This window comes from Pantoea rodasii, assembly GCF_002095465.1.
Classification (GTDB): Bacteria; Pseudomonadota; Gammaproteobacteria; order Enterobacterales; family Enterobacteriaceae; genus Pantoea; species Pantoea rodasii.
On record NZ_MLFP01000086.1, the window covers coordinates 1 to 57,671 of the forward strand.

44 protein-coding genes, 1 tRNA gene and 4 pseudogenes (1 of these 49 running past the window's edge) are annotated in these 57,671 nt (G+C 53.8%); 30 read left to right on the forward strand and 19 right to left on the reverse strand.

The features are described 5' to 3' along the window. On the forward strand, window positions 1-274 hold a 274-nt coding region (locus HA45_RS27770; protein WP_211280925.1), incomplete at its 5' end, for a hypothetical protein. Here the strand turns inward: HA45_RS27770 and pta are convergent. Further along, entirely contained in the window at window positions 254-2,398 is a 2,145-nt protein-coding gene (pta, locus tag HA45_RS23445; protein ID WP_205960933.1) for a phosphate acetyltransferase, read from the reverse strand. The genes HA45_RS27770 and pta overlap by 21 nt on opposite strands. A 73-nt stretch (window positions 2,399-2,471) precedes the next feature. After that, entirely contained in the window at window positions 2,472-3,674 is a 1,203-nt protein-coding gene (gene ackA / locus HA45_RS23450) for an acetate kinase (RefSeq protein WP_100701110.1), read from the reverse strand. A gap of 339 nt (window positions 3,675-4,013) precedes the next feature. Here ackA and yfbV point away from each other — a divergent pair, with 339 nt between their 5' ends. From yfbV to HA45_RS23465, 3 genes are all read left to right on the forward strand, one after another. After that, window positions 4,014-4,466 (forward strand): terminus macrodomain insulation protein YfbV, encoded by a 453-nt coding sequence (gene yfbV / locus HA45_RS23455; RefSeq protein WP_100701109.1) that lies wholly within the window; start codon window positions 4,014-4,016, stop codon window positions 4,464-4,466. 152 nt (window positions 4,467-4,618) lie between these two features. Beyond that, window positions 4,619-5,113: a YfbU family protein gene (locus tag HA45_RS23460; RefSeq protein ID WP_100701108.1), complete on the forward strand. Its 495-nt coding sequence runs from the start codon at window positions 4,619-4,621 to the stop codon at window positions 5,111-5,113. Between the two features lie 15 nt (window positions 5,114-5,128). Then, the gene (locus tag HA45_RS23465; RefSeq protein WP_100701107.1) at window positions 5,129-5,788 is read left to right on the forward strand and encodes a sugar phosphatase; all 660 of its coding nucleotides are present in this window, start codon (window positions 5,129-5,131) and stop codon (window positions 5,786-5,788) included. 35 nt (window positions 5,789-5,823) lie between these two features. On the opposite strand, the gene yfbR is transcribed toward HA45_RS23465, so the two are convergent. Together yfbR and HA45_RS23475 are read right to left on the reverse strand one after the other, a co-directional pair. Next, entirely contained in the window at window positions 5,824-6,423 is a 600-nt protein-coding gene (gene yfbR, locus HA45_RS23470; RefSeq protein WP_100701106.1) for a 5'-deoxynucleotidase, read from the reverse strand. Between the two features lie 69 nt (window positions 6,424-6,492). After that, window positions 6,493-7,710: a pyridoxal phosphate-dependent aminotransferase gene (locus HA45_RS23475; RefSeq protein WP_034825078.1), complete on the reverse strand. Its 1,218-nt coding sequence runs from the start codon at window positions 7,708-7,710 to the stop codon at window positions 6,493-6,495. A gap of 966 nt (window positions 7,711-8,676) precedes the next feature. On the opposite strand from HA45_RS23475, the gene lrhA reads away from it, so the two are divergent. The 15 genes and pseudogenes from lrhA (at window position 8,677) to HA45_RS23550 (ending at window position 25,917) form a co-directional block, all read left to right on the forward strand. Then, window positions 8,677-9,600 carry a transcriptional regulator LrhA gene (lrhA, locus tag HA45_RS23480; RefSeq protein WP_100701105.1) on the forward strand — a complete coding sequence of 308 codons (924 nt, stop codon included), beginning with the start codon at window positions 8,677-8,679 and terminating at the stop codon, window positions 9,598-9,600. 660 nt (window positions 9,601-10,260) lie between these two features. After that, window positions 10,261-10,704 carry an NADH-quinone oxidoreductase subunit A gene (locus HA45_RS23485; RefSeq protein WP_100701104.1) on the forward strand — a complete coding sequence of 148 codons (444 nt, stop codon included), beginning with the start codon at window positions 10,261-10,263 and terminating at the stop codon, window positions 10,702-10,704. A gap of 15 nt (window positions 10,705-10,719) precedes the next feature. Then, complete coding sequence (locus tag HA45_RS23490) at window positions 10,720-11,400, forward strand: NuoB/complex I 20 kDa subunit family protein (RefSeq protein ID WP_007889318.1); 681 nt, start codon at window positions 10,720-10,722, stop codon at window positions 11,398-11,400. A gap of 115 nt (window positions 11,401-11,515) precedes the next feature. Beyond that, window positions 11,516-13,315, forward strand: a complete 1,800-nt coding sequence (nuoC, locus tag HA45_RS23495; RefSeq protein WP_100701103.1) for an NADH-quinone oxidoreductase subunit C/D — start codon at window positions 11,516-11,518, stop codon at window positions 13,313-13,315. Between the two features lie 2 nt (window positions 13,316-13,317). After that, the gene (nuoE, locus tag HA45_RS23500) at window positions 13,318-13,833 is read left to right on the forward strand and encodes an NADH-quinone oxidoreductase subunit NuoE (RefSeq protein ID WP_100701102.1); all 516 of its coding nucleotides are present in this window, start codon (window positions 13,318-13,320) and stop codon (window positions 13,831-13,833) included. Between the two features lie 2 nt (window positions 13,834-13,835). Beyond that, window positions 13,836-15,175 (forward strand): annotated as a pseudogene (nuoF, locus tag HA45_RS23505) (NADH-quinone oxidoreductase subunit NuoF). A 104-nt stretch (window positions 15,176-15,279) separates the two neighbouring features. Continuing rightward, window positions 15,280-18,003 carry an NADH-quinone oxidoreductase subunit NuoG gene (nuoG, locus tag HA45_RS23510; protein ID WP_100701100.1) on the forward strand — a complete coding sequence of 908 codons (2,724 nt, stop codon included), beginning with the start codon at window positions 15,280-15,282 and terminating at the stop codon, window positions 18,001-18,003. Next, window positions 18,000-18,977, forward strand: coding sequence for an NADH-quinone oxidoreductase subunit NuoH (nuoH, locus tag HA45_RS23515; protein WP_100701099.1), 978 nt, complete (start codon window positions 18,000-18,002; stop codon window positions 18,975-18,977). Before nuoG ends, nuoH begins: the two co-directional genes overlap by 4 nt. Window positions 18,978-18,988: 11 nt before the next feature. After that, the gene (gene nuoI / locus HA45_RS23520; protein ID WP_084934609.1) at window positions 18,989-19,531 is read left to right on the forward strand and encodes an NADH-quinone oxidoreductase subunit NuoI; all 543 of its coding nucleotides are present in this window, start codon (window positions 18,989-18,991) and stop codon (window positions 19,529-19,531) included. A 10-nt stretch (window positions 19,532-19,541) separates the two neighbouring features. After that, window positions 19,542-20,093 carry an NADH-quinone oxidoreductase subunit J gene (gene nuoJ, locus HA45_RS23525; protein WP_100701098.1) on the forward strand — a complete coding sequence of 184 codons (552 nt, stop codon included), beginning with the start codon at window positions 19,542-19,544 and terminating at the stop codon, window positions 20,091-20,093. Continuing rightward, complete coding sequence (gene nuoK, locus HA45_RS23530; protein ID WP_034825057.1) at window positions 20,090-20,392, forward strand: NADH-quinone oxidoreductase subunit NuoK; 303 nt, start codon at window positions 20,090-20,092, stop codon at window positions 20,390-20,392. Before nuoJ ends, nuoK begins: the two co-directional genes overlap by 4 nt. Then, a complete protein-coding gene (nuoL, locus tag HA45_RS23535; protein WP_100701097.1) occupies window positions 20,389-22,224 on the forward strand; it encodes an NADH-quinone oxidoreductase subunit L in 1,836 nt (611 codons plus the stop codon). Before nuoK ends, nuoL begins: the two co-directional genes overlap by 4 nt. 85 nt (window positions 22,225-22,309) lie before the next feature. Next, window positions 22,310-23,829, forward strand: a pseudogene (gene nuoM / locus HA45_RS23540) (NADH-quinone oxidoreductase subunit M). A 6-nt stretch (window positions 23,830-23,835) separates the two neighbouring features. Then, window positions 23,836-25,299, forward strand: a complete 1,464-nt coding sequence (nuoN, locus tag HA45_RS23545) for an NADH-quinone oxidoreductase subunit NuoN (protein ID WP_100701096.1) — start codon at window positions 23,836-23,838, stop codon at window positions 25,297-25,299. 165 nt (window positions 25,300-25,464) lie between these two features. Continuing rightward, entirely contained in the window at window positions 25,465-25,917 is a 453-nt protein-coding gene (locus HA45_RS23550) for a GNAT family N-acetyltransferase (RefSeq protein ID WP_100701095.1), read from the forward strand. Window positions 25,918-26,068: 151 nt separating this feature from the next. Here the strand turns inward: HA45_RS23550 and HA45_RS23555 are convergent. Beyond that, window positions 26,069-27,726 (reverse strand): annotated as a pseudogene (locus HA45_RS23555) (glucan biosynthesis protein D). 291 nt (window positions 27,727-28,017) lie between these two features. Here HA45_RS23555 and elaB point away from each other — a divergent pair. Further along, window positions 28,018-28,326, forward strand: coding sequence for a stress response protein ElaB (gene elaB / locus HA45_RS23560; RefSeq protein ID WP_100701092.1), 309 nt, complete (start codon window positions 28,018-28,020; stop codon window positions 28,324-28,326). 153 nt (window positions 28,327-28,479) lie between these two features. Next, complete coding sequence (locus HA45_RS23565; RefSeq protein WP_100701091.1) at window positions 28,480-29,676, forward strand: nicotinamide mononucleotide deamidase-related protein YfaY; 1,197 nt, start codon at window positions 28,480-28,482, stop codon at window positions 29,674-29,676. Window positions 29,677-29,758: 82 nt separating this feature from the next. Here the strand turns inward: HA45_RS23565 and yfaE are convergent, their stop codons facing one another. From yfaE to lsrK, 4 genes are all read right to left on the reverse strand, one after another. Beyond that, entirely contained in the window at window positions 29,759-30,019 is a 261-nt protein-coding gene (yfaE, locus tag HA45_RS23570; RefSeq protein ID WP_100701090.1) for a class I ribonucleotide reductase maintenance protein YfaE, read from the reverse strand. Window positions 30,020-30,021: 2 nt separating this feature from the next. Continuing rightward, window positions 30,022-31,152, reverse strand: a complete 1,131-nt coding sequence (gene nrdB, locus HA45_RS23575; RefSeq protein ID WP_100701089.1) for a class Ia ribonucleoside-diphosphate reductase subunit beta — start codon at window positions 31,150-31,152, stop codon at window positions 30,022-30,024. A 65-nt stretch (window positions 31,153-31,217) separates the two neighbouring features. After that, window positions 31,218-33,503 carry a class 1a ribonucleoside-diphosphate reductase subunit alpha gene (gene nrdA / locus HA45_RS23580; protein WP_128599105.1) on the reverse strand — a complete coding sequence of 762 codons (2,286 nt, stop codon included), beginning with the start codon at window positions 33,501-33,503 and terminating at the stop codon, window positions 31,218-31,220. 467 nt (window positions 33,504-33,970) lie between these two features. Further along, on the reverse strand, window positions 33,971-35,542 hold the full coding sequence (gene lsrK / locus HA45_RS23585; RefSeq protein ID WP_162288456.1) for an autoinducer-2 kinase: 1,572 nt from the start codon (window positions 35,540-35,542) through the stop codon (window positions 33,971-33,973). Window positions 35,543-35,753: 211 nt separating this feature from the next. On the opposite strand from lsrK, the gene lsrG reads away from it, so the two are divergent. After that, the gene (lsrG, locus tag HA45_RS23590; RefSeq protein WP_100701087.1) at window positions 35,754-36,044 is read left to right on the forward strand and encodes a (4S)-4-hydroxy-5-phosphonooxypentane-2,3-dione isomerase; all 291 of its coding nucleotides are present in this window, start codon (window positions 35,754-35,756) and stop codon (window positions 36,042-36,044) included. A 419-nt stretch (window positions 36,045-36,463) separates the two neighbouring features. Here the strand turns inward: lsrG and ubiG are convergent, their stop codons facing one another. After that, window positions 36,464-37,189 carry a bifunctional 2-polyprenyl-6-hydroxyphenol methylase/3-demethylubiquinol 3-O-methyltransferase UbiG gene (gene ubiG / locus HA45_RS23595; RefSeq protein WP_100701086.1) on the reverse strand — a complete coding sequence of 242 codons (726 nt, stop codon included), beginning with the start codon at window positions 37,187-37,189 and terminating at the stop codon, window positions 36,464-36,466. 177 nt (window positions 37,190-37,366) lie between these two features. On the opposite strand from ubiG, the gene gyrA reads away from it, so the two are divergent. Continuing rightward, the gene (gene gyrA / locus HA45_RS23600) at window positions 37,367-40,003 is read left to right on the forward strand and encodes a DNA topoisomerase (ATP-hydrolyzing) subunit A (RefSeq protein ID WP_100701085.1); all 2,637 of its coding nucleotides are present in this window, start codon (window positions 37,367-37,369) and stop codon (window positions 40,001-40,003) included. 166 nt (window positions 40,004-40,169) lie between these two features. Continuing rightward, window positions 40,170-43,022, forward strand: a complete 2,853-nt coding sequence (gene rcsC / locus HA45_RS23605; protein WP_100701084.1) for a two-component system sensor histidine kinase RcsC — start codon at window positions 40,170-40,172, stop codon at window positions 43,020-43,022. A 40-nt stretch (window positions 43,023-43,062) separates the two neighbouring features. On the opposite strand, the gene rcsB is transcribed toward rcsC, so the two are convergent. The 3 genes from rcsB to HA45_RS23620 are packed head-to-tail and all read right to left on the reverse strand — an operon-like array spanning window position 43,063 to window position 47,550. Continuing rightward, window positions 43,063-43,713, reverse strand: coding sequence for a response regulator transcription factor RcsB (gene rcsB / locus HA45_RS23610; RefSeq protein ID WP_034825012.1), 651 nt, complete (start codon window positions 43,711-43,713; stop codon window positions 43,063-43,065). Between the two features lies 1 nt (window position 43,714). After that, window positions 43,715-46,372 carry a phosphotransferase RcsD gene (gene rcsD, locus HA45_RS23615; protein WP_100701365.1) on the reverse strand — a complete coding sequence of 886 codons (2,658 nt, stop codon included), beginning with the start codon at window positions 46,370-46,372 and terminating at the stop codon, window positions 43,715-43,717. A 23-nt stretch (window positions 46,373-46,395) separates the two neighbouring features. Continuing rightward, window positions 46,396-47,550 carry an MFS transporter gene (locus HA45_RS23620; RefSeq protein WP_100701083.1) on the reverse strand — a complete coding sequence of 385 codons (1,155 nt, stop codon included), beginning with the start codon at window positions 47,548-47,550 and terminating at the stop codon, window positions 46,396-46,398. Between the two features lie 910 nt (window positions 47,551-48,460). Here HA45_RS23620 and ompC point away from each other — a divergent pair. After that, a pseudogene (ompC, locus tag HA45_RS23625) lies at window positions 48,461-49,560 on the forward strand (porin OmpC). Between the two features lie 57 nt (window positions 49,561-49,617). Here ompC and HA45_RS23630 read toward each other — a convergent pair. Further along, the gene (locus HA45_RS23630; protein WP_100701081.1) at window positions 49,618-50,172 is read right to left on the reverse strand and encodes a TetR/AcrR family transcriptional regulator; all 555 of its coding nucleotides are present in this window, start codon (window positions 50,170-50,172) and stop codon (window positions 49,618-49,620) included. A gap of 95 nt (window positions 50,173-50,267) precedes the next feature. Here HA45_RS23630 and HA45_RS23635 point away from each other — a divergent pair, with 95 nt between their 5' ends. Next, on the forward strand, window positions 50,268-50,723 hold the full coding sequence (locus tag HA45_RS23635) for a nuclear transport factor 2 family protein (protein WP_100701080.1): 456 nt from the start codon (window positions 50,268-50,270) through the stop codon (window positions 50,721-50,723). Window positions 50,724-50,727: 4 nt separating this feature from the next. On the opposite strand, the gene HA45_RS27545 is transcribed toward HA45_RS23635, so the two are convergent. Continuing rightward, window positions 50,728-50,877: a hypothetical protein gene (locus HA45_RS27545; protein WP_167390563.1), complete on the reverse strand. Its 150-nt coding sequence runs from the start codon at window positions 50,875-50,877 to the stop codon at window positions 50,728-50,730. 401 nt (window positions 50,878-51,278) lie between these two features. Here HA45_RS27545 and apbE point away from each other — a divergent pair, with 401 nt between their 5' ends. From apbE to HA45_RS23650, 3 genes are all read left to right on the forward strand, one after another. After that, a complete protein-coding gene (apbE, locus tag HA45_RS23640; protein WP_100701079.1) occupies window positions 51,279-52,316 on the forward strand; it encodes an FAD:protein FMN transferase ApbE in 1,038 nt (345 codons plus the stop codon). 15 nt (window positions 52,317-52,331) lie between these two features. Next, entirely contained in the window at window positions 52,332-52,973 is a 642-nt protein-coding gene (alkB, locus tag HA45_RS23645) for a DNA oxidative demethylase AlkB (protein WP_100701078.1), read from the forward strand. An 85-nt stretch (window positions 52,974-53,058) separates the two neighbouring features. Beyond that, window positions 53,059-54,711: a multidrug ABC transporter permease/ATP-binding protein gene (locus HA45_RS23650; protein WP_100701077.1), complete on the forward strand. Its 1,653-nt coding sequence runs from the start codon at window positions 53,059-53,061 to the stop codon at window positions 54,709-54,711. 153 nt (window positions 54,712-54,864) lie between these two features. Here the strand turns inward: HA45_RS23650 and HA45_RS23655 are convergent, their stop codons facing one another. Together HA45_RS23655 and HA45_RS23660 are read right to left on the reverse strand one after the other, a co-directional pair. Beyond that, window positions 54,865-55,590 (reverse strand): 4'-phosphopantetheinyl transferase family protein, encoded by a 726-nt coding sequence (locus HA45_RS23655; protein WP_100701076.1) that lies wholly within the window; start codon window positions 55,588-55,590, stop codon window positions 54,865-54,867. A 79-nt stretch (window positions 55,591-55,669) separates the two neighbouring features. Next, window positions 55,670-55,873, reverse strand: a complete 204-nt coding sequence (locus tag HA45_RS23660; RefSeq protein WP_100701075.1) for a hypothetical protein — start codon at window positions 55,871-55,873, stop codon at window positions 55,670-55,672. Between the two features lie 242 nt (window positions 55,874-56,115). On the opposite strand from HA45_RS23660, the gene HA45_RS23665 reads away from it, so the two are divergent. After that, window positions 56,116-56,637 (forward strand): GNAT family N-acetyltransferase, encoded by a 522-nt coding sequence (locus HA45_RS23665; RefSeq protein WP_244563531.1) that lies wholly within the window; start codon window positions 56,116-56,118, stop codon window positions 56,635-56,637. A 53-nt stretch (window positions 56,638-56,690) separates the two neighbouring features. On the opposite strand, the gene HA45_RS23670 is transcribed toward HA45_RS23665, so the two are convergent. Then, window positions 56,691-56,767, reverse strand: a tRNA-Pro gene (locus tag HA45_RS23670). Between the two features lie 72 nt (window positions 56,768-56,839). Further along, window positions 56,840-57,671 carry the final stretch of an LPS biosynthesis-modulating metalloenzyme YejM gene (yejM, locus tag HA45_RS23675; RefSeq protein ID WP_100701073.1) on the reverse strand. Its footprint extends 920 nt past the window's final position, so 832 of the gene's 1,752 nt are visible here — the last part of the coding sequence; its start codon lies beyond the right edge, outside the window; its stop codon occupies window positions 56,840-56,842.

A 57,671-nucleotide genomic window follows, 5' to 3' on the forward strand; every position in this document is an offset into this window, starting at 1 on the left:
CAGGGAAGGCCAGTGCGAAGAGCGAAGCGTCCGCGCCATGGACGGCGCGGCCGATCTGCAGGGATGCGTTTATCCTTCGCGATCGGACTGGCCTTCCCTGTCGGTTGCACCCAGCATTCAGCAACAAGTGCACCCATCCAATAGCAACCAACGCACCCAAACCAACAGCAGCCATCAACCCCCAACCCACAAGCAAAAAAGAGCACAAGGTCTAAACCTCATGCTCTCCTCATTCAGCGGCAAGAAAAAGAAATTAGCCTTCCGCCTGCTGTGACTGAATCGCGGTCAGTGCGATGGTATAAACAATGTCATCCACCAATGCGCCACGTGACAAATCGTTCACCGGCTTACGCATACCTTGCAGCATTGGCCCGATGGAAATCAGGTCAGCAGAACGCTGTACCGCTTTATAAGTGGTATTACCGGTGTTCAGATCCGGGAAAATAAACACGGTCGCGCGACCTGCAACCGCTGAGTTTGGCGCTTTCGATTTCGCCACATCTTCCATAATCGCGGCGTCATACTGCAACGGACCATCGATCACCAGATCCGGACGTTTCTCCTGCGCGATACGCGTCGCTTCACGCACCTTCTCAACGTCGCTACCCGCACCAGAGTTACCGGTAGAGTAAGAAATCATCGCCACGCGCGGATCGATACCAAAGGCCTTAGCAGAATCCGCAGACTGAATAGCGATCTCTGCCAACTGCTCAGGGTTCGGATCCGGGTTAATCGCGCAGTCGCCGTACACCAGCACCTGCTCAGGCAGCAGCATAAAGAATACTGAAGACACCAGTGAGCTGTTCGGTGCGGTCTTGATCAACTGTAACGGCGGACGAATGGTATTGGCGGTGGTATGCACGGCGCCGGACACCAAACCGTCTACTTCACCGCGCTCCAGCATCATGGTGCCGAGCATCACGTTATCTTCCAACTGCTCCTGCGCGACCACTTCGGTCATGCCCTTGCTCTTACGCAACTCAACCAAACGTGGCACATAATTCTCGCGCACCACTTCTGGATCGACAATCTCAATGCCCTGGCCCAGCACCACACCTTGAGCCGCTGCCACACGCTGGATCTCTTCTGGATTGCCCAACAGCACACAGGAAGCAATGCCGCGTTCGGCACAAATCGCTGCCGCTTTCACGGTGCGCGGTTCGTCGCCTTCTGGCAGCACGATGCGCTTGCCCGCTTTACGTGCCAGCTCAGTGAGCTGATAACGGAAGGCTGGCGGTGACAGACGGCGGCTGCGCTCGGAGGTTGCCGTCAGCGACTCAACCCAATCGGCATCGATAAAGCTGGCCACATACTCCTGCACCTTCTCAATACGCTGCGTATCATCCGCTGGCACTTCAAGGTTAAAGCTCTGCAGGCTCAGCGAGGTCTGCCAGGTATTGGTTTTCACCATAAACACCGGCAGGCCAGTCTGGAAGGCACGCTCACACAGACGCGCAATCGGCGCTTCAATCTGATAACCACCGGTCAGCAACACGGCACCGATCTCAATCCCGTTCATGGCGGCGAGACAAGCCGCAACCAACACGTCTGGACGATCAGCTGAAGTCACCAACAGTGAACCCGGACGGAAATGCTCCAGCATGTGCGGAATGCTGCGCGCACAGAACGTCACCGATTTCACACGGCGCGTCTGAATCTCACCTTCATTGATGATATCGGCATTCAAATGACGGCACATATCGATGGCGCGCGTGGCGATCAGATCGAAACTCCACGGCACACAGCCCAAAATCGGCAGCGGGCTATTAGCAAACAGCTGCTTAGGATCGATATTGGCGATGCTCGCTTTGTTCGAATCATCAAAAATTTCGGACAGGTCCGGGCGCGTACGACCCTGCTCATCCACTGGCGCGTTCAGTTTGTTAATGATTACGCCGGTAATGTTCTTGTTCTTGCTGCCACCAAAGCTACTCTGCGTGACTTCAATACGTTCTTTCAACTGAGCCGGAGAATCGTTACCCAACGCCGTCACAAACACGATTTCAGCATTCAGAGTCTTGGCAATTTCATAGTTCAGCGAGGAAGCAAACTGATGCTTACGCGTTGGCACCAACCCTTCAACCAACACCACTTCTGCGTCTTGCGCATTGGCGTGGTAGTTAGCAATGATCTCTTCCATCAACACGTCTTGCTGGTTCGAACCCAACAATGACTCAACGCGTGACATCTGCAGCGGTTCAGCGGCAGGAATCGCGGAGTTCTTACGGATGATGGTCGTGGTCTGGTCCGGCGCATCGCCGCCCGCACGTGGCTGGGCAATCGGCTTGAACACGCTCAGGCGTACGCCTTTGCGCTCCATGGCACGGATCACGCCGAGGCTGACGCTGGTCAGGCCGACGCTGGTGCCGGTAGGGATGAGCATGATTGTACGTGACACTATTGAAACCTCTCAGGTGTTGCAGACTAGCCAAAACAACTCCGTCAGCCTGAGCTGACGGAGAGAAGTGTATTTACGCGGTAAGACGCGCGGCGTCCTGGGCGATAACCAACTCTTCGTTGGTCGGGATCACCACGGCCGGTCGAGTGCCTTCTTTATTGATAAAGCCAGACTTGCCGAAGCGTGCGGCCAGGTTGCGCTCATGATCCACTTCGAAGCCTAACAGACCAAGTTTCGCCAGCGCCAGTTCACGCACCATTGCGGCGTTCTCACCGATACCGCCCGTAAAGATCACGGCATCAAGACGACCTTCCATCAGCGCGGTATAGCTGCCGATGTACTTCGCCAGACGATGACAGAACACATCCATCGCACGCTTAGCGTCTTCTTTGGTCGCGTAGTTATCTTCAACGTAGCGGCAATCGCTGGTCACTTCAGTCAGACCCAGCAGGCCGGACTCTTTGGTCAACAGCTTATTGATAGCGTCAACGCTCATGCCGAGGGAATCATGCAGGAAGAACACGATAGCGGGATCGATATCACCGCTGCGGGTGCCCATCACCAAACCTTCCAGCGGGGTCAGACCCATTGAAGTATCAACACACTGACCATTGCGGATGGCAGAAACCGAACCGCCGTTGCCCAGATGGCAAGTGATGATGTTCAGCTCGTTCACTGGCTTGTTGAGCATTTTTGCGGCTTCCTGCGTCACATAGTAGTGACTGGTGCCGTGTGCGCCATAACGACGAACGCCGTGCTCTTTATACAGTTTGTACGGCAGAGCATAAAGATATGACTCTTCCGGCATAGTCTGATGGAAAGCTGTATCAAAAACCGCCACATTCTTATCCGACAGGTGCGGGAAGTTCTTCAGCGCTTCGTCGATGCCGATCAAGTGCGCAGGGTTATGCAGCGGCGCAAAGGAGGAAGCATCTTTAATACCTTGGATCACAGATTCGTCGATGATGACCGATTGAGTCAGCTGCTCACCGCCATGAACAATACGATGACCGATTGCAGCAATTTGTGCCGAAAGCTCTGGTTTTTGTGCCAGAATAGTTTTAACAATGAAGTTCAGCGCTTCACTATGTGCCGCGCCTGCGCCGAGAGGGGCTTCCTGTTTGCTGCCTTCCAGTTTCCACTTAATACGTGCTTCAGGTAAATGGAAACACTCCGCCAGACCTGACAGATATTCGTCACCGGTGGCGGGATTAAGGATGGCAAACTTAAGAGAAGAGCTGCCGCAGTTCAGAACCAGTACTAACTTCGTCGACATGGAAGTACCTATTGATTAAAGAGTGGCTAAAAATAACGCAATCAGACTAACAGCGTAGCCCATGAATGCTGGTAGATTAATGATTAACATCATGCGGTAGTCAAAAAGACACCGACATGCAAAAAAATTTCGGTAATTTTACGCAGATTTTTGAAATCCGCTTAGCGAAACATGGCTCTTAACCGCTCTTTTATTGAGCTGAAGCTTCCGGTAATGTTGCTAAAACGGCGTCAGAATACCCACTGTCACCCGCAAAGACAAAATTTTTTGAAGGATGTCACGTAAAGTTGTGTAGTTATCATATTATTTTAAACATTACAGATTTAGTTGAGGTCTATCATGGCGAATGACACAAGTAATCCCGGCTGGTTCGGTTTGTTCCAGAACGGTCAGCGTTACATGAAGACCTGGCCAGCTGATAAGCGCCTGGCGCCGATGTTCCCTGAGAACCGTGTCGTAACAGCCACACGCTTTGCCATCCGCTTTATGCCACCTCTGGCGATTTTTACGCTGACATGGCAAATCGCCATGGGCGGTCAGTTGGGCCCGGCAATCGCTACCGCACTGTTTGCCTGCAGTTTGCCGATGCAGGGATTGTGGTGGCTGGGTAAGCGTTCGATTACGCCGTTGCCCCCCACGCTGCTGCACTGGTTCCACGAAGTGCGCACTAAACTGGAAGAAGCGGGGCAGGCGATTGCGCCGGTCGACGGGAAGCCGACTTACCAGGCTCTGGCCGATGTGCTGAAGCGCGCCTTTAAACAGCTCGATCGCACTTTCCTCGACGATCTTTGATCGTTCAGGCCCATTTCCTGCGACGGAATGTGGGCCGAAACCGGGTTCAAATCAAAGAAAAAGTGATGCGGACAAACACGCATCGCTTTCCATGTGTAATCATTTATCCATTGTTTAAATCTTAAGCGGCCGCGACGGCCCGGGAGCAAACCATGGAAATGACCCATGCACAACGACTCATCCTCTCCAATCAATACAAAATGATGGCGATGCTGGAGCCCGAAAACGCCGAGCGCTATCGCCGTTATCAGACCATCATTGAGCGAGGTTATGGCCTGCAACTGCGCGAACTCGACAAAGAGTTTGGTGAGCTAACCGAAGCTACCTGCCGCCAGCTCATCGACATTATGGAAATGCACCATGCGCTGCATGTCTCCTGGTCGAACCTCAAAGAACCACATACCCTTGAAGAGCGCCGCCTGGCGTTTCTCGGTTTTGATGCCGCGACCGAAGCGCGCTATCTCGGTTATGTGCGCTTTATGGTAAACGTTGAAGGACGCTACACTCACTTTGATTCTGGTACCCACGGCTTTAATGCGCAGACGCCGATGTGGGAAAAATACCAACGCATGCTGGCGGTGTGGCACACTTGCCCACGTCAATATCATCTTAGCGCGAACGAAATCGCGCAGATTCTCAATGCCTGAATTAAGGAGCGATGCGTGAATTACAGGGGTTTTCTGTTTGATTTAGACGGTACGCTGGTGGATTCATTGCCTGCAGTGATCCGCGCGTGGTCACTGTGGGGCGAGCGCCACGGGCTGGCAGCGGAAGAAGTCCTGAACTTTATTCACGGTAAGCCGGCGATTAATTCATTGCGTCATTTTATGGCTGGCCAATCAGAAGAGGCGATTCAGGCGGAGTTTCTCTGGCTTGAGCGTTTAGAAGCGGAAGATACTCAGGGCGTGCAAGCCATCCCAGGGGCGAAGGCGCTTTTGGCGACCCTCAATGAGCTGCAAATTCCTTGGGCAATCGTGACGTCAGGATCGATTCCCGTGGCGCATGCGCGTCATAAAACCGCCGGTTTGCCGTTGCCGGAAGTCTTTATTACTGCTGAGAACATCAAGTTGGGCAAACCCAATCCGGAGCCTTATCTGCTCGGTGCTGAACGTCTAGGGTTGGCCGCCACAGAATGTGTGGTGGTGGAAGATGCGCCTGCAGGCATTATTGCGGGTCTGGAGGCGGGCAGTGCTGTCGTGGCCGTCAACGCACCCGTCGATGCAGCAAGACTGAACGAAGTCACTTTCCAGGTGAACACGCTGGAACCGCTGGTGGTGACATCAGCAGAAAATGGCACGTTCACATTGGCTGTCAACGGTTAACGTCCGGGCGCTTCAGTGCGCCCGAATGTCATCGCTTACAGTGGCGTATCCTGTGAAATCTCATCCAGCGACAGGCTGAAGCTCGGAATAAATACTTCGACAAAGTAATCCATCTCCGGAGAACGACGCTGTGCCAGCGTTTTTTCCAGACGAGCCTTCGCCAGCAGAAACTCATTATTACCCGCTGCCAACTCTTCCAGACACTTCACATAGGCGCAGAGCGCATCGGCCTGCTTCACCACCGCCTGTTCACTTTCGCTATGCAGATGTTCATCGATCAACGGACGGTAAGCGTCCTGCAATTCAGGCGGCAGCATCTCGATCAGCTTTTGCTGCGCAATCTTCTCGATCTTTTTATATTCATGGGCAATCTGCGCGTTGTAATACTTCACGGGCGTGGGCAAATCACCGGTTAATACTTCGCTGGCATCGTGGTACAGCGCCAGCATAGCAATGCGCTCTGCGTTGAGATTGCCATTAAACTTCTTGTTCTTAATGATGGCTAAGGCATGCGCAACCATCGCAACCTGAAGACTGTGTTCAGAAACGTTTTCGGTGCGCACATTGCGCATCAGCGGCCAGCGATTGATCAGTTTAAGACGGGAAAGGTGGGCGAAAAAGTGGCTTTGGGTCATGGAGAGTTCCTGTTCGCACGGCGGGGAGTTATGCACTCCCCGAAATGCGACCAGTATACGCGTCAGCGATTACTGACGATAGCCTTGCAGGAAACGACCAAATTTATTGATCGCCATTTCCAGATCGTCGACGCGAGGCAGTGTCACAATGCGTACGTGATCCGGCCATGGCCAGTTAAAGGCGGTACCCTGAACCAGCAGCACTTTCTCTTGTAACAGGAAATCCAATACCATTTTCTGATCGTCGAAGATGTTGAACTTCTTCGGGTCGATACGCGGGAACATGTACAACGCACCTTGCGGTTTCACACAGCTCACGCCTGGAATGTCGTTGATCAACTCCCATGCGCGTTGACGCTGTTCATACAGACGACCGCCGGGCGCGATAAACTCGCTGATGCTTTGATAGCCACCCAGTGCGGTTTGAATCGCATGTTGTGCAGGCACGTTGGCGCATAAACGCATCGACGCCAGCATTTCCAGCCCTTCAATATAGCCCTTGGCATGCTTCTTCGGACCGTTTAAGACCATCCAGCCCTGACGGAAACCCGCCACGCGATAGGTCTTAGATAATCCATTGAAGGTCACCGTCAACAGATCCGGGGCCAGCGCAGCAATGGAATGATGCTGTGATTCGTCATACAAAATCTTGTCGTAGATTTCGTCTGCAAAAATGATCAGGTTGTGCTGACGCGCAATCTCAACCACTTCCATCAACAGCTCTTTGCTGTATACCGCACCCGTTGGGTTGTTCGGGTTGATAATCACAATACCGCGCGTACGAGGCGTGATTTTACTGCGAATATCATCCAGATCCGGGAACCAACCCGCAGACTCATCACACAGATAATGCACCGCTTTACCGCTCGACAGCGAAACGGCAGCGGTCCACAGCGGATAATCCGGGGCAGGAACCAGCATCTCGTCACCGCTGTTCAGCAAGGCCTGCATGGCCTGCACAATCAGCTCGGAAACGCCGTTACCAATGTAAATATCTTCAACGGTAACATCGCGCATATCACGCGCCTGGTAGTGCTGCATAATGGCTTTACGCGCCGAATACAGACCTTTCGAATCACAATAGCCTTGTGAACTTGGCAAATTGCGAATCACATCCACCAGAATTTCATCGGGGGCTTCAAAACCAAACGGGGCAGGGTTGCCAATGTTCAGTTTGAGAACTTTGTTGCCTTCTTCTTCAAGACGCTTTGCTTCTTTCAGTACCGGACCACGGATGTCATAACAGACATTTTCCAGCTTGCCGGATTTATCAATTTGAAAATTCATCGTTACCGCCTTAACGGGCAGAGTCCTTTAACCTGCCACCAAAAACAAACCAGCCCAATTTACTCCTCTCACCGTAACAAAAGAAGGGCAGCCGTAGGTTTTGGCGCGTTTGCCAATCATTCCCATTCCAGGTGGCGTAAAAAGCATGCCTCACAAGTTATTCTGGTCTATAAAACTAGTAATGCTATCTGTGGTAACATTAAATGCTGGCGTTGTCTTATGGGACTGTAAACCCCTTTATCCATAGGTAAGGGGCGCCATTGAGAAATTTTTTATTTACATCTTGGGTAAAAAATCATTAGCGACCTGATGAAATAGTTAAAGGAATCTTGTTGGACGCCGAATAAATGTGCAGTGCGGTTGAAGCCAGGACTGGTGCCAGAAAATGTCACGAATTCTCATTCACTTTACGCTGGCAGGATTAAGCCCTGTACCGAGAAAGATTCCGATGGCAATCGCGGGTTAAATAGCATTTACACTGTAACTTTAACGCTTGTGATGCAGTTTCAGAACCAGGGGGGTTAAAATTTGACCAGCGTTGTGGCAGGATGTGCCGGAAAAGGGATTTGGTCAAAAATTGCGATGTTTTGTACAAAAACATTTCCCTTTAAAGCGTAAAAATGATTAAGTATAATTTATTATTTGATGCACTTTACCGCTTCGCATCACCATAACATGATGTTATCTCTTTTTGACCCGCAGGCCTTTTTCGCGGGAAACTAGACAACTACGCAGCTTCCAGCACCTGTGCGACATACGTCTTCGTACCCGAAGTTGTTCTGTCTTTATAGACGGCGCTCCTCTGCTTGACAGAGTGACGTATCCGTCGGCATCCGCCTGACACGATTTTTTCATGACAGCTCCACACAGGGCTGTCATTAAGCACCATTACCTATTATCTCTTTGATAACTAAGGTAATACACCAGGGTAGTAGTTTTAAAAAATCTTATAAGTGAAGAAAAAACATGACTAATGCAAATCGTCCGATACTGAATCTCGACCTCGATCTGCTGCGTACTTTTGTTGCTGTTGCTGACTTAAATACTTTTGCAGCTGCGGCTGCGGCAGTATGCAGAACGCAATCGGCAGTAAGCCAGCAGATGCAACGTCTGGAACAATTGGTAGGTAAAGAGCTGTTTGCCAGACATGGACGTAATAAACTGCTGACGGAGCATGGCATCCAGTTGCTGGGCTACGCCAGAAAGATCCTTCGTTTTAACGACGAAGCCTGTACCTCTTTAATGTACAGCAACATCCAGGGCGTGCTGACCATCGGCGCTTCTGATGATACCTCTGATACTATCCTGCCGTTCCTGCTTAACCGCGTGACGTCGGTGTATCCGAAGCTGGCCATTGATGTGCGTGTTAAACGCAACCCGTTCATGATGGAAATGTTGAATCAGGGTGAGGTCGATCTGGTTGTCACCACGTCCAGTCCTGGTAATTTCACCTATCAGGTCCTGCGTACTTCTCCAACGTTATGGTATTGCGCGGCGGATTATATCTTCCAGCGCGGCGAAGCCATTCCATTGGTGTTACTGGATGAGCCAAGCCCGTACCGTGACATGGCGATCGATCACCTGAACGAAGCTGGCATCCCATGGCGCATCTCTTATGTTGCTTCAACGCTGGCAGCGGTCCGTGCGGCAGTGAAAGCGGGTCTGGGTGTGACAGCACGTCCGGTTGAGATGATGAGCCCAGAACTGCGCGTGATGGGTGCTGCAGAAGGTCTGCCGGTATTGCCGGACACCCAGTACCTGCTGTGTCGCAATCCAGACAGTGATAACGAGTTGGCGCTGGCGATCTTCAACGCGATGCAATCGACCAATGATCCTTACAATCTGACGGCAAATACAGATGGTTCACTGCTGCTGGATGACGAAGAGTAAGGAGAACAATAGCGGGTTATTCGGTGTGATTGGAATACCGGTTAATTGTTAAAACTTGCGAAAATAAGCCTTAGACTGATAATCATCAGCTAAGGCTTTTTTTATGCGTTTTATATCATCATTTCTGGCGCGATTTGCGACGGATAATTTTCCTATCTTCCTGAAAAATGAAAATTGTTCCATTTTTACTCAAAGTGGAACTTCTTTATCATTTCGTGCCATCTTTCCCTGACCCAGCAATGGCGTCATTCGCCGATTTTTACAGCAAAAAACACCATTATGTGTTCTGGATCAAAAAAATACCCCCTATAAGGGGGGGGAAATCCCCGCAAGACCTGTCAAAATATGATTGTTAAATGCACGATCCATGCATGTGAATACCCGCTACACTGAAATTAACCTCACAAACTGAAGCGATTTAGCTGGTATGATGGGGTTCATTTGTTAATAATATGCTACGGGTGTTAATTAATGTTTGGATGCTTTTGTCAAAGTTGACAAAAGGTTATAGAAAGGAGTAAAAAACCCCATAAAATTGCTGCCTATATGATAATGACAGCATAGTTTACAAGGTTTTTTATCCTTCCCTTGAATTCATGTGGTGTGTTTGCTGCGACAGTGCAGGATGCCATCGCCACTTTTGATGAGTAAGCAAAGAGTATGTCGACAACCACAGAAGTGATCGCTCATCACTGGGCGTTTATTGTTTTTATTGTTCTTGCATTCGGCCTGTGTGCCTTCATGTTGACCGGCGGTTGGTTGTTAGGTGGACGTGCACGTGCGCGCCACAAAGATACCCCGTTTGAGTCGGGTATCGAATCCGTCGGTGATACCCATATTCGCCTCTCCGCTAAATTCTATCTGGTTGCGATGTTCTTCGTTATTTTCGACGTCGAAGCCCTCTATTTATACGCATGGTCGACTTCAATCCGTGAAAGCGGTTGGGTTGGCTTTGTCGAAGCCGCAATTTTCATTTTGGTGCTATTGGCAGGCCTGGTTTATCTGGTGCGCATCGGTGCGCTGGATTGGGCTCCTGCGCGTCGTCGCGTAGTGGTCAAATCAATCCCGGTCAGCCACAACCACACCAACCCTCATAAGCAGTAAAAGCGAGGCAATAAGATGGACTACACGCTGACACGCGTAGACCCGAACGGCGGCGGTGATAACGATCGTTATCCTCTGCAGAAACAGGAGATTGTTACCGATCCCCTGGAGCAGCACGTTCATCGCAGCGTCTACATGGGCAAACTCGAACATGCCCTGCATGACATGGTGAACTGGGGTCGTAAAAACTCTCTGTGGCCGTACAACTTCGGTCTTTCCTGTTGCTACGTGGAGATGACCACGTCATTCACCGCAGTGCATGACGTGGCGCGTTTTGGTGCGGAAGTTATGCGTGCCTCTCCACGTCAGGCTGATTTCATGGTGATAGCCGGTACGCCGTTTACCAAAATGGCGCCGGTTATTCAGCGTTTGTATGACCAGATGCTGGAACCGAAATGGGTGATCTCCATGGGCGCCTGTGCTAACTCGGGCGGCATGTACGACATCTACTCCGTGGTGCAAGGCGTGGATAAATTCCTGCCAGTTGACGTGTACATTCCGGGCTGCCCGCCGCGCCCTGAGGCTTACATGCAAGCGCTGCTGTTGCTGCGCGAGTCCATCGGCAAAGAGCGTCGTCCACTGTCGTGGGTGGTGGGTGATCAGGGTGTTTATCGCGCCAATATGCAGCCAGAGCGTGAAAGAAAACGCGGTGAGCGTATTGCCGTCACTAACCTGAGAACGCCTGACGAAGTCTAAGCTTCCCGTACACGGATGGCACAACGGCCGCAGCAGAACATCACAATTTAATGTGCGCCGCCATCCTGACGCCTTCTTTTAGCGCCTGATTACAGGCCGGAATGGTGAGTAACGTATGACAGATTTAACCACGCAAGATCTCGCTCAGCCTTCATGGCAAACCCGCGACCACCTGGATGATCCAGTGGTCGGCGAGCTGCGTAACCGTTTTGGGCCGGATGCCTTTACCGTTCAGGCCACCCGCACCGGGATTCCGGTGGTTTGGGTGAAGCGTGAACAGTTACTGGAAATTGTCGAATTCCTGCGTAAGCTGCCGAAGCCGTATGTCATGTTGTATGACTTACACGGTTTCGATGAGCGTCTACGTACCAACCGCGCCGGTTTGCCCGCCGCGGATTTTTCCGTTTTCTATCACCTGCTGTCGATTGAACGCAACCGCGACATCATGCTCAAGGTGGCGCTGTCGGAAAACGATCTGAATGTGCCGACCATCACCAAAATTTTCGCCAATGCCAACTGGTATGAGCGCGAAACCTGGGAGATGTTTGGTATCACCTTCAATGGCCATCCACATCTGACGCGCATCATGATGCCGCAAACCTGGGAAGGCCATCCGCTGCGTAAAGATTACCCAGCGCGTGCCACTGAATTCGATCCGTTTGAACTGACTAAGCAGAAAGAAGATCTGGAGATGGAGGCGTTGACCTTCAAGCCCGAAGATTGGGGCATGAAGCGCAGCACCACCAATGAGGACTTTATGTTCCTCAACCTCGGTCCGAACCACCCATCAGCACACGGTGCCTTCCGTATCATCCTGCAGTTGGATGGCGAAGAGATCGTCGATTGCGTACCGGACGTTGGTTACCACCATCGTGGTGCCGAGAAGATGGGCGAGCGTCAATCATGGCACAGCTACATTCCGTACACCGACCGTATCGAGTATCTCGGCGGCTGCGTAAACGAGATGCCATACGTGCTGGCGGTGGAAAAATTAGCCGGTATCACCGTGCCGGATCGCGTCAACGTGATCCGCGTGATGTTGTCTGAGCTGTTCCGTATCAACAGCCACTTGCTGTACATCTCCACTTTTATTCAGGACGTCGGCGCGATGACACCGGTGTTCTTTGCCTTTACCGATCGTCAGAAAATCTATGACGTGGTGGAAGCGATTACCGGTTTCCGTATGCACCCGGCGTGGTTCCGCATTGGCGGCGTGGCGCATGACCTGCCGAAAGGGTGGGAGCGTTTGCTGCGTGACTTCCTCGACTGGATGCCAAAGCGTCTGCGAGAGTATGACAAAGCCGCACTGCGTAACACCGTACTGATTGGCCGTTCAAAAGGCGTTGCCGCCTACAACATGGACGAAGCGCTGGCGTGGGGCACCACCGGTGCTGGCCTGCGTGCCACCGGTCTTGACTTCGACGTGCGCAAATGGCGCCCGTATTCAGGCTACGAAAACTTCGACTTTGAGATCCCTGTCGGCGCCGGCATCAGTGATGCTTACACCCGCGTTCAGCTCAAGATGGAAGAGATGTGGCAGTCGCTGCGCATTCTGGAACAGTGCCTGAAAAACATGCCGGAAGGCCCGTTCAAAGCGGATCATCCGCTGACCACGCCGCCACCAAAAGAGCGCACGCTGCAGCACATTGAAACCCTGATCACTCACTTCCTGCAGGTGTCGTGGGGTCCGGTGATGCCGGCCAACGAATCCTTCCAGATGATTGAAGCGACCAAAGGGATCAACAGCTACTACCTGACCAGCGATGGCAGCACCATGAGCTACCGCACCCGCGTGCGTACGCCAAGCTTCCCGCACCTGCAGCAGATCCCATCGGTGATCCGCGGCAGCCTGGTATCCGACTTGATCGTGTACCTCGGTAGTATCGATTTTGTTATGTCAGACGTGGACCGCTAATTATGCACGATCAAAAAATTGCTATTCACACTATCGACCCTGATGAGGTCTTTGTGCTGAGCGAGACCGAGCACCACGCTATCGAGCACGAAAAACACCATTACGAAGATGCGCGCGCCGCCTCAATTGAAGCGTTGAAGATCGTGCAGAAGCAGCGTGGCTGGGTGCCAGATGGTGCAATCGGTGCCATTGCTGATGTACTCGGCATTCCTGCCAGTGACGTGGAGGGTGTGGCAACGTTTTATAGCCAGATCTATCGCACGCCGGTGGGGCGCCATGTCATCCGTTACTGCGACAGCGTGGTGTGTCACATCACCGGTTTCCAGGGCATTCAGGCGGCACTCGAGCAGAACCTGAACATCAAACCGGGCCAGACCACCACCGATGGCCGCTTTACCCTGTTGCCAACCTGCTGTCTGGGCAACTGCGATAAAGGCCCAACCATGATGGTGGATGAAGATACCCACGTTCATCTGACGCCGGAAGGCATCGCCAAACTGCTGGAGCAGTATCAATGACCATTAAACAGATCATTCGTACTGCGGAAACCCATCCACTGACCTGGCGTCTGCGTGACGACAAGCAGCCAGTATGGATCGATGAATATCGCAGTAAAAACGGTTATGTCGGTGCGGATAAAGCATTGAAAGGCATGAGCCAGGACGAAATCGTTGCCGCGGTGAAAGACTCCGGTCTGAAAGGTCGCGGTGGTGCAGGCTTTAACACTGGCCTGAAGTGGAGCCTGATGCCGAAAGACGAATCCATGAACATCCGTTACCTGCTGTGTAACGCCGATGAGATGGAGCCGGGCACCTATAAAGACCGCCTGCTAATGGAGCAAATGCCGCATCAGCTGGTGGAAGGCATGCTGATCAGTGCGTTCGCGCTGAAAGCCTACCGTGGTTACATCTTCCTGCGTGGCGAGTATATCGAAGCGGCAGTGCATCTGCGCCGTGCGATTGCGGAAGCCACCGAAGCGGGCTACCTCGGTAAAAACATTCTTGGCAGCGGTTTCGACTTTGAGCTGATCGTCCACACCGGCGCAGGTCGTTATATCTGTGGTGAAGAGACTGCACTGATCAACTCACTGGAAGGCCGCCGCGCGAACCCACGTTCAAAGCCGCCGTTCCCGGCGAGTGCCGGCGTGTGGGGCAAGCCTACCTGCGTGAATAACGTAGAAACCTTGTCGAATGTGCCCGCTATCCTCCTTAACGGCGTTGACTGGTACAAGAACATCTCTACCAGCGAAGACACCGGCACCAAGATGATGGGCTTCTCCGGTCGCGTGAAAATCCTGGCGTGTGGGAACTGCCGTTTGGCACCACCGCGCGTGAGATTCTGGAAGATTATGCCGGTGGCATGCGCGATGGCCTGAAGTTTAAAGCCTGGCAGCCAGGCGGAGCAGGTACTGATTTTCTGACCGATCAGCATCTTGATCTGCCAATGGAATTTGCCAGCATCGGTAAAGCCGGCAGCCGTTTAGGCACGGCATTGGCGATGGCGGTCGATCATGAAATCGGCATGGTTTCCCTGGTGCGTAACCTGGAAGAGTTCTTCGCGCGCGAGTCCTGCGGTTGGTGTACGCCATGCCGTGATGGCTTGCCATGGAGCGTGAAGATCCTGCGCGCGCTGGAGCAGAAAAAAGGCCAGCCGGGTGATATCGAAACCCTGCTGCAACTCTGCCGCCAGCTCGGCCCAGGTAAAACCTTCTGTGCCCACGCACCGGGTGCCGTAGAGCCATTGCAGAGCGCGATTAAATATTTCCGTGAAGAGTTTGAAGCCGGCATTGCGCCGCAGGTGTTTGGCAATACCCGATCGATCGGTGGTATTCAGCCCAACCTGCTGAAAGCGCGCTGGTAATCAGCCGCCGTACACGGAATTCACCCTGAGCCTTAACGGCTTGGGGGGCAGAATTAGATGTTTAACGCTCGTCTTAGGGCGAGCCTTACGGAAGCATGTTCACTATGGCTACAATCCATGTAGACGGTAAAGAATATGATGTGAACGGAGCGGACAACCTGTTGCAGGCGTGTCTCTCTCTGGGCCTTGATATTCCTTATTTTTGCTGGCATCCGGCGCTGGGAAGCGTGGGAGCCTGCCGCCAGTGCGCGGTGAAGCAATTCCAGAATGCCGAAGATACCCGCGGTCGCCTTGTTATGTCATGCATGACACCGGCGTCGGACGGCACCTTTATTTCCATCGACGATGGCGAAGCGAAAGAGTTTCGTGAAAGCGTGGTGGAATGGCTGATGACCAACCACCCGCACGACTGTCCGGTGTGCGAAGAGGGCGGTAACTGCCACCTGCAAGATATGACGGTGATGACGGGCCACAGTTTCCGTCGTTATCGCTTCACCAAACGTACCCACCAGAATCAGGATCTCGGCCCGTTCATCTCTCATGAAATGAACCGCTGCATCGCCTGCTATCGCTGTGTGCGTTACTACAAAGATTATGCCGATGGCAAAGATCTCGGCGTTTACGGTGCACACGACAACGTCTACTTCGGCCGCCCGGAAGATGGCACGCTGGAGAGCGAATTCTCCGGTAACCTGGTCGAAATCTGCCCGACCGGCGTGTTCACCGATAAAACTCACTCCGAACGCTATAACCGTAAATGGGATATGCAGTTCGCGCCGAGCGTCTGCCAGCAGTGCAGCGTGGGTTGTAACACCAGCCCAGGCGAACGCTATGGTGAATTGCGTCGTATTGAGAACCGCTACAACGGCACCGTGAACCACTACTTCCTGTGTGACCGTGGTCGTTTCGGCTATGGCTATGTCAACCTTAAGGATCGTCCACGCCATCCGGTGCAGAAGCGCGGCAACGATTGGGTCAGCCTGAATGCTGAACAAGCGGTGAATGTGGCGGCTGACGTGCTGCGTCAGGCGAAGCGTGTGATCGGGATTGGCTCACCGCGTGCCAGCATTGAAAGCAACTTCGCGCTGCGTGAACTCGTCGGCGCGGAAAACTTCTCAACCGGTATGCCTGCGGGTGAGCAAGCGCGTGTAGAGCTGATGCTGAAAGTGTTGCAGGAAGGCGGTATCTACACGCCGTCACTGCGCGAAATGGAAAGTTACGATGCGGTGCTGGTGCTGGGTGAAGATTTGACTCAGGTCGGTGCGCGCGTGGCGCTCTCTGTGCGTCAGGCGGTCAAAGGCAAAGCACGTGAAATGGCAGCAGCACAGAAAGTGGCTGACTGGCAGATCGCGGCCATCCTTAACATCGGCCAGCACGCGAAACATCCGCTGTTTGTCACCAACGTCGATGAAACGCGTTTGGATGACATCGCCGCGTGGAGCTATCGCGCGCCGGTGGAAGATCAGGCACGTCTTGGCTTCGCCATCGCTAATGCCCTGGATGAAACGGCCCCGGCCGTCAGTGGCTTCGACAGCAAGCTGAACGGCAAGCTGGATGTGGTGGTACAGGCGTTAGCCGGTGCGAGAAAACCACTGATCATCTCCGGTACCCACTCTGGTAGCACCGCGATGATTGAAGCGGCAGCCAACGTGGCGAAAGCACTGAAAGGTCGTGGTGCCGATGTCGGGATTACCTTCCTGGCGGGCGCGGCTAACAGCTTTGGTCTCGGCCTGATGGGCGGCCAATCGCTGGATAGCGCGCTGCAACAGTTGGATAAAGGTGAAGCGGAAGCGCTGGTGGTGCTGGAAAATGATCTCTATCGCCACGCGCCGAAAGCCACCGTTGATGCCGCATTGCACAACACCGCACACGTGATTGTGGTTGATCACCAACGTACCGCCACGCTGGAGAAAGCCGGTCTGGTGCTCTCCACGGCGAGCTTCGCCGAGAGCGACGGTACCTCGATCAACCAGGAAGGCCGCGCCCAGCGTTTCTTCCAGGTTTACGATCCGTCTTACTACGACAACAGCATTGTGATGCTGGAGAGCTGGCGCTGGCTGCACTCGCTGCACAGCACCGTCGAAAGCCGCCAGATTGACTGGACGCTGCTGGATCACGTCATCGATGCCACCGTTGCGGCGCTGCCACAGTTGAAAGGCATCAAAGATGCTGCTCCGGATGCCAGCTTCCGTATTCGTGGTCAGAAACTGGCGCGTTCACCGCATCGTAACAGTGGCCGTACCGCGATGCGTGCCAACATCAGCGTGCATGAACCGCGTCAGCCGCAGGATAACGACACCATGTTTGCCTTCTCGATGGAAGGGAACAACCAGCCAGGCGCACCGCGTTCGCAGATTCCTTTTGCCTGGGCACCAGGCTGGAACTCCCCGCAGGCATGGAACAAATTCCAGGCTGAAGTGGGTGGTAAACTGCGTCACGGCGATCCGGGCGTGCGTCTGTTTGAAGCCGGTGAAGGTTCACTGCCATGGTTTACCACCGTGCCAGAAAGCTTCGTCGAAGGTGCGCAATACCGTGTTGCCCCTTACTACCAGCTGTTTGGTAGCGAAGAGATGACCCAGCGTTCGCCAACCTTCCAGAAGCGTATGTCGCCAGCCACGCTGGTGATTAACCCGGCTGATGCGGAAAAACTCGGCGTGAACAACGGCTCTGCGGTTGAACTGGTGTGTGCCGGTGAAACCCTGCAGTTGCCCGTGCGTTTATCCACTTCCCTGCAAGCAGGGCAGGTGGGGCTGCCGCTGGGCATGCCAGGTGTACCGCCGTTCCTTTCGGGTGCGCAAATTGACAAACTGCAGGAGGCCGCGCAATGAGCTGGCTGACACCGGACGTTATCGACATCCTCCTCCAAATCGTCAAAACGATTGTGATCTTGCTGGTGGTGGTGGGTTGTGGTGCCTTCATGAGTTTCGCCGAGCGTCGTCTGCTCGGCCTGTGGCAGAACCGTTATGGTCCAAACCGTGTGGGCTGGGGCGGATCGCTGCAGCTCGCGGCGGACATGATCAAAATGTTCTTTAAAGAGGACTGGGTTCCGCCGTTTACCGATCGCTTCATCTTTACCCTGGCGCCAGTGATTGCCTTTGTTTCGCTGCTGCTGGCGTTTGCCATTGTGCCGGTTTCGCCGACCTGGATGGTGACAGACCTGAATATCGGTCTGCTGTTCTTCCTGATGATGGCTGGCCTGGCGGTTTACGCCGTGCTGTTCGCCGGTTGGTCGAGTAACAACAAATACTCGTTGTTGGGTGCGATGCGTGCTTCGGCGCAGACGCTGAGCTACGAAGTGTTCCTTGGCCTGTCGCTGATGGGTGTGGTAGCGCAAGCCGGTTCATTCAACATGAACGCCATCGTCGAGAGTCAGGCGCACCTGTGGAACATCATTCCGCAGTTCTTCGGTTTCATCACCTTCTGCATCGCGGGCGTCGCGGTTTGTCACCGCCATCCGTTTGACCAGCCAGAAGCGGAGCAGGAACTGGCCGATGGTTACCACATTGAATACGCCGGTATGAAGTTCGGTCTGTTCTTTGTCGGTGAATATGTGGCTATCACCACCGTTTCAGCGTTGATCGTGACGCTGTTCTTCGGTGGCTGGCACGGACCATTTCTGCCGCCATTCATCTGGTTCGCCCTGAAAACGGCGTTCTTTATGGTGATGTTTATCCTGATTCGTGCTGCGCTGCCGCGTCCACGTTATGACCAGGTGCTGTCGTTCGGCTGGAAAGTGTGTCTGCCGTTGACGTTATTGAACCTGCTGGCAACCGCCGCAGTGATTCTGTACAGCGCGCAGTAAGGGGTTTTGAGATGACTTTAAAAGATATTGTCGTTGGCTTCGGCACGACAGTGCGCAGTATCTGGATGATAGGCATGCATGCCTTCGCCAAGCGCGAAACCCAGATGTATCCAGAAGAGCCAGTGTATCTGCCACCACGCTATCGTGGCCGTATTGTGCTGACGCGCGATCCGGATGGGGAAGAGCGCTGCGTTGCCTGTAACCTGTGTGCGGTAGCTTGCCCAGTGGGATGTATCTCGCTGCAGAAAGCCGAAACCAAAGATGGCCGTTGGTATCCGGAGTTCTTCCGCATCAACTTCTCGCGCTGTATCTTCTGCGGTCTGTGTGAAGAAGCGTGCCCAACCACCGCGATTCAGCTGACCCCAGACTTTGAACTGGGTGAGTTTAAGCGTCAGGATCTGGTGTACGAGAAGCAGGACCTGTTGATTTCCGGTCCGGGTAAATATCCGGAGTACAACTTCTATCGTATGGCTGGTATGGCGATCGACGGAAAAGAGAAGGGCGAAGCGGAAAACGAAGCCAAGCCCATCGACGTCAAAAGCTTATTACCTTAAGGAGCCAGGTATGGAATTTGCGTTTTATCTTTGCGGACTGGTGGCGATTTTGACGACATTGCGCGTCATTACCCACACCAATCCGGTGCATGCGCTGCTGTACCTGATCGTCTCGCTGCTTTCCATTGCGGGCGTGTTCTTCTCGATGGGTGCTTACTTTGCCGGTGCGCTGGAAATCATCGTCTACGCCGGTGCCATTATGGTGCTGTTCGTGTTCGTGGTGATGATGCTGAACCTGGGCAAAACCCAGCAGGACCAGGAACGCGAGTGGCTCAAGCCGTCGTTGTGGGTTGGTCCAGGCATCGTGTCACTGCTGCTGCTGGCGGTGATGATTTACGCCATCAGCACCGCGCAGGATCAGGGCATTGATGGCACGGTCATCGACGCTAAAGCGGTGGGTATCAGCTTATTTGGTCCTTACGTTCTGGCGGTTGAGCTGGCATCAATGCTGCTGCTGGCCGGTTTGGTGGTGGCCTTCCATATCGGACGTGAAGAGCGTCAGGGCGAAGTGATGAGCAGTCGCCACGCTGACGCACAAGCGAATAAGGAGGATCACGCATGATCCCGTTACAACACGGCCTGATGTTGGCTGCTGTGCTGTTTGTTCTCGGCCTGACCTCGCTGGTGCTGCGCCGCAACTTGCTGTTTATGCTGATTGGTCTGGAGATCATGATCAACGCCGCCGCGCTTGCGCTGGTGGTGGCAGGCAGCTATTGGGGACAAGCTGACGGCCAGGTGATGTACATTCTGGCGATCAGCCTCGCGGCAGCGGAAGCCAGTATCGGTCTGGCACTGCTGCTCCAGCTCTATCGTCGTCGTCAGACGTTGAACATTGACACAGTGAGCGAGATGCGCGGATGAATCTTCTCTATTTAACCGTATTATTTCCGCTGATTGGCTTCCTGCTATTGGCGTTTTCCCGTGGTCGCTGGTCGGAGAACCTGTCGGCAGCGGTGGGAATGGGTTCAGTCGGCCTCGCGGCATTGACCACCGTTTTCGTCGGTATGGATTTCTTCAGCAACGGACAACAACCTTCTACCCAGGCTCTGTGGACCTGGATGCAGGTCGGCCACTTTGATATCAAAGTGAACCTGGTGCTGGACGGCTTGTCGCTGACCATGCTCTCAGTGGTGACTGGCGTGGGTTTCCTCATCCACATGTTCGCTTCCTGGTACATGCGCGGTGAAGAGGGCTATTCACGCTTCTTCGCATACACCAACCTGTTCATCGCGAGCATGGTGGTGTTGGTGCTGGCCGATAACCTGATGCTGATGTATCTCGGTTGGGAAGGCGTAGGCCTGTGCTCTTATCTGCTGATTGGCTTCTACTACAGCAATCCAGAGAACGGTAAAGCGGCGATGAAAGCGTTCATCATTACCCGTGTGGGTGATGTGTTCCTGGCATTCGCGCTGTTCATTCTCTACAACGAACTGGGCACGCTCAACTTCCGCGAGCTGGTGGAACTGGCACCGGCGCACTTTGCTGCTGACAACCACATGCTGCAGTGGGCAACCCTGATGCTGTTAGGGGGTGCGGTCGGTAAATCTGCACAGCTGCCGTTGCAAACCTGGCTGGCCGATGCGATGGCCGGTCCAACGCCGGTATCTGCACTGATCCATGCCGCCACCATGGTCACCGCGGGTGTTTACCTGATTGCTCGTACCCATGGCCTGTTCCTGCTGACGCCGGAAGTGCTGCATCTGGTCGGCATTATCGGTGCGATTACGCTGGTGCTGGCGGGCTTTGCCGCGTTGGTACAAACCGATATTAAACGCGTGCTGGCTTACTCAACCATGAGTCAGATCGGCTACATGTTCCTGGCGCTGGGCGTACAGGCATGGGACGCGGCGATTTTCCACCTGATGACGCATGCCTTCTTTAAAGCACTGCTGTTCCTTTCTTCGGGTTCGGTCATTCTGGCCTGCCACCACGAGCAGAACATCTTCAAAATGGGCGGCCTGCGTAAGAGCATCCCATTGGTGTACACCTGCTTCCTGGTCGGCGGCGCAGCGCTGGCGGCACTGCCGCTGATTACCGCAGGTTTCTACAGTAAGGATGAAATCCTGTTCGGTGCGCTGGCAAATGGTCACATCAATCTGATGGTGGCGGGTCTGGTCGGTGCATTCCTGACCTCGATCTACACCTTCCGCATGATCTTCATCGTGTTCCACGGCGAAGAGAAAATTCATGCGCACGCGGGTAAAGGCATTACTCACCATCTGCCGCTGATTGTGCTGCTGGTACTTTCCACCTTCATTGGCGCGTTGATTACGCCACCGCTGGCGGGTGTGCTGCCGCAGAATGAGTTTGGCGAAGGCGGCAAAGTGACACTGGAAATCGCTTCAGGCGTGGTGGCGATTGCCGGCATCCTGATTGCTGCTGCCCTATGGTTAGGCAAACGTCAGCTGGTGACAAGCATCGCCAACAGCGCGCCGGGCCGTTTCTTCGGCACCTGGTGGTTCGCGGCATGGGGCTTCGACTGGCTGTATGACAAGGTGTTCGTAAAACCTTATCTCGGCATTGCCTGGCTGCTGAAGCGCGATCCGTTGAACTCACTGATGAACTTGCCTGCGCTGCTGTCGCGTATTGGCAATAAAGGGTTGGTAGTGAGTGAGAACGGTTACGTGCGCTGGTATGTGGCTTCCATGAGTGTCGGTGCCGTGGTGGTACTGGCGCTGATGCTGGTGATTTAAAGATTGATGAGCGGGGCGGGTTCGCTCGCCCAATTAGAATGTCAAAAATTGCCTGATGTATGGCAATAAAAAGGGAATGTACGCCGTGTTATTACCTTGGCTAATAATTATACCCTTCGTCGGGGGCTTACTCTGCTGGTTAGCAGAGCGCCTCGGCGCAAAAGTGCCGCGCTGGATCGCCATGATCACCATGGGTCTGACGCTGGCACTCGGCCTGCAGTTGTGGCTGCAGGGAGGCTATTCACTGACGCAGGCTTCGGGCATGCCGCAGTGGCAATCCACTTTCTCCGTACCGTGGATCCCGCGCTTTGGCATCAACTTCCATCTGGCAATCGACGGTCTGTCGCTGCTGATGGTGGTACTGACCGGTTTACTTGGTTTGATGGCGGTGCTCTGTTCCTGGAACGAAATTGAGAAGTATCAGGGCTTCTTCCACCTCAACCTGATGTGGATCCTCGGTGGTGTGATTGGCGTGTTCCTCTCCATCGACATGTTCCTGTTCTTCTTCTTCTGGGAAATGATGCTGGTGCCGATGTATTTCCTCATCGCGCTCTGGGGTCATAAAGCCTCTGACGGTAAAACCCGTATCAGTGCCGCCACCAAATTCTTCATCTATACCCAGGCATCGGGTCTGGTGATGTTGATTGCGATTCTGGGGCTGGTGTTTGTGCACTATAACGCGACGGGCGTCTGGACCTTCAGCTATGAAGAATTGCTGAAACCCCGATGTCGCACAACGTTGAATATCTGCTGATGCTGGGCTTCTTTATCGCTTTCGCGGTAAAAATGCCGGTGGTGCCGTTACACGGTTGGTTGCCGGACGCACACAGCCAGGCACCTACTGCCGGTTCCGTTGACCTCGCCGGTATCTTGCTGAAAACCGCCGCTTACGGCTTACTGCGCTTCAGTCTGCCACTGTTCCCGAATGCTTCCGCTGAGTTTGCGCCGATTGCCATGTGGCTCGGTCTGTTGGGTATCTTCTACGGTGCCTGGATGGCGTTCTCCCAGACGGATATCAAACGTCTGATTGCTTATACCTCCGTTTCGCACATGGGCTTCGTACTGATTGCCATCTACACCGGCAGCCAGCTGGCGTTCCAGGGCGCGGTTATCCAGATGATTGCGCACGGCTTGTCCGCCGCAGCACTGTTCATCTTGTGTGGCCAGCTGTATGAACGTCTGCATACGCGTGATTTGCGTCAGATGGGCGGTTTGTGGTCGCGCATTAAATGGATTCCAGGACTGTCGCTGTTCTTTGCGGTGGCCAACCTCGGTATGCCGGGCACCGGTAACTTTGTCGGCGAATTTATGATTCTGACCGGCAGTTTCCAGGTGGTGCCGGTGATTATTGTGATTGCCACCTTTGGTCTGGTGTTTGCCTCGGTGTATTCGCTGGTCATGATGCAGCGTGCGTACTACGGCGAAGCGAAATCGAAAGATCCGCTGCCGGGCATGTCACCGCGTGAATTTATGACGATCGGCGTGCTGGTGGTGCTGCTGGTTCTGCTGGGTGTGTATCCTCAGCCGATTCTGGATACTTCCCATGCTGCGATGAGCAATATTCAGCAGTGGTTTACCGCTTCAATTTCAACTACAAGGCCGTAATTCGCCATGACAATAACTCCTCAACATCTGATTGCGTTACTGCCGCTGTTGATCGTCGGATTGACGGTGGTGGTGGTGATGCTGTCCATTGCGTGGCGACGCAACCACTTTGTTAATGCCACGCTGACGGTCATTGGCCTTAACGTTGCGCTGTTTTCACTGTGGTTTGTCGGTCATGTCGGTGCCATGGATGTCACGCCGCTGCTGCGCGTTGACGGTTACTCGATGTTCTATACCGCACTGGTGCTGCTCGCCAGTCTGGCAACCTGTACTTTCGCTTATCCGTGGCTGGCCGGTTTCCCGGACAACAAAGATGAGTTCTATCTGTTAGTGCTGATTGCTGCACTGGGTGGGATTGTACTGGCCAGTGCTAACCATCTGGCAGCGCTGTTTATCGGTATCGAGCTGCTGTCACTGCCGTTGTTTGGCTTGATTGGTTATGCCTTCCGTCAGAAGCGCTCGCTGGAAGCGGCACTGAAGTACATGATCCTGTCCGCTGCGGCGTCATCGTTCCTGATCTTTGGTATCGCACTGATTTATGCCGATTCCGGTAGCCTGAGCTTTGTGCAGTTGGGCAAGAGCCTGAATGACAGCATGATGCACCAGCCGCTACTGCTGGTTGGCTTGGGTATGATGATCATCGGTCTTGGCTTCAAGCTGTCACTGGTGCCGTTCCATCTGTGGACGCCAGATGTCTATCAGGGTGCGCCTGCACCGGTGTCAACCTTCCTGGCCACCGCCAGCAAGATCGCCATCTTTGGCGTGGTGATGCGCTTGTTCCTGTACGCGCCAGTCACAGACAGCGAAGCGGTGCGCACCGTACTCGGTGTGATCGCCTTTGTATCGATTCTGTTCGGTAACCTGATGGCGATTTCGCAGAGCAACATCAAACGTCTGCTGGGTTACTCGTCTATCGCCCATCTCGGCTATCTGCTGGTGTCGCTAATTGCGGTGAAAACCCATCAGCTGTCGCTGGAAACCGCCGGTGTTTACCTGGCCGGTTATCTGTTCAGCAGCCTCGGCGCGTTCGGTGTGGTCAGCCTGATGTCCAGCCCGTACCGTGGACCGGATGCCGATACGCTGTACTCTTACCGTGGTCTGTTCTGGCACCGTCCGATTCTGTCAGCGGTGATGACCGTGATGATGCTGTCTCTGGCCGGTATCCCGATGACGCTGGGCTTTATTGGTAAATTCTACGTGATTGCTTCCGGTGTGAATGCGCACCTGTGGTGGCTGACTGCGGCAGTGGTTGCCGGTAGTGCGATTGGTCTTTATTACTATCTGCGCGTGACGGTGAGCCTGTACCTCAGCCCACCAGAACTGCACACGCGCGATCGTGATACGCCAGCCAACTGGGCGTTCACCGCCGGTGGTGTGGTGGTGCTGATCTCTGCGATTTTAGTACTGCTGCTAGGTGTTTACCCGCAGCCGCTGATCTCGCTGGTGCAGATGGCACAGCCGCTGATGTAATGTGAAGTGACGAAGAGAATCAGGCCCAAGGGCCTGATTTTTTTGCCTGAAATCTGAGAAATCGATCACGGTCAGCGGCTCGCAAAGGCTGGGACGTGCAGATTAATGACAACTCACTGTGATAATCTCAAGAGATCACTTTTTTCGCTCAGACAAGGAAGCACCATGGAAATGCAATGGCTTGACTGCCATCACAGCGACCTCAGCGCGCAGCAACTGTACACCCTGCTGGCGCTGCGCAATCACGTGTTTATCGTGGAACAAAATTGCCCTTATCAGGATATTGATGGCCAGGATCTTAACGCCGACAACCGCCACATTTTGGGCTTCCTTGACGGTAAATTATTGGCCTATGCCCGCGTGCTGACACCTATGTTGGAAAACGCCCCGGTGATCATCGGGCGGGTGATCGTGTCAGAAGAGGCGCGTGGCTTAAAATTGGGTTATCGCCTGATGCAACAGGCACTGGAAAGTTGTGATACCCATTGGCCGCAACGCACCATTTATTTATCGGCGCAGGCCCATCTGGAAGGGTTTTACGGTCGTCTGGGCTTTAAAGCGGTCGGTGAGGTGTACATGGAAGACAATATCCCGCATATCGGTATGCAGAAAGGATAACGGCGAGAATTGCGCCTCGCCGTTTATACCCGTCATACTTCAAATTACAGGTGCGTTGGCTGCTCTCGGTCGCCCGAATCACTTACTTGAGTAAGCTCATCGGGCCTCACTCGATTGCCGCCTTCCTGAAATTCGAATTATTCAGGGTAGATCAGCCCGGTGTCATCTGCCGGTCATCAGTGTATTTACGCTGATCTGGCGGCGGTGGGAAATACTGATACAACCAGGTTTCACTCAAGGTCTCATCTTTGGTACGCAGGAACAGGCGCATATCCACCGGCTTGGTGGAGTCGCTGTTTGGATACCAGTCAAACAGGATGCGATAGCCGTTAATCGGTTCCACATACAAAATCTCAACCTGTTTGATGGTGCCGGCATTAACGGTAATCACCGGCTCAATCCCTTTTGGTGCAGCCGCTTTCAAATCACCACCGACGAAATCGATCGCAAAGCGACGGCACCACTGATCCGGGAAGTGCTCGCCCGGCGCCCAACCTTCCGGGAAGCCGCCGATACCGGTACGTGTCGCATCCACACGCGCCAGACCGCTGCGCACTGGTGGCAGTTGACTCCAGTACAGTTTGTACTGGAAGTTAAACTCGCTGCCCGCTTTCACTGGTTCCGTTGGCTGCCAGAAGCACACCACGTTATCCAGTGTTTCACCGGTGGTCGGGATCTCCATCAGGTTGATGGCGCCTTTACCCCATTTGCCAATCGGTTCCACCCACAGGCTTGGACGTTTGTCGTACCAGCCAATCACGTCCTGATAATCTTTGAAATCATGATTAAGCTGCAGCAGACCAAAACCACGTGGGTTTTCATCTTCATAAGCGTTGAACTGCAAACGTTGCGGGTTGTTCAGCGGACGTGCAATCCATTCACCTCTACCGGTCCACATCGCCAGACGATCGGAGTCATGGATTTGCGGATGGTAGGTATTACACATGCGACGCTCGTTGGTGCCGCAGCTGAACATACTGGTCATCGGCGAGATACCGAGCTGATGAATGTCGTTGCGCGCAAACAGGTGGTTTTCCACCTCCATCACCACGCGTTTGTCTTCGCAGTGGATGGTGAACTTGTAGGCACCGGTAAGGCTCGCGCCGTCCAGCAGCGCGTACACCACGAAGGTGGTGTCATCCGCTTTCGGTGTTTCAAACCAGAAGGCGGTGAAGTCCGGGAACTCTTCGTGGCCGTTGCTAAAGGTGTTGACTGCCACACCACGCGCTGACAAGCCGTACTGGAAGGTTTCATCGACCGCGCGGAAGTAGCTCGCACCGAGGAACGAAACGATATCGCGTCGTGCCAGTTCCGGTTTTTAAACGCACGGAAACCGGCAAAGCCTAAGTCGGTTTTGCCGACCAGCTGCTGGGTATCAACGTTGGCGTTGTGATAGTTGAACAATTCCGGACGGAAGTGGATTTCGCGCGCTTCGCGGCTATCGGCATCCACCGAGAACATGCGGATGCGGCGTTTAAAGCCCATCCCCACGTGGAAGAACTGCACATCCAGTTCGCGATCGGGAATGTTATTCCACAGCGAATGGTTGGCATCGTACTGAATTTCGTTGTAGGCCTGCGGTGTCAGGTTGGCCAGGGTGTCGGGTAGCGGGCCGGGTGCGCCGCCCCAGGGCTGTTTCGCCAGCGCGGAGGCTTTCTTTTTCAGTGAGTCGAAATCGAAGCGCACTGCGGTGCCGTCGGCGATACCATCATCGGCCCAGGCGGACTGCGCAAACAGCGAGGAGAGCCCGGTCATACCGCTAGCGGCAGAGAGGGCCATGGACGCTTTCATAAATTTTCTACGATTCATGCCGGAAATCTAATCCTTAGCTGCTCTGGTGTGTTGTGACTGTCATAAGACGCATGGCGTCAGGCTTCAAGGGGTTACGACAGTCGCGAAATTAAAAAATTCAGTCTGACAAAAATTTATCAGATTAATCAAATAAGCGAAGCAGAATTCACGCGGCAACAGCGCGGATTACGCAACTTTGCATTGAGTTGAGCAAAACCCAGCGTAATCCTAATCCAATGCGTACAGCAAATACCGAATTTATGACTATAGTTAAACAACGATAAGTGACGAGCATGGAGGAAGTATAACGTGTCATCTACAGATCAATTCGAAACCCGCCTGGATGACGACCTGGCGCTGCTAACTGAAACCCTGGAAGAAGTACTGAAATCGTCGGGCGATCCGGCCGATCAGAAGTACATCGAACTGAAACTCAAAGCTGAACAGGCGCTGGAAGACGTGAAGAACCGCGTCAGCGAGGCATCCGACAGCTATTATTACCGCGCGAAAAAAGCCGCTTACCGTGCCGATGATTATGTGCACGAAAAACCGTGGCAGGGGATTGGCATTGGTGCCGCCGCTGGCCTGTTTGTGGGTTTGCTGCTGGCGCGCCGTTAATCTGTATGGGCACGCGCCGTGTGCGTGCCCGATTCCTCTCTTTTCCATCCTTTCGCTGCCCATTTGTTTCAAATCTTTGTTTCGCCCTCAATGCGATTGTTTTTCGCGTGCGCGCTTTCTACAGTAAGGCGACAGGGATAAGGAGAACGCAACGTGATACGTGTTGAAATGCTCTCAACGGGCGATGAAGTGTTACATGGGCAGATAGTGGATACCAATGCCGCGTGGCTGGCGGATGTGTTGTTCCAGAACGGCTTGCCGATGACCAGCCGCAGTACCGTGGGTGACGCTATGTCCTCGTTGGTCGATGCGCTGCAGAGCCGCAGCCACATTGCTGATGTGTTGATTGTTAACGGTGGCCTCGGCCCAACCAGCGACGATCTCAGCGCGCTAGCGGCGGCCACTGCGTGCGGCACCGAATTAGTCATCCAGCAGGAATGGCTGGAGAAAATGGAAGCCTGGTTCGCCAGTAGGGGCCGCATCATGGCACCCAGCAACCGCAAACAAGCAGAAATCCCCGCCAATGCAGAACTGATTGATAACCCGGTAGGCACCGCATGTGGCTTCGCGCTGCAGCTCAACCGCTGCTGGATATTCTTCACGCCGGGCGTGCCGTCAGAATTCAAAGTGATGGTTGAGCAAGAGATCATTCCGCGTCTCAAAGCACGTTTTGATTTACCCGAACCGCCGCTGTGTCTGCGCCTGACCACCTTTGGTCGCGGCGAGAGTGATATCGCCGCCGAACTGGAGCCATTGCCGTTGCCAGAAGGGGTGGTGATGGGGTATCGCTCTTCCATGCCGATCATCGAAATCAAACTCACCGGACCGGCCAGCCAGCGTGTGGCGATGGAACAAGCGTGGCAGCAAGTGAGACTGCTGCTGGCCGAATGCACCATTTTCGAAGGCACGGAAGGCCTGCCTGCGCTGTTAGCCCGCGAATTACAGCAGCGTGGCTTCCGTCTGGCATTAAGCGAACAGTTTACTGCGGGATTGTTGAACTGGCAGCTGGCGTCGGCAGAAGTGCCGCTGAGTGCTGCAGAAATTTTGCCACCGAACCGTGAAGACCTGGAAGCGCAGGTTGAACGGACGCGCGCGCTGGCCGCGCATCATGGCACGGTATTAGCCCTTTCTGTTGGCCATCTGGAGGAGGGTGAGGTGTCGATTGCATTGCACACACCGGAAGCCAGTTGGGGCCAGCGCGTGAAATTCACGCATGGACGTCACAACGTCGAAACGCGGCAGAAAGTGGTGGCGATGATGGCGATGAACATGCTGCGCCGCTGGCTGCACGGCAGTGAAGTCAGTACCGGGCACGGCTGGATTGATGTGCTGGAAGCAGTGAAACTGTAGCGGCCAGATTTATCGCGCGTGCCTGCAGCGGCGGGACCGCTGTAAGACGCGCAATAAATTGCCCGGCTTCGGGGATTGACGCTTAAAACTCGATCTCAATCTCCCCTTTGGCGCGACAACAGCAGGGCAGAATCTCGCCCTTCTGAATAAACGCCAATGGGGTTTCCGCATAAGCCACTTCGCCTTTCAGCAAGCGCACGCGGCATGAACCGCAGTAGCCTTCACGACACTGATACTCCACGCAGACATTGTGCGCTTCCAGTGCCGTCAGTAGATTGGGATGATCTTCTGCGCACTCCAGCCGGGAGCCGGAACTGCGCAGAATAACAACTGAACGACTCATGCTTACAGCTGGAAGTCGTTAAAGTCGTCTTCGCCGACTTCAGCGTCAATCTGACCGACCAGATAAGAACTCACTTCCACTTCCTGCGGGGCGACCTGCACGTTGTCGGAAACCAGCCAGGAGTTAATCCATGGAATTGGGTTCGAACGGGTCTGGAACGGCAGATCCAGACCAACACCTTGCATGCGGATGTTGGTGATGTACTCGATGTACTGGCACAGAATGTCTTTGTTCAGACCGATCATTGAGCCACCGCTGAACAGATATTCTGCCCACTCTTTCTCTTGCTCGGCGGCTTTCTTGAACAGGTCATAACATTCATCACGGCACTCGGCAGCGATCTCTTTCATCTCTGGATCATCTTCACCGCTGCGCAGCAGGTTCAGCATATGCTGGGTGCCGGTCAGGTGCAGCGCTTCGTCACGGGCAATCAGCTTGATGATTTTAGCGTTACCTTCCATCAGCTCGCGCTCGGCAAAGGCAAATGAACAGGCAAAGCTCACGTAGAAGCGAATGGCTTCCAGCGCGTTCACACTCATCAGGCAGATATACAGCTGCTTTTTCAATGCGCGCAGATTGACGGTAACCGTTTTGCCCGCCACTTCGTGCGTGCCTTCACCCAGCAGATGCCAGTAGCTGGTCATCTCGATCAGATCGTCGTAGTACTTCGAGATATCCTGCGCACGCGCCAGAATCTGCTCGTTCGTCACGATGTCATCAAACACCAGTGACGGATCGTTCACGATGTTACGAATGATGTGGGTGTAAGAGCGCGAGTGGATGGTCTCGGAGAACGCCCAGGTCTCAATCCAGGTTTCGAGTTCTGGAATAGAGATCAGCGGCAGCAGCGCCACGTTCGGGCTACGGCCCTGAATGGAATCCAACAGCGTCTGATACTTCAGGTTGCTGATAAAGATGTGCTTCTCGTGATCCGGCAATGCCTGATAATCGATACGATCGCGTGACACGTCCACTTCTTCCGGACGCCAGAAGAAGGAGAGCTGCTTTTCAATCAGCTTTTCAAAGATGTCATATTTTTGCTGGTCGAAACGGGCAACGTTCACTGACTGGCCGAAGAACATCGGTTCCAACAGCTGGTCATTTTTGTTCTGCGAGAATGTGGTGTAAGCCATGACTAAGTCCAAAAGTGATGAGGGCCGACCGTTGCCGGCCCTGACAAGATGAGGTGTGCGAGTAATTAAATCTTACACGCGCCGCTTTCGCAGCCATCATCCTGGATGGAAGGGGCCATATCGTCCTGCACATCTTCCGCACCGTCACGGGTGTTTTGGTAGTACAGGGTTTTCACGCCAAACTTATAAGCGGTCAGCAGATCTTTTAACAGCTGTTTCATTGGCACTTTGCCATTGGCGAAACGGCCTGGATCGTAGTTGGTGTTCGACGAAATCGCCTGATCGATGAATTTCTGCATCACGCCAACCAGCTGCAAATAACCGTCGTTGGACGGCATTTCCCACAGCAGTTCGTACTGATCTTTCAAACGCTCATACTCCGGCACCACCTGACGCAGAATGCCGTCTTTAGAGGCTTTGATACTGATGTGGCCGCGCGGTGGCTCAATACCGTTGGTGGCGTTTGAAATCTGTGAAGAGGTTTCAGACGGCATCAGTGCAGAGAGCGTAGAGTTGCGCAGGCCGTGCGTGGTAATGGACGCACGCAGACCTTCCCAATCCAGATGCAGCGGCTCATTGCATACCGCATCGAGATCCTTTTTATAGGTATCGATCGGCAGAATGCCTTGCGCATAAGTGGTCTCATTGAACCACGGGCAAGCACCTTGCTCTTTCGCCAGCTCGTTCGAGGCTTTCAGCAAATAGTACTGAATCGCTTCGAAGGTTTTGTGCGTCAGGTTGTTGGCGCTGCCATCAGAGTAACGCACACCGTTTTTCGCCAGATAGTAAGCGTAGTTGATCACGCCAATACCCAGGGTACGACGGCCCATTGCGCCACGCTGTGCGGCTGGGATTGGATAATCCTGGTAATCCAGCAGCGCATCCAGTGCACGTACCGCCAGAATCGCCAGCTCTTCCAAATCGTCGAGGCTATCAATCGCACCGAGGTTGAACGCAGACAGCGTACACAGGGCGATTTCACCGCTATCACCGTTAACATCATCCAGTGGTTTGGTCGGCAGCGCGATTTCCAGGCACAGGTTAGACTGGCGTACAGGCGCGATAGACGGATCAAACGGGCTGTGGGTGTTGCAGTGATCGACGTTCTGGATGTAGATACGACCGGTAGAGGCACGTTCCTGCATCATCAGTGAGAACAGCTCAACCGCTTTCACACGTTGCTTGCGGATGCTGTCGTCTTTCTCGTATTTGGTGTACAGACGCTCGAACTCGTCCTGATCGGCGAAGAACGCATCGTACAAGCCGGGCACGTCAGACGGGCTGAACAGGGTGATGTCCTCGCCTTTCAGCAGACGGGTGTACATCAGCTTGTTGAGTTGCACGCCGTAGTCCATATGACGCACGCGGTTACCTTCAACGCCACGGTTGTTTTTCAGGACCAGCAGGCTTTCCACTTCCAGATGCCACATTGGGTAGAACAGGGTGGCTGCACCGCCACGCACGCCGCCTTGTGAGCACGACTTCACCGCCGTCTGGAAATGCTTATAGAACGGGATACAACCGGTGTGGAAAGCTTCGCCGCCACGGATCGGGCTGCCCAGCGCACGAATGCGACCGGCGTTGATACCGATACCGGCACGCTGTGAAACGTATTTCACGATAGCGCTGGAGGTGGCGTTGATGGAATCAAGGCTGTCACCACACTCGATCAGGACGCATGAGCTGAACTGACGGGTTGGGGTACGCACGCCAGACATGATTGGCGTCGGCAGTGAGATCTTGAAGGTAGACACGGCATCATAGAAGCGACGCACGTAATCCATACGCGTTTCGCGCGGGTAACCAGAGAACAGGCACGCGGCGACCAGAATGTAGAGGAACTGCGCACTCTCGTAGATCTCACCGCTAACACGGTTCTGCGCGAGGTATTTGCCTTCCAGCTGCTTCACGGCGGCGTAAGAGAAGTTCATGTCGCGCCAGTGGTCGAGGAACTCGTCCATCTGCTCGAACTCTTCAACGCTGTAGTCTTCCAGCAGATGGCGATCGTATTTACCCATCTCAACCATTTTCACGACCTGATCGTACAGCTTCGGCGGCTCAAACTGACCGTAGGCTTTTTTACGCAGGTGGAAGATGGCGAGGCGTGCAGCCAGGTACTGATAATCAGGCGCATCACGGGAGATCAGGTCTGCAGCGGCCTTGATGATGGTCTCATGGATATCAGATGTACGAATCCCATCGTAAAACTGAATGTGAGAACGCAGCTCAACCTGAGACACCGAGACATTGTTCAGCCCTTCAGCTGCCCAATCGAGTACTCGGTGAATCTTATCGAGATCAATGCGTTCCTGGCGGCCATCGCGTTTAGTAACGAGCAGACTTTGGTTCATGTCGCGTGTTTACCTGTCCATCAAAAAAGAGAGTTATCCCCCAGCTATGCACAAGGTTTTTACACAAGCCGCTCGTTGTGAGTAAGCCTGTGGATAAACACTATATATAGGGGGTGCGGGAAGTTTGAACAACAATATGGTGAGTATTTTAGCTAGCAATCTCTTCTTAACAAGAGTTGATTTTCAGTGAGAATTGCGTCCTGGGGGGTGGCGAAAATCCTGGATCCCCATTCCGTAAGGCCTGCAACTCGTGTCAACGGCAAAGCAGTTTTTTTTCATAATTTGATCGAGCGCGTGTTTATTGCTCAACCTCCCCAACGCAAGATTTTTCTTAGGTCAAAAAAGCCCTGACAAGGCCGCCAGTAGCGAACTTATCTAAAATTGCTTATGAATTTTTTGTGACCAATGCAGCCTACAAAAAAGGCGGGTACGCGTCTAAAAGGAAATTGATCTGGATAGCCGCAGGATTACAAACCGGGGGCTTTCCACATCGAGGTAGTTAACCCACTGTCCACCAAGGTCAATTGGTCGGCATACACTTGCTGCCAGCGGGCTTTTTGCTGCAGATAAAGCTGATGATGTTCTGCATTAGGCTGGAATTCTCGATCCCAGCGCACCAGATTGCGTCCAGTCTCGCTGAGATTGTCATACACACCGGCGGCAACGCCTGCTGCGATAGCGCAACCCAGTGCGGTGGCTTCTTTCACCTGCGGCACTTTCACCGTCAGGCCGGTGACATCGCTGAGAATCTGGCTCCACAGCTTGCCCTTGGCGCCACCGCCAGCAAACACCAGCTGCGTGGCACGCACACCGGAAAAAGTGGCCACCTGGTCGAGGTTACAGGCGGAGACAATCGCCGCATTCTCCTCCAGCGCACGAAACAGCGTTTGCTTGTTACAGCGTTCAGCATCAATGGAAAGGTTTATAAAGGCGGGCGCGGCGTGATACCACTTATTAAAGTGCATGGCATCGGAAAACACCGGCATCACGCCCCAGGATCCGGCAGGCACGCGCGCGGCCATCTCCTCCAGCAAGCTATAACAATCGACGCCGAGACGCTCCGCCAACAATTTCTCTTCTCCGCAGAAGGCATCGCGGAACCAGCGCATTGTCAGGCCAGTGAAGAAGCTGATCGCTTCCGCCTGCGCCATGCCGGGGATCACATGCGGATTCACCCGAATATTCATCTCAGGATCGACCTGCGGATGCGGCAGATTCACCACCTGCTGCCAGAAGGTGCCACCCAGCACTGCAGTTTCGCCCGCGGTCACCACGCCTAACCCCAGCGTGCCCAACTGCACATCACCGCCGCCAATGCCCACTACGGTGCCTTGCGCCAGTCCACACTGGCGAGCGGCTTCGGCCGTAACATGCCCCAATGGCGTGCCAGTTTCGGCGACGGGTGAAAGAATGTCGCCGCGCAAACCTGCCATCTCCAGCAAATCAGGTCGCCAGTTACGGGTGTGTAAATCCAGCAAGCCGGTGGTGCCTGCATTGGAAGGATCCACCGCCAGTTCGCCACTCAGGCACTTTGCCAGCCAATCACTGATCATCGACAGCGTGGCCGCCTGGCGATAGATATCCGGTCGATGATGCGCCAGCCACAACAGACGTGGCATCGCACCCAGGGCCAGCGTTTGCCCGGAGCACTGGTAGATCTCACGCTCAAACTCACCGTGATGAATCTCTTTCAGTTCACTCACTTCGCGACTGGCGCGCGCATCCACGTTGGCACAGGCCCAAATGGCTTCCCCCGCTTTGTTGTAAAGCACGATCCCTTCCCGCATTGAGCAGCAGGCCACGCCGCGAATCGCGCTGGCAGGCAGCTGCGCCTGTTGCAACACCTGACGGATGCACTGACAGGCAAGCGGCCAGTTCTGGTTCAGGTCAAACTCCATCGAACCGGGCACATCGGGCAGGGCGAGATGCCGCCATTCAGCCTGCGCCACGGCAACTTGCTCACCCTGAAGATTGAAAATCACGGCGCGAATGCTGCCGGTGCCAGCGTCTAATGCCATCAGATGCGGGGCGTGTGTCATCACGAACCTCCTGTGAAAAACGGAACGAGTGCTCCACACCGACGGCCCAACGGGTGTTACTGCAAAGATAGCTGTGCGCGTGGGTTTTCACCTCCAGATGAACGGCTTAGCCCACCGGGGAAAGTTTGAACTGTGATCGCTGCGAGAGTTTTATTAAACAAGCTTTACCAGGATTGCCACTTTGCCAATCGCGATAAAAAAGGACATGCCGATGGAAGTCACGCTGGTTGAAATCAACGTAAAACCCGACTGTATCGACGAATTTCTGCGAGTCTTCAAGCTTAATCATTTAGGGGCGCTGGAGGAGCCGGGCAATCTGCGGTTTGATGTGTTGCAGGACAGCAGCGTGGCAACGCGCTTCTTTATTTATGAAGCTTACACCGATGAAGCCGCCGTGCTGGCGCACAAGAAAACACCGCATTACCTGGCGTGCGTTGAGGCGCTGGAAGCACTAATGAGCGAACCAAGAAAGAAAACCGCGTTTAAGGGGATTTTTCCGTAGAGACGGAATGGACATCTCCGCACTATCGCGTATCAGCATGATGAGATGTTCTTAAAGCGGGTTAAAAGGAAGAAAAACGCAATAAATTGTGCCGCTGCATTAACTTAAAGACAGCGGCTGCGAGGGCAACCTAATGAAGCCAATGCATAACGCAACGCCACTCAAAGCCATGACCAACGTTCATGGCCAGTAAAGCCCCGCCCGAAGAGCAAAGCGTCCGCCGCAGGGATGCGGCGGCCGATCTGCATGGATGCGTGTTTCCTTTGCGATCGGGCGGGGCTTGACTGGACGACGCGCCGTCCCCGCAGCCATCCTGCGCCGTCCCCGCAGCTGATTCCACCGCGAAACATTCCAATCTCACCGCAAGCACTAGCCGATCTCGCAGCATCGACCCAACGCATTCCTACAGCAAACGCCCATCATTCCTGACGATACGTATGCACCATATAATTCACATCAACGCCACGTCCCAGACGGAACTGATTGGTCAGCGGATTATAATGCAAACCAATCATGCCCATCTCACGCAGCGGCGTCTCATCAACCCAATTCAGCAGCTCCGCCGGACGGATAAACTTCTTCACGTCATGCGTACCGCGCGGCACCATGCGCATCACATACTCGGCGCCAAACACCGCCAGCAACCACGCTTTTGGATTACGGTTAATGGTCGAGAAAAACACTTCGCCGCCCGGTTTCACCAACTGCGCGCAAGCCAACACCACAGAACGCGGATCCGGCACGTGCTCCAGCATCTCCATGCACGTCACCACGTCATAAAGCCCGGCGTGACTCACAGCATGATCTTCAACGGTCTGCTGCACATAGTGCACGCTCACACCGCTCTCCAGCGCATGCAACCGCGCCACTTCCAGCGGTTCGGCGCCCATATCCAATCCGGTCACCTCAGCGCCTTCACGCGCCATGCTTTCCGCCAAGATACCGCCGCCGCAGCCCACATCCAGCACCTTCTTACCAAACAGACCATGACTGTGCTGGGCAATCCAGCCAAGACGCAGGGGATTGATGCGGTGTAACGGCTTAAATTCACCTTCTAAATCCCACCAACGCGATGCGACCGCTTCAAACTTGGCAATCTCAGCGTGGTCGACGTTTTGGCGGCTTTCCTGCGGTTGTTCACTCATTGAATCACGACTCCTGGCAAAATATTCCCTCAGTATAAACGCTTAACTCTCACCAGCGCATCTCTCACCTGCAAGGAAAAGAGGCATTAAACCCTGCTTTACGTTCACCGAGGGCAACCACTGTGATATACTTTCGCACCATTAAAAACCGGCATTATGTAGAGGGATAGCGGCTCCATGAGCGACCTTGCGAGAGAAATTACACCGGTCAATATCGAAGAAGAGCTAAAAAACTCTTACCTTGATTACGCCATGTCGGTCATCGTTGGCCGAGCATTACCCGATGTGCGTGATGGCCTGAAGCCGGTGCACCGCCGTGTGCTTTTTGCCATGAGCGAACTGGGTAACGACTGGAATAAAGCTTATAAGAAATCGGCCCGTGTGGTCGGTGACGTGATCGGTAAATATCACCCACACGGTGATTCCGCGGTATACGAAAGTATCGTTCGTATGGCCCAGCCGTTCTCCCTGCGCTACATGCTGGTAGATGGTCAGGGTAACTTCGGTTCCGTTGATGGCGACTCCGCCGCAGCGATGCGTTATACCGAAGTACGTATGGCGAAAATCTCTTCCGAACTGCTGGCGGACCTCGAAAAAGAGACCGTCGATTTTGTGCCGAACTACGATGGCACCGAGCAGATTCCTGAAGTGCTGCCGACCAAAATCCCTAACCTGCTGGTGAACGGTTCATCCGGTATTGCCGTGGGTATGGCCACCAACATTCCGCCACACAACCTGACGGAAGTGATCAACGGATGCCTGGCCTTTATCGAAGATGAAGACATCACCGTTGAAGGCTTGATGGAACACATCACCGGTCCGGACTTCCCGACTGCGGCCTTCATCAACGGTCGTCGCGGTATCGAAGAAGCCTATCGCACCGGTCGCGGTAAAATTTACATCCGCGCACGCGGTGAGATTGAAACCGACGCTAAAACCGGCCGCGAAACCATCATCGTCAATGAAATCCCGTATCAGGTAAACAAAGCGCGCCTGATCGAGAAAATTGCCGAGCTGGTTAAAGAGAAGCGTGTTGAAGGCATCAGCGGCCTGCGTGATGAATCCGATAAAGACGGTATGCGTATCGTCATTGAGGTCAAACGCGATGCAGTGGGTGAAGTGGTTCTCAACAACCTCTATTCACTGACGCAGCTGCAGACCTCGTTCGGTATCAACATGGTTGCCCTGCATCAGGGCCAGCCGAAGATCATGACGTTGAAAGGCATCATTGAAGCCTTCGTGCGCCATCGTCGTGAAGTTGTGACGCGTCGTACCATCTTCGAACTGCGTAAAGCACGCGACCGCGCGCACATCCTTGAAGGCCTGGCGATTGCGCTGGCTAACATCGATCCGATCATCGAACTGATTCGTCGTGCACCCACACCTGCGGAAGCGAAAGCGGGCCTGTTGGCACAGCCATGGGATCTCGGCAACGTGGCTACCATGCTGGAGCGCGCGGGCGATGATGCTGCACGTCCAGAGTGGCTGGAAGCGCAGTTTGGTATCCGTGACGGTCAGTACTACCTGACTGAACAGCAAGCTCAGGCGATTCTGGATCTGCGTCTGCAGAAACTGACCGGCCTTGAGCACGAAAAACTGCTCGACGAGTACAAAGAGCTGTTAGATCAAATCGCTGAACTGATCTACATCCTGCAAAACGCCGATCGTCTGATGGAAGTGATCCGCGAAGAGCTGGTGGCGATGCGTGACCAGTTTGGTGATGAACGTCGTACCGAAATCACCGCCAACAGCGCCGACATCAACATCGAAGACCTGATCACTCAGGAAGATGTTGTGGTGACGCTGTCGCATCAGGGTTATGTCAAGTACCAGCCGCTGAGAGACTATGAAGCTCAGCGTCGTGGTGGCAAAGGCAAATCTGCTGCACGTATTAAAGAAGAAGACTTTATTGACCGTCTGCTGGTGGCCAACACCCATGACACCATTCTGTGCTTCTCAAGCCGTGGCCGTCTGTATTGGATGAAAGTCTATCAGCTGCCAGAAGCGAGCCGTGGTGCGCGCGGTCGTCCGATCGTCAACCTGCTGCCGCTGGAAGCCAACGAGCGTATCACCGCCATTCTGCCGGTGCGTGAATACACGGAAGGCTTCAACATCTTCATGGCGACCGCTGACGGTACCGTGAAGAAAACGGCCCTGCAGGAGTTCAGCCGTCCACGTAGCGCCGGTATCATCGCCATCAACCTGCGTGAAGATGATGAGCTGATCGGTGTGGCGCTGACCAACGGTGGCGACGAAGCCATGCTGTTCTCTGCGGCAGGTAAAGTGGTGCGCTTCGCTGAGACTGCGGTTCGCGCCATGGGCCGTTCGGCCTCCGGTGTCCGCGGTATCAAGCTGGCTGAAAACGACAAAGTGGTGTCGCTGATTGTGCCACGTGAAGAGGGCGCGATCCTCACCGTGACGCAAAACGGTTACGGTAAACGTACCGCTAACAGCGAATATCCAACTAAGTCGCGTGCGACTCAGGGTGTGATCTCGATTAAAGTCACCGAACGTAACGGGCCAGTGATTGGCGCGGTACAGGTGGTGGATGGCGATCAGATTATGATGATCACCGATGCCGGTACGCTGGTGCGTACTCGCGTGTCGGAAGTTAGCGTAGTAGGGCGTAACACCCAAGGCGTGATCCTGATCCGTACCGCAGAAGACGAAAATGTTGTCGGTCTGCAACGTGTCGCTGAGCCGGTGGAAGAGGAAGAACTCGACGCCATCGACGGCAGCGTCGCGGAAGGCGAAGAAGATATCGCGCCGGAAGTGGACAGCGATGATGCGCCAGAAGCGGACGAAGAAGAGTAATCCGCAGCAGTAACGATCAACGGCAGGTCAGGGCAACCGACCTGCCGTTTTTTTATCTGAGTTTTACTCCCAAAGTCGCGCGCTAACTGGCTTTTTAGGGCCGATAAAGCTAGTGTATGAGAGCTTTTCAACTTCCTGACAACCCCTTGCCGCCAGTGAGCCTCTTTTGAAATATCTCGTCTCCTTTCGCACCACGCTTCGCATCTCGCGCTATCTTTTCCGTGCGCTGGCGCTGCTGCTTTGGACGCTGGGTGCGTTGCTGACCACCTTCTTCATCATCAACGTACTGCATGAAAAAGAGAACGCGGTTCGTCAGGAATTTGCGACCAATTACGGCCAGGCGGAGTGGTATGTGCGCCACTCAGCCGATGTCATGCGAGAACTAAAATACATCACCGAAAATCGCCTGAGTAACAGTGCTAACGGCCTGGATGTATTGAATGGACTGCCCACCAGCAAAAGCACCATGCCGCAATTTACGCCGCTGTTCTCTGACGGTGATTGCACCTCGATGAGCAACACCTGGCGCAACTCACTCGACTCGCTCAGCTACTTCATTAATTACTGGAAAAGTAATTTCGCGTCGGCTTACGAACTCAACCGCGTGTTCTTTATTGGCGGAGAGAATCAGTGCCTGGCGGACTTCACCATTGGCAACAACAACTCGGTCGATCGCGAACGCAGCCTGAAGGCATTACGAGAACGTGTAATGCATTATCGCAGCGGCAACGAAGACGAACGCCGTAATCCTATGTATTGGATTACGCCGAGCAGCCAGCCCGGCGTCGGAAATTTCTACATGGTGATGCCGGTGTATGTCGCCAATAAGCTGCAAGCGTTGCTGGGCGTGGAACAAAATATCCGTCTCGATGAATTCATCCAGCCGGGTGGTCTACCGCTGGTTGCGACCATCACTGATGAGAACTACCGTCCGCTGTTGAGTTCGCGTCGCGGTGGACCCGGCTACTCCTTTGACGATCTGCCGGATGACAGCACCTGGTTTGGTTATCTGGATAGCTATCGCCAGTTGGTGCTGAAGAAACCGCTGCCGCCCTCCAATCTCAACGTGGTGTGGTCACTGTCAACCGACGTGTTGGTGGATCAGCTCAAGCTGATGTTAATCAATGCTCTGTTGCTCAACATCCTTAGCGCGCTGATCCTGTTCACGCTGGCGTGGGTATTTGAACGCCGCATGTTCCTGCCCGCGGAAGACAATGCGCATCGTCTGGAAGAACACGAGCAGTTCAACCGTAAAATCGTTGCCTCGGCACCGGTCGGCATCTGTATTCTGCGCACCAGCGACGGCACCAATATTCTCAGCAATGAGCTGGCGCACAACTATCTGACGCTGTTGACGCAAGAAGATCGCCAGCGCCTGAATGAGATCATCGGTGGGCAGCAGGTCAACTTTGTCGATGTCCTCACCGGCACCAACACCAACTTGCAAATCAGCTTTGTGCATTCGCGCTATCGTAATGAAAATGTGGCGATTTGTGTGCTGGTGGATGTCTCGGCGCGCGTGCGCATGGAGCAATCACTGCAGGAGATGGCACACGCGGCAGAGCAAGCCAGCCAGTCGAAATCGATGTTCCTTGCCACCGTCAGCCATGAATTGCGTACTCCGCTGTACGGCATTATCGGGAACCTCGACCTGCTACAAACCAAGTCGCTGCCGAAAGGCGTGGAATCGCTGGTGACGGCGATGAACAACTCATCGAGCCTGCTGCTGAAAATCATCAGTGATATCCTCGACTTCTCGAAAATTGAGTCGGAGCAGCTGAAAATTGAGCCGCGTCCGTTCTCGCCGCGTGAGGTGGTCAATCACATTACCAGCAACTATCTGTCGCTGGTGGTGCGTAAACGTCTGACGCTGTATGTATTTATTGAAAACGATGTGCCGCTGACGCTGGATGGCGATCCGATGCGTCTGCAGCAGGTGATCTCTAACCTGCTCAATAACGCCATCAAATTCACGCACACCGGCTGCATTATTCTCCATGCCTATGTGAAAGATGGCTATTTAGCCTTCCGCGTGCGCGATACCGGTGTCGGTATTCCGGCAAAAGAAGTCACACGTCTGTTCGATCCCTTCTTCCAGGTGGGTTCTGGCGTGCAGCGCAACTTCCAGGGAACCGGGCTGGGCCTGGCAATCTGTGAAAAGCTGATCAACATGATGGACGGTGATATTGAGGTCGACTCTGAGCCGGGCATGGGCAGTCAGTTTATCATTCGTATTCCTATCTACTCTGGGCAGCAGCCCGCGCCGCCGCTGCTGGATGGATTACAGGAAAAAGCCATCTGGCTGGATATGCGTAACGACTATCTTGCTGTCTTCCTGCTGCGTTTACTGCAGCAGCAGGGCATTACGATAGCCCGTTATCAGGGCAGTGCCAGCAGTGATGATGTGATCATCAGCGACCACCAGGAAACGGTATCGCAGCCGGTGCGCGCGCAGATCCATATTTGCGGTGAGCACATTGATATGCCGCAAGAAACGGCACCGGGCCAGTGGGTGCAGAGCAGCGCCATGCTGCATGATTTACCTTTGCTGCTGGGCCGCATTTATCGCATCAATATTGACAGTGAAACCAGCACGCCGTTGTCGTTAGCGGCTCCGCAAGCTGCCGAAAATTACGATGACATTATGGTGCTGATTGTTGACGACCATCCAATCAACCGTATGTTGCTGTCCGAGCAGTTGGGCACGCTGGGCTACCAAACCAAAACTGCACAGGACGGGGTTGATGCGCTGAATGTGCTGAGCCGCAATCATATTGATATCGTGTTGAGTGACGTGAACATGCCGAATATGGATGGTTATCGCCTGACGCAGCGTTTACGCCAGCTGGGCCATGCGTTCCCGGTGATTGGCGTGACGGCCAATGCATTGGCGGAAGAGAAGCAGCGTTGTATGGATGCCGGTATGGATAACTGTTTATCCAAGCCCGTTACGCTTGATGTGTTGAAAGTGACGCTGGCAACTTATGCAGATCGGGTGAGAAAGAGCAGGGAAGGGTAGTTCAGCAGAACAGGCGCACCGAAGTGCGCCTTTTTACTTCTTAATCTCGTTCAACCTGAGTCGCGCTCACGGAAGACAAGTAGTTCAGCAGTGCAATATCGTTTTCCACACCGAGCTTCATCATCGCAGATTTTTTCTGGCTACTGATGGTTTTGATGCTGCGGTTCAGTTTTTTGGCGATCTCAGTCACCAGGAAACCTTCGGCGAACAGACGCAGAACTTCGCTCTCTTTCGGCGACAGACGTTTGTCACCGTAACCGCCAGCGCTGATTTTCTCCAGCAGTTTAGCCACGCTTTCAGGCGTATACTTTTTGCCTTTCTGCAGGGCTGCCAGCGCTTTTGGCAGGTCGGTCGGGGCACCTTGCTTCAGTACGATCCCTTCGATATCCAGATCCAGAACGGCGCTCAGGATCGCTGGGTTATTGTTCATGGTCAGAACGATAATTGAGAGATCCGGATAGTGGCGTTTGATGTATTTAATCAACGTGATGCCATCACCGTATTTCTCGCCTGGCATGGAGAGGTCGGTGATCAGAACGTTGGCATCCAGTTTGGACAAGCTATTAATCAGTGCTGTTGAGTCTTCAAACTCACCTACAACGTTGACCCATTCAATCTGTTCCAGAGACTTACGGATACCGAACAGAACAATCGGATGGTCATCGGCAATAATTACATTCAGGTTATTCATCTTATGGGTTACCTTGCTGCAGCAGTTGGTTGACGTATGCGTCAATATCACTGGTGGTATTTATAATGGTTAAATCGTCACATACTTTTATGTGTTGTTCTAACTCTTCACAAAGCTGTTTACCTGGAACCAGATTTAGCATGGCGAACACGCCTTTCAGGCGATGTGCTGTCTGAGCAAGCGAGGGATAATCCTTCTCTGCTGCCTCAGTATACAGTCTCTTCACATCAGGCGGTACTGTCTCAGTAAACAGCTGGAAATAGCCTCCGCTCATTAACGGCGTGGCAGCCTCATCTTCACTACTTTCCTCCATCAAATCATGAGCCATTTGTTTTTCAATCAGCGCCAGCAGCGCGTCAAGCAGCGCATTACTGAGATTGAAATTGACCCGGTATTGCTGATCGTTTAACGCGTGGTGACCCATTTCGTCACCGGCTAATAACAGCGCCCAGCCATTCAGGCGGGCGGGATCGTCTGTTATCAGCACATCATGTTCCTGACCTGATAAACGTTCGTCAGACGTCAGGCAATTCGCTCCCCAGTTTTCCAACTGGCGGCAAACAATTTTGTGCACATCTTCGACGGCGATATCAACCAATGCCGTCACGCCTTCCAGCAGCTTCTCTTCCTGCTCACCTTGCAATTCTAATGCGAGCGGCAACTGGATGTTGTAGCGCGTACCGATATCGGGTTTGGCGATGATCTCAAGCTGGCCACCCATCTGCTTGCACAGCTGTTTGCAGAGGAAAAATGCCATGCCAGATGCCTGGCCATAGCGATCCTGGGTGGTTTCGCCCAGATACGGGAAATCCACATTGGCCAGTTCATCAACGCTCAGGCCCGAACCGGTATCCACCAACTGCAACAGCACCGAGTTAGGTTTGTTTTCGTTGGTCTTAATTTCCAGCGTGATTTTGCCCCACTGCGTGGTCGTCAGCGCATAGTGCATCAGCGTGGTCAGCACTTTGCGCAGCGCACGGCGATCGCCAAAGCGCATCTCATCGTTGGCCAGATGGTTATTCACCACCAGCGCCAGGCCTTTGCGTCGCATTAGCGGCAGGCTTTCCAGCGCGATTTCGTCCAGCAGCTCCTGCAAATTGAACACGCTGGCATCCGGCGACCAGTCATGGGCTTCCAGGCGATTCAGCAAGACGATGTCATCAACCAAACGCGCCAGTCCCTGACTCTCATCCAGCAGATCCAGCACGCTCTCGTCGTCGTCACGCTGGCTGAGCTGCACCAGTTGCGCCACCATGCCTTCCAGCGGGCGGTTCAGGGCATGTCCAAGGTTTTGCATCAACTGCTGGCGCATTTGATGATTACGATCCAACACCTGCTGCGCTTTTTGCAGCTTTTTATTCACCAGCAGCTCGCGATCTTGATCACGCATCATAAACAGCTGAGTGTGCGGCGATAATACGCTGCGGGCGTGGCGGATCTCATACACTTCGTTGTTGATGGTGGCCTGCAATACGCCCTGATGCTGATCGGACATATTGATGATTTTTTGCAGATTAAGATGTGGCAACAGATGTTCGGCAATCTTGTTGCTCAACAAGGTGCGGTTGGTGGCGAAATCGTACACCAGCAAACCCACCGGCAAGCTGGCGACAATCTCTTCATTCAACATCCGCAACGAATCCAGCTCGGCGCTTTGGTTCTCATTCGGACGCAGCGACTGCTGACGGAGCAAGGTAATGCCCGCAATCGAGAGCAGCAGTAACACCAGATTGATCAACAGCGGCCACATCAAATTGTGCAGCGTATCCAGCGCCAAACTGGTGAGCGGCACGCGGTAGACCAGCTGCAGCGAGGTGCTCGGCAGCGATGCTGCAATCTCCAGATTAGGATTAGCCAGCGTCACGCGGGTGCTTTCGCTGGTGGCATCATCGGTGCTGGTGCTCGAAGACTGTGTGGCATCCTGAATCAGCTGGAAGTTCTCCAGCGGCATGCTGCGTGGAATCAGATCGTTAATCGGCAGATCAAACGCCACCACCGTGGCTAAGTGGCCCGGCTGGTTGAAGGTGGTACGCAGCGTAAAGTAGTGATCGTTCTGCCAGGCAAAATGGCGCAGCGGGGAGAAGCTTTCGCGTTCATCCAGCGCATTCGCCTGCTGCAACATCTCGGCGCGGCGGCTATCCACCAGCGTATTGATGGCGCTCTCTTTGTAACGCGTTGCCATGTCTTTCAACGGCAGCGTTGAAATCATGATCAGGCTATTGTCCTGACCATTGAGGAAATACATCGACCAGGTCGGATTCTCCGCGCCCCACAGCGTATCGAGGTAATTGGACATGCGCATGGTCATATCCAGCGTGCTGCTGTCGTGGGAACCAAAAATCAGCGCTTCCGTTTTGCGACGCGTCTTCTCCAGATAGTAAACATCCGGGCGCAGGCGGGTTTCCTGCAGATTGCTATTGGGTGCCGAACCGGCGGCGCTGGTGGCAAGATTTTCATAAATCTGCCAGGTGGCGAAGCGAGAGGCATCAATGCGTTTTTGCACGGCGCGCGCCAAATCGGTCATGGCGTAGCGTTTCTCGGTTATCCAGGCGTTGACACTGTTGTGCACCATGGCACCCAGCGCCAGAAATAGCACCAGATTGAACACCACAAAGAAGCGGGTGACGTTACCAGAGGTGAGCGGAAATTTGTAAGGCAGCATAGTGTCTCAGGATCCTGCGATTAGCGCGCCACCAGGCGAGCACTGGCGGCAACGGCCAGCAGCAGTAGGGCGATCAATAAAAATGCGCCACTCAAACTGAGCCACTGGGAAATAAATCCGATTAAAGCCGGACCTGAAAGAATACCTGCATAGCCTAATGTTGTCATGGCAGAAATCGCCAGATTCGACGGCATATCGTGTTGATTCCCTGCCGCATTGAACAGCATCGGCACGGTATTGGCCAAGCCGAATCCCACCAGCAGGAAAGCCAGCAGCGCAACTTGCGGCCACGGCAGTAAAACCGCCAGCGTCATGCCTGCCGACGCAGCCAGCGCACCCGTCACCATCACCGGATAACGACCAAAACGCTGAATCACTTTATCGCCAGTCAGGCGACCTATCGTCATGGCCACCGAGAAGATGGCATAGCCCAAACCCGCGTGAGCCACGTCCATCTGCGCGCTCTGCAACAGCAGCAGGGCGCTCCAGTCAAGCACGGCACCTTCAGCCAGAAACAGGATGAAGCAGAGCAAGCCGAGGAAAGCGACCCAGCCACGTGGGATCACCAGCCAGGGTTGATCGGGCTGATGCAGGCGTTCCGTCATCAGCGTAGGCAAGCAGACCATCAGCAGCAGCACGATCAACACCATGACTACTGCGACCGCATGCAATGGCGTCAATCCACTGGCCAGCAATAAGCTGACGCTACCGGCCCCAATGATGCCTCCGAGGCTGAAGAAGCCGTGGAAACCCGACATCATCGGTTTGCGCGCGGCTTTTTCAACTTCAACCGCCTGCACATTCATGGCGACATCCAGCATGCCGAGCCCGGCACCAAAAATCATCAATGCGAGCGCCATCAGCCACATCTGGTTAAGCAGGGTCAGCAGCGGCAGGATGGCTAACACGATGAGCGTCGAGCACATCATCACCCGACGGCCACCGACACGGGCAATCAACGCACCGGTAATCGGCATCGCCACCAGCGATCCCATACCCAGGCACAACAACAGTCCACCGAGTGAGGCCCCGCTCAGCGCCAGGCGCTGGCTGGCAAACGGCACAAGGGGTGCCCACGCCGACATGCACAATCCGGCGATCAGAAAGACGATACGGGTTCCCATGTTGACACGGTGATGCAAATTGTTGTGCTGTGCGGCGTCCAGTGCAGTCATAAAAGTCGTTTTTTCATTAGTCGTCAAAGCGGCGAAGTTTAGCATTAAAGCGTGCGTCACACCGCTGTCAGAACAGTTTTGTATGCCGTAAAGGAATGCCAGAAACAGGCATATTACCGAGTTTTGACCAGGCGTGACGCTTTTCCAGAACTTTCCTGGCGTTGATTTCAGCCTGCAGGCCGTTTTGATGCGGGTAAAAGCCCCGTTTCCTTGCCGTAAAAGCAGAACCTAAGGTCAACTTCGGTAATAAATGAGCGGGGGGATTTTTCTTAAACAACTGAAATAGAGCAAACAAATATTATGATATGGCGAGCTGTTTGGACCGGTTAATATTCCAGCTTTCTTAGTTGCGGACAGAAATTAACATTATCGGATTAAGGCTAAGGATTGAACAAAAAGTGCGAAAAAGAGCTAATAATGGGAAGGGAAGATAGTGTTAATTTAACCCAATCAACTAACTTTACTTAAAATTACGCATCACTGATAAATTGCAGGCAAAAAAATGCCGGACAATCGTGTCCGGCGGGAATTAGGGTAAAACAACTCATTCGGGGTGAATGAAGGGAATAATGAAATAAATGATGATAGCGGGAGTAATTGTATGCGCTGAATGACGTTTTGTTTTATCATTCAGTGCGGCATGAAATTGCAATTTAAAACGTTGTTTTTAAATGAGTTAAAATTGGTTTATCAATGTGTGCGGTATTTTTGTTGATCTGTGCTGATTATTAGTTCCGCTATATTTACATTTAGAAATAACTATTTAATACAATGAAACACTTTTGGAAATTTAGTATCATTTTCGTGATAGATTATTGCCCCGTATAAAATAACAATGGCTTGCCGGCTGAATTTTTAATCGTTCAGTTCGCAGTGGCATAAATAAAGGCACATTAAAGAGGGTAATAAAATGAAACGTCGCGTTCTCTCCCTGATGATCCCTGCATTGCTGGTAGCAGGTTCAGCAAGCGCAGCTGAAATTTACAACAAAGATGGCAACAAATTAGACCTCTACGGTAAAGTCGACGGTCTGCACTATTTCTCTGACAACTCAGGTTCAGACGGTGATCAGTCTTACCTGCGTTTCGGCTTCAAAGGTGAAACTCAGATCTCCGACCAACTGACCGGTTACGGCCAGTGGGAATACCAGGCAGCACTGAACACCTCAGAAAGCGAAGGCACCGCCAACAGCTTTACGCGTGTGGGCTTTGCAGGTGTGAAATTCGGTGATGCCGGCTCATTCGATTACGGTCGTAACTACGGCGTAATCTATGATGTTTCAGGCTGGACTGACGTTCTGCCAGAGTTCGGTGGCGATACCTACGGCGCGGATAACTTCATGTTCCAGCGCGGTAACGGCATGGCGACCTACCGTAACACCAACTTCTTTGGCCTGGTGGATGGCTGGAACTTCGCCGTTCAGTATCAGGGCAAAAATGATAACCCAACCGAATCCACCACCGGACGTGATGTACTGGGTGAGAACGGTGACGGTTATGGCCTGAGCACCACCTATGACATCGGTTCTGGTTTCGGTATTGGTGCAGCGATGTTCCAGTCTGACCGTACTAACAACCAAAACACTGGTGCGATTCTGGGCCGTGGTGATAAAGCAGATGCCTATACAGGCGCTCTGAAATATGACGCGAACAACGTGTATCTGGCCGCGATGTACACCCGTTCTTATAACGCGACCCGCTTTGGTTCAAGCGATGCGACCTCATACGGTTATGCGGATACCGCAGACAACTGGGAATTGGTGGCACAGTACCAGTTCGACTTCGGTCTGCGTCCATCACTGGCCTTCGTCTCTTCACGCGGTAATGTGCAGAACTACGGCGACCAGAACCTGAAAAATATGTTGATGTGGGTGCGACTTACTACTTCAACAAAAACATGTCGACCTATGTTGATTACCAGATCAACCTGCTGGACGACAACAACTTCACCAATGCAGCCGGCATCAACACCGACGACATTGTAGCACTGGGCCTGGTTTATCAGTTCTAAGTTGCAGACGTTGTAGGGCGCACCACGGTGCGCCCTTCGGCGGCCTCAGTGCCGCTGCTACGGTAGCAACTGCATCAGCGCACTGCGCAATACCTCAACTCTCTCTTCTGCATCTTCCCCAATCTGCACTTGCACGATGGCACCTTCAACCAGCAACACAATCTGAGCGGTTTTCACTTGCAGTGTCGCCGGCAACCTTTCGGCGATCGCCTGTGCCATTTCCCGTTTGTGCTGTCGGATCAGCGCAGTCGCTTCCGGTAACGTATCGCCTAATTCTGCGGCCGTATTGATAAATGCACAGCCACGATAATCAGCATCGTTAAACCAACTGAGCAACGTTGCAGGCAGGGCAGCGGTCAGATCATCGGACTGTTGCAATCCAGCGCGAAAAGCGGCCATCCAGCGCTGATGACGCGCTTGCAGAAATGCCAGAATGAGCACATTTTTCGCCGGGAAGTGGCGATAAAAGGTCACTTTAGTCACCCCCGCGGCGGCAATCACCTTATCCACACCGGTGGCGCGAATCCCCTGTTGGTAAAACAGCTGCTGTGCGCAGAGCAGAATACGATCGCGCGCGGCGGCACTGGCATCGAAGACCAGAGGTTCAAGCATCAGTAAATTCCTGTCATTTAAGGTAGACAGGATTGTCTACATCCGGCAGGATGAATCAAGTAGACAGACCTGTCTACATGCAATGGAGAATCATTATGTTGGTGCCCCCTTTTAATCAACAGACGGCTTTAGAGAAAGTGCGCATGGCGGAAGATGCCTGGAATAGCTGTGATGCGCTGCGTGTGTCTCAGGTGTACAGCGAGGATACGCGTTGGCGCAACCGCAGCGAATTCGTTAACGGTCGTGCTGATGTCGTGACATTTTTACAACGCAAGTGGGTGAAAGAGTTGGATTATCGCCTGATTAAAGAGCTTTGGGCGTGGCATGAAGACAAGCTGGCAGTGCGTTTTGCCTATGAATGGCATGATGACAGCGGCAATTGGTTTCGCAGCTATGGCAATGAAAACTGGCAGTTTGGGGCGGATGGCTTGATGGTGCAGCGTTTCGCTTGTATCAACGACTTGCCGATAACCGCGCCACAACGCCTGTTTCACTGGCCTGCGGGAAGACGCCCGGATGACCATCCGGGCCTTAGCGATTTGGGGCTGTAACCTTTTACTGCACTGGGCGCCATTTTTTGGCTTTAGGTGCCGGCGCCAGCGACGTGTTTGTCGTTGGCGCGCTACCTTCCATTGCTACGCCCGCCAGCGTAAACGCGGAGAAGCGCAGCCAATGCTGCCAGGTTTGTGTTTTCGTCTTTTCCATTCTGCACCTCGCTCATGTTCAACTCAGAGTAAACAGTGCAGAATTCATGCCAGTTCACCGCTCTCAGCGCCACGCGCCTTTAGCGGCATTTGTTACACTGCGCCAGCGCTGAAGCGGTGCAGGGTGACATTTCCATGGTGCAGAAATTTAACGTCTGCGCGAGGGATAGTGCTGAATCAGGCGATGGCGATAATGCTGCCAGCCGCGGAAGCTACCGAAGATAAACAGAACGGCGGATACAGCAAGAATCATAAAAATCATCTGTCGCTCCTGTGCGGTTATTGTGCTGGAACGCATCATCCTGAGACAGCCATGGATGATCTTCAAGCGGCTTTAGCCTGTTTTACAAGCGGTTTATGCTTTGAAATGAGATGAATTATGGCGTTACAGTTGAGGACGAGATGAGCGTTAAGAATATTCTGCTAATTGGCCTGTTAGCTTTCGGCTTAAGCGGTTGCGATCAACCCACGCCCCAATCCGCGCTGGTGCTGGAAGGTAAAACCATGGGCACGGTGTGGCGCGTTAGTCTTGCCGGCGTTGATCCGCAACGTAAAGCCGCCTTACAACAGAGCATTCAGCAGCAGCTTGATCAAGATGATCATGAACTCTCCACCTGGAAAAAGGATTCGGTGCTGTCGCGCTTCAACCAATATCAAGGCACTCAGCCGCAACCGGTGAGTGCTGATATGGCGGATATTGTGGTGGAAGCATTACGCATCGGGAAAAAAACCGGCGGGGCGATGGATATTACCGTCGGACCGCTGGTCAATCTATGGGGTTTTGGGCCCACTAAACAGCCCGCGCATACGCCGGATGAGGCGCAGATTGCGGCGGCGAAAGCGCAGACCGGTTTACAACACCTGCAGGTGATTCAGCGGGCGGACGGACAGTGGCTGCAAAAAGATCTGCCTGCGCTGAATGTTGATCTTTCCACCATGGGGGAAGGTTATGCCACCGATCATCTGGCGCGGCTGATGGAGCAGCAGGGGATAACGGATTATCTGGTGTCGGTGGGGGGTGCGGTGTTGAGTCGCGGCCTGAATGCCAGCCATCAGCCGTGGCGCGTCGCCATCCAAAAGCCCACTGACAGTGAGAACGCTGTCGAAGCGCGCGTGGACTTACAGGGGCACGGCATCAGCACATCCGGCAGTTATCGTAACTATTATGAACTGGACGGCAAGCGCATCTCGCACGTGATCGATCCCGCGACCGGGCGTCCTATCGAACATCAGCTGGTTTCGGCTACGGTGATCGCCACTACCGCCTTAGAGGCCGATGGCTGGGACACCGGTTTAATGGTGCTAGGCAGCGAGCGGGCACAGGCGTTAGCACTGAAGGAGCATTTGGCAGTCTATCTGATCAGCAAACAGGGTGATGGCTTTACGCACTGGATGTCGCCCCAATTCAAATCATTCCTGATCGATCAGGAAAGCAAATAACGGCAGGAGGCGAAGATGCTGGATCTGTTTAGTGATGAAGCGCCATGGCAGGAACCGTTAGCGGAAGGGGCGGTGATCTTACGCCGCCGGGCTCGTGACGACGCGGATGCGCTACTGGCGGCGATTCATGAGATTGCCGCGCAGAATCCGTTTGCCCATCGCATTACGCCGGGCGGGCATCGCATGTCGGTGGCGATGACCAACTGTGGTGATTTAGGCTGGTCGACGGATTCACGCGGCTACCAATACACGGAACAGGATAACGCCAGTGGGCACAAATGGCCGCCGATGCCGGCGCTATTCCGCACTTTGGCGCAGCATACCGCTCAGGAAGCAGGATTTTCCGGCTTTAACCCGGATGCTTGCTTAATCAACCGCTACGAACCCGGCGCCAAACTGACGCTGCATCAGGATAGAGATGAGAAGGATCTGCGTCAGCCGATTGTTTCAGTGTCCTTAGGGTTGCCAGCGGTGTTCCAGTTTGGTGGTTTCGACCGCGCAGATGCCACGCAACGCGTGCTGCTGGAACACGGTGATATCGTGGTGTGGGGCGGCCCGTCACGGCTGCGTTATCACGGCATTCTGCCGCTCAAACCGGGTATCCATCCCGATGCCGGTGCCTTCCGTTACAACCTTACTTTCCGCCGCGCCCACTAACGGCGCGGTGAATGAGAATTAATCTTGCTATCGTCCAGTGCGCCATTAAACTGCAGGCTGCTTGGTTGACCTTCGGAATCTGTTAATGGCATTGCTGCATGTGGTGTATCGCCAGTATCGCTGGCCTTTTATTGGCGTCATTCTTCTTACATTGTTAAGTGCCGCGCTCGGTATCGGCTTGATTGCCTACATTAATAACGAGCTGATCGTTGCGGTTAACACCTCCATTTCCGTGCTGCCTGGTTTTCTCGGCCAACTCTTCCTTCTGATGGCCGTGACGCTGGGATCGCAGCTGGCCCTGACCCAGCTTGGACACCATTTTGTCTGGCGTCTGCGTGGCGAGTTCATCAAACGTATTCTCGACACGCGCGTCGAACGCATCGAACAGATCGGCAACGCGCAGCTTTTGGCTGGCCTCACCAGCGATGTCCGCGCCATTACCATCGCGTTTGTCCGGCTACCGGAACTGATTCAGGGCATCATCATTACCCTGGGTTCCGCGCTCTATTTGGCCTGGCTGTCACCGAAAATGCTGCTGATAACCTCGCTGTGGTTGGTGGTCACGCTGGTTGGTGGCTGGCTGCTGGTCTCACGCGTGTATCAGCACATGGCGAAACTGCGTGAAGTTGAAGATGATCTTTACCGCGATTTCCAGACCATTATTGAAGGGCGCAAAGAGTTGCAGCTGAACCGTGAGCGCGCCCAGCAGATTTACGACAACGTGTATCAGGAAAACGCCAAAAGCTATCGCCACCACATCGTCCGCGCCGATACCTTCCACCTCAGCGCGGTTAACTGGTCAAATATCATGATGCTGGGTGCCATTGGCATCGTGTTCTTTATGGCGAATGGGCTGGGCTGGGCGAACACGGCGGTGGCGGCGACTTACTCATTGACGCTGCTGTTTTTGCGCACGCCACTGCTGGCTGCAGTGGGTGCGCTGCCCACGTTGCTGAGTGCTCAGGTGGCGTTCCGCAAGATTAATACCTTTGATCTTGCGCCTTACGATGCGCAGTTCAAAGCGCTGCCGCAGGTGAGTGATTGGCAAACGCTGGAGCTGCGGGATGTCTGTTTCCACTATGGTGAGCACGGTTTCCAGGTCGGTCCTATAAACATGACGCTACGTCGCGGCGAGCTGGTGTTTTTGATTGGGGGCAACGGCAGCGGCAAATCCACGTTGGCGATGCTGCTCACTGGCCTGTATCAGCCGCAGTCCGGCAGCTTGCTGCTGGATGGCAAAGTGGTCGACTGGCATAACCTCGATGCTTATCGTAAACATTTCTCGGCGGTGTTTACCGATGTGCACTTATTTGACCGCCTGATCGCGCACGGCGGCCAGCCCGCAAATCCTGCGTTAGTGCAGCAGTGGCTGGAACGCTTAAAGATGCAGGATAAATTGAAATTGCAGGGCAACAAGGTATTGAATCTGCAACTGTCCAAAGGCCAGAGCAAGCGACTGGCGCTGCTGCTGGCAGCGGCCGAGGAGCGCGATATCCTGCTGCTGGATGAGTGGGCGGCCGATCAGGATCCACATTTCCGTCGCATCTTCTATCGCGAATTGCTGCCGTGGCTACAGGAGTCGGGTAAAACCGTGTTTGCCATTAGCCACGATGATCACTACTTCCTGCATGCCGATCGATTACTGGAGATGCGCGAAGGCCAGCTCAGTGAATTGACCGGCAATGAACGTGAGATGGCAACGCTGGATGCGGTGAAACGCACCGATACCGGTCATTAACGTCAGGCGGGAAAGCTTAGCGAAAACCCTTATTGGGCAAAGTGTTGGCAGGCAGGTAAGGTGGATTTCAACAGAGATTCCTCGTCTCTGTCTCCCTGGAACACTTCCGTCGTCTTGTGTTGTCACCGGCTCGGGCTATTTCTGAGCCGGTTTTTATTGGCCGGGAAACGGGTGAGCAATCAGCGTGATCACGCGTTGATCCTGCAGCCAGAAATGTGCCTGCAGATGCGTGTTGATATTGAAGTCGCGCGAAAAATCCTGCGTCAGTTTAAGAGTGGCGCAGCCGCGTAACCCATCCACCGCCAGTAATTCCGCATGCAAAAAATCCATCGGCTGATGCAACTGTGGCCATAGCGCTTTATACAAACTCTCTTTTAACGAAAACAGCAGCGTGGCGGCGGATGCGAAGGGCAATGCTGTGGCGTGTAACCGCTGACGTTCGGCAGCGCTCATCAACATCTCTGCAGTTTCCTCTGCGGTGCTTTCTGCCATCACTTGCTCGACGTCAACCCCGATGCACAAAGGCTGCTGCGTTGCTGCGATCACCGCAATCTGTTGTGAATGCGACAGTGAAGCTTGAATACCTGCAGGCCACAGGGGAGAGCGATCGGGAGCATTACGCAGCACAAAATCAGGCATATCAAAGCGCATCAGCATCTGTTGCGCCAGCCAGCGGCTGGCCAAATGCTCGGCTTTGCGCTTGGTCACTGCGTTGTGTAACGCTGATGGCAGTGGGAGTTGCCATTGCTGATGCAGATCGCTGTGCCAGTTTTGCTGATTGAATGCGCACCAGGCAATAGGGAGCGGAGACGACGCGATCGCCGCAGCGGTGATAAAGGTTGAGGGGGGCAAGACAAGTGGGATTTCAGAAGCAAACATTAAGCATCACGGCCGAGGGTAAAACGCTAGTTTTACCAGTCAGCCGCGAGGAGAGCAAGCCAAAGGGGCTCACCCATGCTTAACGGTTTGGCGGAATAGACATGCCTTTAATCTGCACGATAAAGTGCTCATTGCCTTTGGTGATGCGCGCGCCGCGGTCGCACCAGCGCGAAGCCAGGCGGAAGAAATCGTCGCTGCCGATATCGTAAGCCAGTTCCACTTTATTGATACCTGAGTGCAGGAGTTCTTCCGCATCCTGCAGGTTTTTTGCTTTGATGACCATAATAGTTGTCCATCGAAAAACAGGAAGGATTAGAGTAATTAAACTGTATGACAGTTTTGTTTCAATTTGGTGAAATGCTGTCATATTTGACTAAAAATGTGATCCCGCTCCGCTTTAATTGCTTTCGGTAACTGACTGAAATTTTGTCAGAAAACCTTTCAGCGTGGGTCATTTTCCGCTAAGAGTGAAAAGGTTAACCAAGGAGGACACCATGCAAATACCCCATCTGGAGACCCCCCCGTTTGCTGCTTCAGCCGCTGCAAAGTGAAGATGCGATACAGGTGCAGCAGGTTTTCCCACGCTGGGAAATTGTGCGCCATCTGATCGGTTCCGTACCCTGGCCTTATCCTGATGAGGGTGCTCGCCAGTATATCGAGGGCATGGCGCTGCCCGCGATGAGAGCAGGGCAGGCATGGCACTGGAGTCTTCGCCACCGATCTGATCCTGACACCTTGATTGGCATGATCTCGTTGCGTTTGGGTGCTGAAGATAGCCGTGGCTTCTGGCTGGTGCCTGAATGGCAGAAACAGGGATTGATGAGTGAAGCCTGTGCTGCGGTCACTGAATTTTGGTTCCTCGACCTCGAACAACCGCGTCTGCGCGTGCCAAAGGCGATGGATAACCTGGCTTCTCGGCGCATTTCAGAACGCACCGGCATGCGTTTAGTCGAGACCTATCGCAAAACTTTTGTGGAGGGCGAACTGCCGGCGGGAACCTGGGAGCTGACGCGTGAAGAGTGGCTGGCGCAGCGTGATAAAGGCTAGCGACCTTAAGAAAAGCAAAAAAGCAGCCATAGAGGCTGCTTTTTTTGGGATTTTGGTCGGCACGAGAGGATTTGAACCTCCGACCCCGGACACCCCATGACCGTGCGCTACCAGGCTGCGCTACGTGCCGAACGTGGAAAAGTAGTCTACTGGTTCCGCTCGGGATTGCAATATGCGCAGGTTTTAACTGCCTCATTATTAATCAGTTTGCGGTAAAGCGCTTTTCTTCCGTCAGCACCTGCAGCAGCAATGCCAGCTGCGGCTTATGGTCCTTGAGCTTATTCCCTTGCGCATCGTAGGCGCTGTAACTGCCGTTATTGTTTAACACCAGCGTCACCGTTGGCGTCGTCACCACTAGCTTGCCATCCTCGCTGCTCGCGACCCAATTGTGACTGCGCTGGGCAGCAAACAGATCTTCACCTTGCGAATAGTTGGCTGGATTGGTGCGGGTATGCAGCAGGCGCTGCATCAACGTGGTCATCACATCCTGCTGGTCGGTCAAACGATCGATGGTCTGCGCTGGCGTGTTGGGCCAGTGCACCACTAACGGCACCTGAAGCGTGGCGCGATTACCTGGATTGTCGTCATTATCCAGCGTGACGGCGCGCTGGGCCGTAATCACCACCACGGTATTCTTCAATAAATCGCGCTGTTGCAGGCTTTGCAGCACCGCCGCGATTTGCTCATCAACAGCAGAGGCCTGACGCAGATAGCTGCGCTGGCGCACTTTCGTGCTGTCACCATTTACCGTCACACCGTCGAGCGCGATCCAGGAGAACCATGGCGCGCTGTCAGATTTCTGACCGTTCAACCAGTTCTGCCACTGATTCACCGTGGTGCTGTTGGGCTGAGTTTGCGCCTCTGGCAGACTGTAATCGGCTAACAGCGCCTGACGGTACAGCGCCTGGCTGAAACCATCCGAGGAGAACAGGCCAAACTGATAACCTTGTGCATTCAGAGCGTTCAGCAGCGCAGAAGGCATACGGGCGGAGAGCACGCCATCCATATAGCTGGAAGAGATGCCGTAGAACAGG

Bases quoted from the DNA above. Each gene is read 5' to 3' on its own strand.
- ackA (WP_100701110.1), bottom strand. From the start codon at position 3,674: ATGTCGACGAAGTTAGTACTGGTTCTGAACTGCGGCAGCTCTTCTCTT.
- yfbV (WP_100701109.1), top strand. From the start codon at position 4,014: ATGGCGAATGACACAAGTAATCCCGGCTGGTTCGGTTTGTTCCAGAAC.
- HA45_RS23460 (WP_100701108.1), top strand. From the start codon at position 4,619: ATGGAAATGACCCATGCACAACGACTCATCCTCTCCAATCAATACAAA.
- yfbR (WP_100701106.1), bottom strand. From the start codon at position 6,423: ATGACCCAAAGCCACTTTTTCGCCCACCTTTCCCGTCTTAAACTGATC.
- HA45_RS23475 (WP_034825078.1), bottom strand. From the start codon at position 7,710: ATGAATTTTCAAATTGATAAATCCGGCAAGCTGGAAAATGTCTGTTAT.
- lrhA (WP_100701105.1), top strand. From the start codon at position 8,677: ATGACTAATGCAAATCGTCCGATACTGAATCTCGACCTCGATCTGCTG.
- HA45_RS23485 (WP_100701104.1), top strand. From the start codon at position 10,261: ATGTCGACAACCACAGAAGTGATCGCTCATCACTGGGCGTTTATTGTT.
- HA45_RS23490 (WP_007889318.1), top strand. From the start codon at position 10,720: ATGGACTACACGCTGACACGCGTAGACCCGAACGGCGGCGGTGATAAC.
- nuoC (WP_100701103.1), top strand. From the start codon at position 11,516: ATGACAGATTTAACCACGCAAGATCTCGCTCAGCCTTCATGGCAAACC.
- nuoE (WP_100701102.1), top strand. From the start codon at position 13,318: ATGCACGATCAAAAAATTGCTATTCACACTATCGACCCTGATGAGGTC.
- nuoG (WP_100701100.1), top strand. From the start codon at position 15,280: ATGGCTACAATCCATGTAGACGGTAAAGAATATGATGTGAACGGAGCG.
- nuoH (WP_100701099.1), top strand. From the start codon at position 18,000: ATGAGCTGGCTGACACCGGACGTTATCGACATCCTCCTCCAAATCGTC.
- nuoI (WP_084934609.1), top strand. From the start codon at position 18,989: ATGACTTTAAAAGATATTGTCGTTGGCTTCGGCACGACAGTGCGCAGT.
- nuoJ (WP_100701098.1), top strand. From the start codon at position 19,542: ATGGAATTTGCGTTTTATCTTTGCGGACTGGTGGCGATTTTGACGACA.
- nuoK (WP_034825057.1), top strand. From the start codon at position 20,090: ATGATCCCGTTACAACACGGCCTGATGTTGGCTGCTGTGCTGTTTGTT.
- nuoL (WP_100701097.1), top strand. From the start codon at position 20,389: ATGAATCTTCTCTATTTAACCGTATTATTTCCGCTGATTGGCTTCCTG.
- nuoN (WP_100701096.1), top strand. From the start codon at position 23,836: ATGACAATAACTCCTCAACATCTGATTGCGTTACTGCCGCTGTTGATC.
- HA45_RS23550 (WP_100701095.1), top strand. From the start codon at position 25,465: ATGGAAATGCAATGGCTTGACTGCCATCACAGCGACCTCAGCGCGCAG.
- yfaE (WP_100701090.1), bottom strand. From the start codon at position 30,019: ATGAGTCGTTCAGTTGTTATTCTGCGCAGTTCCGGCTCCCGGCTGGAG.
- nrdB (WP_100701089.1), bottom strand. From the start codon at position 31,152: ATGGCTTACACCACATTCTCGCAGAACAAAAATGACCAGCTGTTGGAA.
- nrdA (WP_128599105.1), bottom strand. From the start codon at position 33,503: ATGAACCAAAGTCTGCTCGTTACTAAACGCGATGGCCGCCAGGAACGC.
- lsrK (WP_162288456.1), bottom strand. From the start codon at position 35,542: ATGACACACGCCCCGCATCTGATGGCATTAGACGCTGGCACCGGCAGC.
- lsrG (WP_100701087.1), top strand. From the start codon at position 35,754: ATGGAAGTCACGCTGGTTGAAATCAACGTAAAACCCGACTGTATCGAC.
- ubiG (WP_100701086.1), bottom strand. From the start codon at position 37,189: ATGAGTGAACAACCGCAGGAAAGCCGCCAAAACGTCGACCACGCTGAG.
- gyrA (WP_100701085.1), top strand. From the start codon at position 37,367: ATGAGCGACCTTGCGAGAGAAATTACACCGGTCAATATCGAAGAAGAG.
- rcsB (WP_034825012.1), bottom strand. From the start codon at position 43,713: ATGAATAACCTGAATGTAATTATTGCCGATGACCATCCGATTGTTCTG.
- HA45_RS23620 (WP_100701083.1), bottom strand. From the start codon at position 47,550: ATGACTGCACTGGACGCCGCACAGCACAACAATTTGCATCACCGTGTC.
- HA45_RS23630 (WP_100701081.1), bottom strand. From the start codon at position 50,172: ATGCTTGAACCTCTGGTCTTCGATGCCAGTGCCGCCGCGCGCGATCGT.
- HA45_RS23635 (WP_100701080.1), top strand. From the start codon at position 50,268: ATGTTGGTGCCCCCTTTTAATCAACAGACGGCTTTAGAGAAAGTGCGC.
- HA45_RS27545 (WP_167390563.1), bottom strand. From the start codon at position 50,877: ATGGAAAAGACGAAAACACAAACCTGGCAGCATTGGCTGCGCTTCTCC.
- apbE (WP_100701079.1), top strand. From the start codon at position 51,279: ATGAGCGTTAAGAATATTCTGCTAATTGGCCTGTTAGCTTTCGGCTTA.
- alkB (WP_100701078.1), top strand. From the start codon at position 52,332: ATGCTGGATCTGTTTAGTGATGAAGCGCCATGGCAGGAACCGTTAGCG.
- HA45_RS23650 (WP_100701077.1), top strand. From the start codon at position 53,059: ATGGCATTGCTGCATGTGGTGTATCGCCAGTATCGCTGGCCTTTTATT.
- HA45_RS23655 (WP_100701076.1), bottom strand. From the start codon at position 55,590: ATGTTTGCTTCTGAAATCCCACTTGTCTTGCCCCCCTCAACCTTTATC.
- HA45_RS23660 (WP_100701075.1), bottom strand. From the start codon at position 55,873: ATGGTCATCAAAGCAAAAAACCTGCAGGATGCGGAAGAACTCCTGCAC.